The sequence below is a fragment of the Catenulispora sp. MAP12-49 genome, from assembly GCF_041262705.1.
In the GTDB taxonomy this organism is placed as follows: Bacteria; Actinomycetota; Actinomycetes; order Streptomycetales; family Catenulisporaceae; genus Catenulispora.
Genome location: NZ_JBGCCP010000016.1, coordinates 114,051 through 169,476, shown reverse-complemented (window position 1 = coordinate 169,476; position 55,426 = coordinate 114,051). Strand labels below are relative to the sequence as shown.

Sequence of the window (55,426 nt, the reverse complement as noted above, 5' to 3'; positions counted from 1 at the left end):
TTGACGGAGCCTAGCGGTCGGACGCCCGCGCGCGGCCGACGTGACCAAGATTTTGGAGTGGGGCCGACGAGATTCGAACTCGCACTGAATGACACCTAAAGTCATTGCCTCCTGCCGATTGGGCTACGGCCCCACCGCAGGCTATCGCGACCTGTCGGGACCGTCCAAGGACCGGGTCTCGCGCTTCTTTTTGCGGCAGAAGCCCGGCGTGGTCGCGTGGCAGTTCGGGCAGAGGAACCGCAGGTTTTCGGCCGATTGTCAGTCATGTCGCCGTTGATGTGGTCGATCTCCAGCGTGAGCTGACGACCACGCCACTCAGGACCGGTCTCGCAGAGCGCGCAGTGGTGGAGGATGCCGACCTCGATCATCGCGGGACGGAGCAGTCGGGTCTTGGTCCGGCCGCGGGCCGTCGGGTCGGCGATCAGAATGTCGGCCGGATCGGTTCGTCGTGTGCTCCTGGTACCGCGAGCATGGGCTTGTCCCAAGAAATGTGAGACATCCAGCCCGAGTTCGACAACCCGCGTGCGGTACTGACGGCGGAAATCGGTTGTGTCCGCGACCCCGAGAATCCTGGCGACCTGCGCAACGCTGCGCGCCTGGGAGACGGCATCCGCGAACTCGGCCCACGGCACTTCCTTGAGCCGTTGCCGAGGCTTCCGCCGCATCGACTCGAAGTGCGAGATGTCGATCTCGAATGACCGCAACCGGCGCCCGACGTGGGCTTGAGTTCCACCGACTTCTTTGGCGCCGAGCCGCCGGACCGCTTCGGCGATGGACGTCGACTGCGCGGCCGCCTCTTCGAGCATCTCGCGTGTGTACAGCTGTGAGGCGTTTTCGAGCCCGCCGCAGCTGCGGCGAGCTCCTCGAACGTGTATGCGCTGCTCATGCGGGCGAACTTAGAGCCCTTGCGAAGCCTTCGCAGGGAGTCAAGCATGCGATATCACATGAAATGATGAGCAGCCCGTGTCTACCCGTCCAACCCCAGGTCCCGCCGCAACTTCGCGACATGCCCCGTCGCCTTCACGGCGTACTGCGCGACGTCCACCTTCGCGGCGCCCTTGGCGTCCACGTCCAGCACGAACGTCGACCGGATCACGCCGACCACGGTCTTGCCGTACAGCTTCTTCTCGCCGTAGGCGCCGTACTCCTCCAGGACCGTCTTGTCCGGGTCGGACAGGAGGGGGAAGGTCAGGGCGTCGCGCTCGCGGAACTTCGCCAGCTTCTCCGGCTTGTCGGGGGACAGGCCGAGGATGGCGTAGCCCTCCTTCTGGAAGGAGGCGATGTTGTCGCGGAAGTCGCAGGCCTGCTTCGTGCACCCCGGGGTCATGGCGGCCGGGTAGACGTACAGGATGACCTTGCGGCCGGCGTAGTCGGCCAGGCTCACGGACGCGCCGTGGTCGTCGGTCAGGGTGAAGGCGGGGGCGGTGTCTCCGGGGTTGAGTTTCACGGGTCCCAGGCTAGACGAGGGGGCCCTCGGTCACCCGCGCTGACGGCCGCGGGCTGGTGCGATAACGTCGCAAGCGTGAGTTCAGGAGAGAAGCTGCCGATCCGGATGCTGCACGACCGCGTGCTGGTGCGCGAGGACCCGGAGGCGGGGGACCGGCGCTCGTCCGGGGGCATCCTCATCCCCGCGACGGCGCGGGTGGGCAGCCGTCTGGCCTGGGCGGAGGTCGTGGCGATCGGCGCGAACGTGCGCACGATCCAGGTCGGCGACCGGGTGCTCTACGATCCGGCCGACCGCGGCGAGGTCGAGGTGCGCGGCACGGATTATGTGCTGCTCCGGGAGCGCGACGTGCACGCCGTGGCAGCCGAGCGCCTCGGCGAGGGCGAGGGCGAAACCGGTCTTTATCTCTGACCGGCGCCCCGCACTGAACCCGTCACCGACGAGTTACCCGTAGACCACCCACGTCCCCTAAGGTCGTGGGCATGGCCGGTGAACAGGCGACTTCGACGCGCGCCCCGAAGCCCTCCAGCGTGCCCCCGGCCGCGAACGGCTCCGCGCCGCGGGGCCAGAGCGCCCGGGCCGGCGCCGGCGATCCGCCGTCGCTGTCCGCGATGCCCGCGGGCGGCTGGTTCGCCTTCGCGTTCTGGCTCGCTGCCGGCGCCATCACCGCCTACGCCCTGGTCCACCTGGTCTCGGGCCTGGGCAGCCTGCTGTCGATCCTGCTGCTGGCGGTGTTCTTCGCCACCGCGCTGGACCCGATGGTCACCGGGCTGGTGAACCGCGGGCTGCGGCGCGGCCTGGCCGTGGCGGTCGTCGCGCTGGCCGTGCTGGCCGTGCTCGCCGGGTTCGTGGCGCTGGTCTTCCCGCCGGTGGACCGGGAGGTCAACTCCCTGATCAACGCGATCCCGGCCTACCTGGACGACCTGCGCAACAAGTCGACCTACCTCGGCAAGCTGGAGAACAAGTACCAGATCATCGAGAAGGCCAAGTCCTGGATCAACGCCAACAAGGCCGGGACGTTGGACCTCAACGGCATCCTGGGCGCCGGCAAGGCCGTCTTCTCGCTGCTCACCGGGACTCTGGCCGGGATCGCGCTGACCTTCTACTTCGTGGCGAACATGCCGGGCATAAAGAACTTCGCCTACCACCTGGTGCCGGTCCGCCGGCGCCCGCGCGTCTCCGAGCTCTCCGACCGGATCCTGGCGCAGGTCGGCAAGTACGTGATCGGGCAGATGATCATCGCCTCCATCGCCGGCTTCTTCACCTGGATCTGGGCGATGGCGTGGTCGATCCCTTATCCGGCCGCGCTCGGCGTGGTGGTCGCGCTGTTCGGCCTGGTGCCGGTGGTCGGCTCCTCGATCGGCGGCGCGGTGGTGACGCTGGTGGCGCTGACCATCTCGGTGAAGGTGGCGATCATCACGCTGGCCTACTACGTGGTGGCCCGCCTGGCCGAGGACTACCTGATCGCCCCTAGGGTCAACCGCCGTACGGTCGACGTCCACCCGATGGTCACCATCCTCGCGGTGCTGGCCGGAGCGGCTCTGTTCGGCATCGTCGGTGCGCTGGTCGCGATCCCGGCGGCGGTCGCCGTGAAGCTCATCGCGACCGAGGTGCTCCTGCCGCGCATCGACGAGATGTGATACGCAAGCCTCAGATACGGCATGATCTCCCCTATCGGGTGAGACCCGAGACGCGCATCGCGCGGCGCGTTCCGGGAATGGGGTGGGACTACTACTGTGGGCGTTCTGATGGATACCAACGATGACCGGTAGGGCCGATCTCGTCGTGCTCGGCGCGGGGCCCGCGGGCCTGGCCGCGGCCTGGTACGCGGCGCGCCGCGGCCTGTCCGTGGACGTGTTGGAGCGGGCCGAGACCGTGGGCGGGATGGCGGCGTCGTTCGACGTCGCGGGCTTCCGCGTGGACCTGGGCAGCCACCGGCTGAACCCGGACCTGCCGGAGAACATCCTGGCCGATCTCAGGGCTCTGATGGGATCGGACCTGCAGACCCGGTACCGCAACGGCCGGCTGCTGGTGGGCGACCGGTGGGTCGCCTATCCGTTCAAACCGCGCGAACTGGCCAAGTCGATGCCCACGGTGCCGATGGCCCGCGCCGCCTTCGACGCCGTGGCCGCCACCTGGCGCGGCAAGAAGCAGATCGCGGCCGCGGAGTCCTACGCGGAGCTGATGCGCGCCGGGTTCGGGCCGACGATGTACAAGCAGGTCTACGAGCCCTACGCGGCCAAGCTCTGGGGCGTCTCCGGCGAGGACATCGACATCGACCAGGCCCGGCGCAAGGCGGGCTCGCAGACGATGTGGGGCGCCCTGGTGCGCAGCGTGCGCAACTCGATCGCCAGCGAGTCGCTGGCCTACCTGTACCCGCGCCGCGGTTTCGGCCAGCTCTGCGAAGCCCTCGCCGACGCGGCGATGGAGGCCGGCGTGCGCATCCGCCTCGGCGCCGCGGCCGAGCATTTGGCGGTGGACGCCGACGGCGTGAGCGTGACCCTGGCCCGCTCGGAGTTCCACGGCTCGGCCGCCGAACGCGGCGGCTGGTCGGGGGAGCAGCACTGGGCCGAGGGCGGTTCGGACATCCGGGCCGGCCACGTCTTCTCGACCATCCCGGTGCCGCTGCTGGCCCGGCTGACCTCGCCGGGCGCGCCGTACGAGGCCGTGGAGGCCAGCGGCAAGCTGCGCTTCCGCGCGATCCTGCTGGTCTACGCGGTCCACGCCGGCGGGCGCTGGACCAACAGCGACGTGCACTACATCCCGGACGGCGACACCCCGGTCACCCGCATCTCCGAGCCCGCGAACCACCGCTTCTCGCCGGACGACCCGACCGAGCGGACCGTGCTGTGCTTCGAGATCCCCTGCGACATAGGGGACGACCTGTGGGCCGCGGACGAGGACCAGCTGGCGAACCTGGTCCGGGAGACGGTGCGCCGCCTGGGGCTGCCGCACCTGAACCTGGAATGGGTGCAGGTCAAGCGGATGCGCCAGGTCTACCCGATCTACCACAAGGGCTACCGGGAGGCGCTGGCCGACCTGGAGGGCTGGGTCGAGTCGCTGCCGCACGTCACGACCTTCGGGCGGCTGGGCCTGTTCACCCCGGACAACACCCACCACGCGCTGACGATGGGCTACGAAGCCGCCGAGGCCCTGGGCAGCGGGCAGTGGGACCAGCAGGCGTGGTCCGAGGCGCGGGACCGGTTCGCGCAGCACGTCGTCGAGAGCTGACGCCCTCTTGTGGCACGGATCACAACGTATCCGTGTCACAACGCGTTGTGAGCTATCAGACGCCTTCTACCTCGGCATACTGTCGGCGGCCCCCTCTAGCCTGAGACTTAATTTGAGAATTGAGTCTGAAGCCTGAGGGGGCCGAAGAGGCATGGCTGAGAACGATATATCCGGGGACATGACGACCCCCGATCCCAAGCGCTGGCTCGCGCTGGCCGTCATCTTGTCCGCGGCGTTCATGGACCTGCTGGACGTCACGATCGTCAACGTCGCGATCCCGTCGATCCAGAGCCAGATGAAGGCCGGGTACTCGGCGATCCAGTGGATCACCGCCGGCTACGCGCTGGCCTTCGCCGTCGTGCTCATCACCGGCGGCCGGCTCGGCGACATCTTCGGCCGCAAGCGGCTGTTCCTCATCGGCATGACCGGCTTCACGATCGCCTCCGCGCTGTGCGGTCTGGCGACGACGCCCGGCATGCTCATCGGCGCCCGGGTCTTCCAGGGCGGCATGGCGGCGCTGATGGTGCCGCAGGTGATGGCGATCATCCACGTCACCTTCCCGGCCGAGGAGCGCGGCAAGGTGATGGGCATGTTCGGCGGCATCGTCGGATCGGCCGCGGTCGCAGGACCCATCGTCGGCGGCCTGCTGGTGCAGTGGAACCTGCTCGGCCTGCACTGGCGCCCGATCTTCCTGGTGAACCTGCCGGTCGGGATCTTCGGTCTGATCGTCGCCTTCCGGGTCATCACCGAGTCCAAGGCGCCGCACGCCACCAAGCTCGACCTGCCCGGCGTCGGCCTGTCCGTGCTCGGCCTGTTCATGCTCGTCTTCCCGCTGATGCAGGGCCGGGACCTGGGCTGGCCGCTGTGGGGCTGGCTGATGATGGCCGCCGCGGTGCCGGTGCTGGCCGGCTTCGTGCTCTACGAGCGCCGCAAGGGCCTGCGCGGCGACTCGCCGCTGGTGGAGCTGAGCCTGTTCCGCTTCCGCTCCTTCGCCTCCGGCATCCTGACGAACCTCACCTTCGCCGTGACGCTCGGCGTCTTCTTCCTGGTCTGGTCGCTGTACATGCAGCTGGGCCTGGGCTGGACGCCGCTGCACGCCGGCCTGACCGGCATCCCGTTCTCGATCGGCGTCTCGGCCGCGGCCGGCATGTCGGTGCAGTTCCTGGTGCCGAGGTTCGGGCGCAAGGTGGTGCAGTTCGGCGTGCTGCTGATGGGCGGCGGCCTGGTGCTGTACATCGAGATGGCCAAGCATCTGGACTTGTCCTTCACCTCGGTCCAGATGGCGCTGCCGCTGCTGATCACCGGAGTGGGCATGGGCCTGGTGGTGGCCCCGATCTTCGACCTGATCCTCACCGACGTGCCGACCCGCGACGCCGGCTCGGCCTCCGGCCTGCTGAACACCAGCCAGCAGCTCGGCCAGGCCTTCGGCATCGCGCTGACCGCGCTGGTCTTCTTCAACATGATGGGGACGAACGCCACCAAGGCGGTGGACGACCAGAAGCCCGCCGTCACCCACCAGCTGGTGGCCGCCGGGGTGCCCGCGCAGCAGGCGGACCAGATCTTCGCGTCCTTCAAGCAGTGCGCGGTGGACCGGGCCAAGGAGAAGGACCCGAGCAGCCTTCCGGCGTCCTGCCCGAACCCGGCGCACCCGGATCCGAACCAGCCGGCTGCGGTCGGTCAGATCCTGGCCGCGCAGGGGGTGAAGGCGGGGCAGCAGACCATGATCAACGGGTACGAGACCACGCTGTGGTTCGTCGCCGGGGGACAGTTCCTTGTCTTCCTGCTGATGTTCTTCCTGCCGAAGAACGTGCGGGCCAAGGGCCAGGACGGCTCCTCCGGCGCCGACGGCGATGCCGGCTCGCAGGACCTCGCACCTGTGTTCGCACACTGACAAACGCCAGGTCACGCGTCGATTGCTGCCCGCGAAGGTGTCCGTACTTCGCTGGATGTTCACCTGAGATTCGCCTTGGTCGACCAGACTTCGGGGCATGGCGCGACAGTTCCGCCCGGAGCGGGTCGAGTACGACGTTCTCACCGCGCACCCCGATCCGGCCGAGGCCGCGGCCGGCGTGACCCAGTGGGCCACCGCCGCGGTCGACGCTGTCGATCCCGCTCCGCTGAACGGGATGGACGCGCTGAAGGACTACGTGCTGGCGATGCTCCCGCGCCTGCGGGACTTCGCCGAGCACGTGACCGCGCCGCGGGGTGAGGCGCACGCCCCGGCGCTGCGCTACGGCGCGTACCTGAGCGTGCGCGCGATGGTCCGGGACAAGTCGGGCCAGGCCCTGGCCGAACTGCACGCCGACGGCCGCGCGCTGCTGCCCGGCGAGCTCGACGCCGATCTGCGCGGCCGGGTCAACGGCCTGGTCAACGTCGGTCTGCCGATGGCGACCCGGGCCGTGGACCAGGGTTCTTACGAGAGTGCCCTGGAGTCGCTGGTGAAGGCCCGCAGCGTGGTGAACGCGATGCTGCAGGCGGTGCTGAACATGGCCGTCTCCGGCCCCGAACCGGTGTCCCGGGAACGGCTGGCCGCCGCGCTGCGGGTGCAGCCGGCCGATCTGGACAGCTGGTATGCCGGGCGCACCTCGTAGGGGACGACCCTTCGGCGCATAACTGCTACAACCTGTCGTAGGCTGTCCCCGGCACCCCCGCGGCGCCGGGGGCGTCCGCCGATCGCTCCGGACCAAGCCAGTGTGCTGCTGCTTTGCCCTACGTTCACCGTCTGTTTCCCCGCGCCGCCGGACGTCCCGCGTATTCTCCGGCAGACTGCATCCGTTTTCCGACAGGGGTACGAGTTGTCCGGCCTCACGTATATCGAAGCCTGCACCATCGGGCTGGTCCAAGGCGTCACCGAGCTGTTCCCCATATCCAGCCTCGGCCACTCGATACTCCTGCCCGCCTTCATCGGCGGGAGCTGGAAGGCCGACCTGGACATGACCGCCAAGGACTCGCCGTACCTGGCGTTCCTGGTGCTGGCGCACGTCGCGACCGCCTTGGCGCTGGTGGCCTTCTTCTGGCGGGACTGGGTGCGCATCATCAGGTCCCTGTTCACCTCGATCCGGCACCGCAGCGTGGAGACCCCGGACGAACGGCTGGCCTGGCTGCTGGTGATCGGTACGATCCCGGTCGGCCTGGTCGGCATCGTGGCGGACAAGGCGCTGCGCACGCACCTGGGCAAGCCGGTGCCCGCGGCCGTGTTCCTGCTCATCAACGGCTTTGTGATCTTCCTCGCGGACTACATGCTCAAGAGCTCCTCCAAGGGCCGGCACGCCGACGACGGCAACGCCCCGCCGCGCGGTGGCGAGCCCCCGGAGATCGCCGCCGACCGCCGGCTGGCCCGGCTCGGCTGGAAGTCCGCCGCCGGCATAGGCGGCGCGCAGGCCTTCGCCCTGCTGCCGGGCATCAGCCGCTCCGGCATCACCATGGTCGCCGGCCTCGCGCGCGGGCTGAAGACCGAGGACGCCGCCCGCTTCGCGTTCCTGCTGGCCACCCCGGTGATCCTGGCCGCCGGCGTGTACAAGGCCCCTGAGCTGGCCAAGCCCGCCAACCACAGCATCCTGGGCCCGGCGATCGCCGGCTCGGTGCTGGCCGGGATCGCCGCCTACATCTCGGTGCGCTTCCTGACCAGGTACTTCGAGAACCGCGACCTGAAGCCGTTCGGCGTCTACTGCGTGATCGCCGGTGCCGTGTCGCTGGTCTGGTTCTCGGTGCACCACTGAGGACACCGAGCACACCGAGCACACCGGGCACAGCGGGCACAGCGGGCACACCGGGCACACTGACCGCACCAAGCACACCGAGTCGGTACCCGGACGCACTTCGGGCCGCCGCCCGCGTTCGCGGGTCGGCGGCCCGAAGGCCTTCGAAGAGAAGGTCAGCGGTATTCGGTGAGCCGCGGCCGCAGGCCCAGCAGCGTGAGCCCGATCATCAGCAGCACGAGCACGTACGGCAGCCAGGTCCAGACGCCGATCCCGTTCTGCGCCTTCGGCATGGAGGACTCGAAGTGCGACTCGTTGTTCGCGATCACGTCTCCGAGCGCCCTGCTGTAGGTGTTGAACGCCTGGTCCGACGTCCCGGGGGTGTCGGCGTTGGTGTCGAAGTCGATCGCCGCCTTCAGCTGCGCGGGCGTGCCCATCGGCATCGTGCGCAGGTGGGCGTCGTCCTGGACGTAGGTGTTGTAGGCGGCGAACGCGGCCATCGCCTGCTGGTCCTCGCCGGGGAAGGTGATGTTGGTGAACTCCTGGCCGAAACTGCTGGCCGGGGTGAGCGGCGTCCGGTTCAGGTTGTCCAGGTTCTGCCCGTCGGTGACGTTGTTCAGAAGCTCGGCGTAGGAGCCGACGTCGGTCGTGCCGGCCAGGCCGGCGATGGCGTTCTCGCCCCGCAGGAACGAGGCCTCGTACTCGCCGCGCTGCCCGGGATAGTTCTGCGCCAGCAGCCAGCGGCTCTCATCGGAGTTGATCCCCGCGCTCGTCGCGTCGGCCTCGCTCAGCGCCAGCACCGAGTCGAACGCGGCGGACTTGGCGGTCTGGAAGTCGTTCCCGGCGACCGCCGCCCCCACCGACCCGCCGACGGTGAGGGCCAGCGCGGCCAGGGTCGCGGCGATCAGGGCCGGGTTGAGCACGCGCTTGAAGCGCCGGAAGACGAACAGCTGCAGGCACACCAGGCCGCCGGCCAGGACCAGGCCGAAGATCACGAACTCGGCCTCGGCCGTGTCCAGCGCGTCGTTCACCGAGGACGCGGAGGAGTCGATGGCGTCCCGGCTGGACTTCTCCAGGTCGGTGGCGGACTTCATCAGTCCGCCGTTGTCGTCGTCGCCGAACAGGAGCGCGTGCCCGGCCAGGTAATCGGCGAACACCGCGGCCGGCGCGGCCCCGGCGACGGTGCCGCCGGTGCGCTCGTCGTCGGCGAGGGTCCGGGTGGCCTGGGCCTGGTACTGGCCGAAGTCGTCGGACACCGAGTGCAGCTGGTTCAGCGCCGGCTGGTCGCCGGCCAGCGCGACCGTCGCGGCCTCGAGGTCCCCGTCGGCCAGCTTGCGGTCGGCGTCGTACAGCGCCTCGCTGGTCCCGCGCGGCACGTGGACCTCCGTGTCCCCGTTCACGAGCAGCGCGTTGACCAGTTGTGCGTCCATGTCCTGGAGCCGGAAGAGGAAGTCGTCGGTGGCCCGGACGCTGGGGGCGTCCGTGGTCCGCACCGTGCTGATCCGGGATCGGGCCTGCGAGGCCGAGCCGGTCAGCACGAAGGCGGCGACGAGTGCCAGAACCCCGGTGGCGGCGGCAGCCGCGCGCAGCAGGTTCGGCGTGGTCCCGCGAGGTGCGTGCGGGATGTGAGTGAGATGATCGCTGAAACTGGTTCCGTAGCCGGCTGCCCGATGCGATGTACTGCGCTTGGGCGCCTGAGTGAGAGTCCCCGACACGGTCTGAACATAAGTCCGGGGGGTGCTTATGAGGACCCTGTGACGGCTGTTCCAAACGGAATGCAAACACTTCGGGGAGGGGCGGCGTTTGCCCGGGTGGGCGCGGTCGGCGATGATCGTGCGGTTGTGCTGGCTCAGTAGACGATGAGAGGTCGCGGGGTGTCACCTCAGCAGGACGGTTCGGCGCACGTGAAGGACCGCGAGATCGCGGTCGAGCAGGAGGCCGTGGACGCCGCGTACGCCCGGCTGGCCCGGATGCGCGAGCAGGCCGCGAACCGGGTGCGCGAGAGCTACAAGGTGGCGCAGGGCGGGACCTACTCGGCGCTGGTCGACCGGGACGTCCAGGTGATGGAGGCGGCCATCTGGGAGCGGTCCCTGGAGAACGCCTACAACGAACTGGTGTTCGGCCGCCTGGATCTCAAGCCCGAGGTCCCCGGCCAGGAGCTGGAGACCTACCGCATCGGCCGGCTCGGGGTGCGCACCGAGGAGCTGGAGCCGCTGGTCGTGGACTGGCGCGCGCCGGCCGCCGCCGCCTTCTACCAGGCCGCCCCGGAGGACCCGAGGGGCGTCGTGCGCCGCCGCGTGCTGCACTGCCGCGCCGACAAGGTCCTGGACATCGAGGACGACCTGCTCGACCCGGACGCCGCCCCGGAGGGCCTGCCGGTGGTCGGCGACGGCGCCTTCATCGCGGCGCTGGCCCGCACCCGCACCGGCCACATGCGCGACATCGTCGCGACCATCCAGCGCGAGCAGGACGTGGTGATCCGCTCGCCCGCCGACGTGAGCGTGGTGGTCACCGGCGGTCCGGGCACCGGCAAGACCGCGGTGGCGCTGCACCGGGTGGCGTGGCTGATGTTCCAGCACCGGCGCCGCTTCGGCTCGCGCGGGGTGCTGGTGGTCGGGCCGAACCGGCGCTTCACCGACTACATCGAGCGGGTGCTGCCCTCCCTCGGCGAGGGCGGCGCGGCGCTGCGCTCGCTGGGCGACGTGGTGAACGGCGCGGAGGCCACCCGCCACGAGGACGCGGCGCGGGCCAAGCTGAAGGGCTCGCCGCGTATGGTGCGGATCCTGCGCAAGGCGGCGAACGACGCGCCCTGGGGCGCCCCGAAGGACGTGCGCCTGATCTACCAGGGCACCTTCTTCACCCTGGACGCGCCGCAGCTGGTCGCGCTGCGCGAACGGATGCTGCGCGGCGGCAACCGGCGCCCGAACGCGGTGCGCGCCGACGTCATCCGGGCCCTGCAGGACGCGGCGTGGAACGCCTACCAGAACGCCAAGCGCGCCGCGGGCGACGCCTCGCCCTACGACGAGTACCCGGACCTGCTCGAGGACGACAAGCGCACCTTCCTGTCCGAGCTGCGCTCCGAGCGGCCGTTCGCGGACTTCGTGTCCGCCTGGTGGCCCCAGCGCAGCCCGCTGGAGGTCCTGCGCTCGCTCGGGGACCCGGCCTACCTGGCCGACGTCTCGCGCGGGGTGCTCAGCGCCGGCGACGCTGCCCTGTTGGCCGAATCGTGGCGGACGGTGGGAGAGGCCGGGGCCGGCCTGTCCTACTCCGACGTGGCCCTGCTGGACGAGCTGGACTCGCTGCTCGGCGAGGGCCCGCGCACGGCGCGCGCGGCCGCGGCGGCGAACCCCTACGTCGTGGACGGCGTGAACCTGCTGACCGGCGAGGAGACCGACGACGGCTCGGATCCGGAGTCCGGCGGTTTCCGCGAACTGTCCACGTTCGGCGACCGCGCGGCACGTCGCGGCGGCTATGTGGAAGAGCCGGACCCCGAGGAGTTCGGGCACATCGTCGTCGACGAGGCCCAGGACCTCTCGCCCATGCAGTGGCGGATGCTGGCCCGGCGCGGCCGGCACGCGACCTGGACCGTGGTGGCCGACGCCGCGCAGAGCTCGTGGGAGGACCTGGACGAGGCGCGGCGCTCGATGGACCTGGCGCTGGGCACCTCGCGCGAGCGCCGGCAGTTCGAACTGACCACGAACTACCGGAACCCGGTCGAGATCGCCGACTACGCCGCGACGCTGCTGCGCCGCTTCCTGCCGGACGCGGCGCTGCCCCGGGCCGTCCGTTCGACCGGACGGCCGCCGGAATTCGTGGTGAGCGACGAGGCCGACCTGGCCTCGGCCGCCGGGGCCGCCGCGCGCCGGTTGGCCGGCGAGGTGGAGGGCACAGTCGGAGTGATCGTTCCGATGACCAGGCTGGGGAGCTTCGTCGTGACCGATGTGCCGGACCGGGTGCAGGTCCTGGGCTCGCTGGAGTCCAAGGGCCTGGAGTTCGACGCCGTGGTGCTGGTCGACCCGGACCTGATCGCCTCGGAGTCCCCGATGGGCCCCCGCACCCACTATGTGACCGCTACTCGGGCCACTCAGCTCCTCGTCACGGTTTCCCTCCAAGGTGGAACCGCCGCCGGGGGGTCGAACGTCATCGAAGTGGGCGGGAACGGGGACTGAGCGGACGGAGTACGGAACGATGAGCGACGACGCGTCCGGTATAGACGGCGACACTTCGAGCACCGCCTGGGTCCCGAAACACTCTTCGGCGACGCCGCAGGACGGCACCGCCGCCACGGCCCAGGCGGGCAAGACGCTGCGCCGGGTCAAGCGCACGCTGATGGTCCTGTCCGGGATGCTGGTGCTGGTCATAGGCGGCACGGTCGCCTACGCGGGCTACTGGTACTACCGCATCGACCACAACATCAAGGGCGCTCCGCTGCACGGCGCCGTCGTCCCGCCGGAGCAGCTGGCCAGCGGCGGCGGCATCGTCCAGCCGACCCCGGACCCGTACGGCGACGTCCCGATCAACATCCTGCTCATCGGCACCGACGCCCGGCTGCCCGGCCAGGACGCGGCCCTGGGCGGCTTCACCGACCCCTCCGGCCGCTCCGACGTGGAGATGCTCGTCCACGTCTCGGCCGACCGCAGCAACGCCACCGTGGTGTCGCTGCCGCGCGACACCATGATCCCGATCCCGGCCTGCGTGGACGCCAAGGGCAACCAGTACCCGGCGCAGAGCATCGGCATGATCAACTCCGCGCTGGCCGCCGGCCCCGGCTGTCAGGTGGACACCGTCGAGGAGTTCACGCACGTCAAGATCGACCACTTCATGATGGTCGACTTCGCCGGGGTGGTGGCCCTGACCAACGCCGTCGGCGGCGTCCCGGTCTGCGTCACCAAGGCGGTGAACGACCCGGACTCGCACCTGAACCTCCCGGCCGGCACCTCGACGATCCAGGGCGACACCGCCCTGGCCTTCCTGCGCACCCGCGAGGGCTTCGCCGACGGCTCGGACCTGTACCGCACCGAGGCGCAGCACCAGTACCTGTCGGCCCTGATCCGCAAGATGAAGGACCAGGCCACCTTCGACAACCCGATCCAGGCCACGCACCTGATGGACATCGCCTCCAAGTCGCTGACCGTGGACGACGGCATCGCCAGCGTCAGCAAGCTCCTGGACCTGGCCAACACGCTCAAGAAGGTGCCGACCCAGAACATCACCTTCCTGACCATGCCCACGACCGCCTACGCGCCGGACCCCAACCGCGTGGCCCCGGACACCGCCCTGGACGACCAGATCTTCTCCCTGATCGCCCACGACCAGTCGGTCACCGGCCCCACCACGGCGGCGAGCGGCAGCGCCGGCGCCACCCCGGGCACGCCGTCCCCGACCCCGCAGACGACCTCCAGCAGCCTGCGCCCGAGCTCGGTCACGGACGCCATCGTGGTCGAGAACGGCACCAGCAACGACGGCCGCTCCCGCCAGCTCGCCGCGACCCTGCAGGCCGACGGCTTCAAGAACGCCAGCGGCGTCGGCTACAGCAGCACCGTCGCCACGACCACCGTGTACTACAGCGGCCAGGCGCACCAGGCCGCGGCCGAGGCGGTCGCCGCGGCGCTCCAGCTGCCGGCCTCCGCGGTCCAGCCGGGCACCGACGGCAGCGCGCCGATCGTGGTCCGCGTCGGCTCGGACTTCGCCAGCGGCGACGTGTTCAACCCGGCCGCGGCCTCGTCCTCCAGCAGCCCGAGCGCGCTGCCGTCGGCGGCGCTGTCCAGCGCCGACGGGGAGAACGCGGCCGACCCGAACCTGTGCGTCGCGGCGGCGGGGTCGCAGCAGTAGCGGCTGTGCGTCAGGCGCCGCGCGACCTGACGTAGGCCTCGAGCTTGCCGAGGAGCGGGATCAGCACCTCCCGCTCCTCGGCGCTGAGCCCGGCGACCAGTTCCGAGTCGCGCCCGAGCACCGCGTCCACGGAGCGCTCGATCACCGCGTGCCCGGCCGCGGTCAACGCCACGGCCACGGCCTTGTGCCCCGAACGATCCGGGGCCCGGGTGACCAGGCCCTCCTGCTCGGCCCGCGCCACCCGCTGGGAGATCGCCCCGGCGGTCACCAGAGTCCGCTCGGTCAGCTCGCGCGTGGTCAGCGTGTAGGGCGGCCCGGAGCGCCGCAGCACCGACAGCAGGTCCAGCGTGGCCCGGTCGATGCCGGCCGCGCGCAGCACCCGGGTCCGGTCGTCGGTGAGCAGCTTGGCCAGGCGCACGACCGGGGTGAAGACCTCGATGGAGTCGACCGGGGTCCCGGGGCGCTCGCGGCGCCAGGCCTCGGCGATCTCGGCGGGGGTGGTGCTCATGCGGCTCCGGCCTCCTTGGCGGCGGTATGTTAAGGTCTAAATGTTTAGCTCTAAACATACCAGGAGGCGGCCATGCCCCGCAGCGTCCTCGTCACCGGCGGCACCAGCGGCATCGGCCGCGCCGTCGCCGAACGCTTCCTCGCCGACGGCGCCGATGTCGTCATCACCGGCCGCCGCGAGCACCTCGTCGAGAGCGTCGCGAAGGAACTCGGCGCGGTCGGCGTGGTCTGTACCGGCGTGGTCTGTGACGCCACCGACCCGCGTGCCGTCGAGGCCCTCGCGGCCCGGTTCGAGACCCTTGACGTCCTGGTCAACGCGGCCGGCGGCCTGGGCGCCGCGCAGCCGGGACCGGATGCCACCGAGCTGGAGGCCGCGCTCGCCCAATGGCGGGCCGACCTCGACGGCAACCTGCTCAGCGCCGTCCTGACCACCACCGCCCTCAAGCCGGTCCTGGCTCCCGGCGGCACCGTGCTCGCCGTGGGCACCATCGGCTCCGAACGCCGCGGCGGCTCCTACGGCGCTTCCAAGGCCGCCCTGGCCGCCTGGTACGCGATGCTGTCGGCCGAGCTCGGTCCGCGCGGCGTCACCGCCAACGTGATCGCGCCCGGCTACATCGCCGACACCGGCTTCTTCCAGGGCGCCATGACCGACGCGCGCGAGCAGGCCCTGATCGCCGAGACGCACACCAAGCGGGCCGGCGTGCCGAACGACATCGCCGAGACGGTCTTCTTCCTGGCCTCGGCCGGGGCGCGGCAGATCACCGGTCAGACCATCCACGTGAACGGCGGGGCCTTCACGACACGCTGAGATCCGCCGCGCGTCCTTGATCGCGGTGACCTATCGTCGGCATCGATGACTGCCGCCGATCCCGCCCCGTCCCAGGACGACCTCGCCCTGCTCCGCGCCCACGAGCCGATCCTGGCCTACACCAAGGGCGAGTACTTCCTCCCGACCGACATCGAGCGCTACATCGCCGCGGCCGGCCTGTGGCACGACGGCGACAAACAGACCGAGCTGGTCCCGGCCGGGGAGCTCGATCTCGCGAGCCTGCTGGCGGCCGCCGAGCGGCACCCCGGCCGCCCGCTGTTCCTGCGCTACGTCCTCAAACCCGCCGGCAGCGGCGAGGTCCGCCGCTGGCGCAAAGGGCACCCCACCGGCATCCGCCGCACCGGCCGGCTCGCGGCCGTCGGGTTCATCGCGCGCCTGATCGACGTGCTGCTCCGGCTGAGCCTGCTGATCCGCGGCACGGTGCCCGGCGGCGTGATGACCAAGGCAGCCGAGCAGTACCACGCCGGCGGCGGGGCGCAAGCGTCTCCGTACTACGGCCGCGTGGTGCGCCAAGGCGGCTACGTCATCCTGCAGTACTGGTACTTCTACGCGGCCAACGACTGGCGCTCCACCTTCGGCGGGGTCAACGACCACGAGGCCGACTGGGAGATGGTGACCGTCTACCTCGCCGAGGACCAGGACGCCAGCACCGAGGGGCCGAGCACCGTGTCCCCGTCAAGCACCGTGTCCCCGCGCTGGGTCGCCTTCTCCTCGCACGACTACACCGGCGACGACCTCCGCCGCCGCTGGGACGACCCCGACCTCACCGTGGCCGAGGGCACCCATCCCGTCGTCTTCGCCGGAGCCGGCTCCCATTCCGGGGCCTTCCTGGCCGGCGACTACCTCGTTACTGTGAACCCCCGCTTCCTGGGCACGCTGGCCCGCTGGTGGAAGCGCGCGGCGGAGGTGATCCTGCGCCGGGCCCGCAGCCAGGACCACGGCTTCGGCATCCCCTTCATCGACTACGCGCGCGGCGACGGCACCCGGGTCGGCCCCGGCCAGGACCGCGAATGGCAGCCGGTCCTCATCGACGACGACACCTCCTGGGTGCGCGGCTTCCGCGGCCTGTGGGGCATCGACACCCGGGACTGGGCCGGCGGCGAGCGGGCCCCGGCCGGCCCGCGCTACGAGCGCGACGGCACCGTCCGCTTCTCCTGGGCCGACCCCCTCGGCTGGGCCGGCCTGCACAAGGTGTCCCCGGACGACACCGGCCTGGCGCACAGCCTCCAGAGCCGCATCGCCGACCTCGACGTCCGCATCGCCGACGCCGACGAGCAGACCGTGGCCCTGCAGCAGGGAGCCCGCGACCGCCACGCCGAAGTCCGGTCCCTGAGCACGGAATTCCAGACCGCCAAGGCCGCGGCCGAGCGCCTCGGCGAGGCGCGGGTCGCCGAGCAGTCGGTCATGAGCCTGATCCGGGAGCGCACCGCGCTGGCCGAGGAGCGCGCGGTCCACGCGGACGTGTTGCGGCGCGGCGGCCCGCCGCCGCAGGATCCGCAGGAGCACGTCGCCCGCTCCCACAAGCCGTACGACCCCGGCGACCGCAAGCACCACGGCATCCTGCTGCAGATCTGGGCCGCGGTCAGCGTCCCGCTGCTGTTCCTGGCGGTGGCGACGGTCCTGCTGCTGCCCGACGACCGCCAGAAGATCCCGACCCTGCTGGCCATCCTGGTGGTCTTCGCCGCCCTGGAGTCCCTGGCCCGCCGCCGCCTGCTGACCACCGCGGTCAGCCTCGCGGTGATCCTGGTCGGCGCCGGCGTGGTGATCAGCGTCCTGGAGTACGCGGCACGCCACGCCCGCGACGCGTTCCTGGTCGCGATGGGCATCGCCGCGCTGGTGCTGCTGCTGGTGAACGTGCGGGACTTCTTCCGGCGGTGAGCGCCGGGCGCGGGTCGGCCCCGATTTATTGCTCGATGTGCCGCCCGATGTGTCGGCCGTCACGCGCGAACGGCTGGAAACCGTCGCTCAACGCGGTCTCCGACGGATCCCCGCCATGAACGCCGATCGCCGACGCGCCGGATCCGGTGTCTGCGCACCGGATCCGGCCTCGTGTGGACCTCGGGCGGCCCCCGCTGATCCGCCGCCCGGGTTTCCTCGCCAGCTTCTCGCCCGGCTTCGTTGCCCGGCTTCCCTGTATGGCCTCCCTGACCAGCTTCCCAGCCCGGCTCCCTTGGCCAGCCCGGCTCAGGCCGCGGCCAGCACCCGCCGGCCGTTGCGCTGCCCGTGCCGCACCGTCACCGCGCCCCGGTCGGCGCGCTCGGCCCGCTCGGCCAGCGCGGCGAAGGAGGCGGCCGAGTGCTGCGCGGCCGGTGCCAGCGGAGCCTGCTCCGGCTCCAGGGTCTCCAGCTCGTCGCAGCCGTAGGCGCGGCACAGCTGCAGTTCGGCGACGTGCACGACGTACCAGCGCGCGTAGTACCCGTCCTCCTCGCGGGAGACCAGGATCTGCTGCACGACCCCGGTGCGCTCCTCGCCGACGACCTCCACCCGGGCCCCGACCGGGTGCCCGGCCGCCCGCACGCTCGCGGACACCTCGGGGTCGACGCGCTCGGCGGCCAGGGCGCGGGCCGCGTGGTCGGCGGCGTCGTACTCGTCGGTCCAGGTGCGCCGCAGGTGGATCAGGATCCGGCCGATGGCCGCGGCGCGGGCCCCGGCCAGGGCCCGTTGTTCAGGATTGGCGTTCGGGCTTGTCGAGGCGGCGTGCCAGCGGGCGCGGGCCACGCAGGCGCGCTGCTCGATCTCGTAGCGGTCCAGGCCGGCCAGCTCGTCACGGACGGCGTCGTAGATCTTCTCCAGGCGGCGGGGGTCCATCGGGGGTGCTCCTCAGCGGGGTCGCAAAGCTCACGAAACGGGGGTCGGCGGTCCGGAAAGGGCGTACGCAGACAACGCTGGCTGGTACGCCCCAGCGCATTCGGCGGCACGTTTTATGAACGCGGGGAGGGACCCGGTGCGCAAGCAGGCACAAGCGGTAATCCGGTGTGCGGCGGATGAGAGCGGAGGAGCTGAGGCGGGGCCTCGAGGTATTAACACTGCGCCGCGGAGCGGCTCCACGACGGGCGGTGGTGGGAGACGGGAGGGGTGTCATCAGAGTTACCTCTACAGGAGTACGGCGGCTGGAAGGTGCCCTCCGGATGAAGCGGGGGCGAACCCTCGCTCTTTCCGTACCAGCGGGCTATCGGACGTCAGCGGCCGCACATTCGGCGCATGCGGCATACGCGGCCGGCCATATGGGCTTTCGTCCCATGGCAGGTCGCGCAGCACGTGATGCAAGCGCCGTTCATGGCGCTATTAAACCACGAGGCACCTGGGGGCTTGTCAAGCGACCCACGTCACAGGCGCAGGTGGGGCGGGCTTTTTTCCGCCGTTCAGCGGTTTGCCAAAGGCGGTGTGGATCCCGCGCTGCTCACCGGTATGCGTCCGGCAATACGTCTAAGAGTATTGATTCAGGCTGCTGAGTAACGTTAGAGTGACTTGCCGGTTCCGTCGTATTTAGTGACGACGGAGAGAGGTATGAGAGGTCATGGCAGGGACTGTCTCGAACATCGGCATAACACTCGCGATCGTTTCCACGTATCCGCCGCGACGGTGCGGCATCGCCACCTACTCGCGCGACCTGGCCGTCGCGCTCAACGATGCTGCTCCGGACGTGCGCGTGGAGGTCTGCGCGTTGGACCGGGACGGACTGGCCTACCCCGCAACGGTGCGGACGGTGATCCGCCAGGACGAGCGCTCCGACTACCGCAAGGCGGCCCAGCAGGTGGCCGCCTCCGGGGTCGGCGCCGTCGTCATCCAGCACGAGTACGGGATCTTCGGCGGCGTCGATGGCGCCTGGATCACGGACTTCGCCGCCGAGTTGCACCGGCTCGGCGTCCCCTATCTGGTCACACTGCACACGGTGCTCTCCGAGCCGAGCCCTTCCCAGGCCGGCGCCCTGTATCGGCTGTGCCGCGACGCCGCGGCCGTGACCGTGTTCACCGGGACCGCGCGCCGGCTGGCGGTCGACACCGGAATCGCTCCGCCGGACCGGATCGTGCACGTCCCGCACGGAGCGCCGCCGCCGGGGAGCGGCGGCGCCGTGCGCCCCGAAGTGGCCGCGACGCTGGACCGGCTGGCCGGCCGGCGGCTGCTGTCCACCTTCGGTCTGCTCTCGCCCAACAAGGGCCTGCAGACCGCCATCGCGGCGCTGGGCCTGATCGCCGCGCGGCATCCCGACGTGACCTATCTCATCGCCGGCTCCACGCACCCGGAGGTCGCCCGTCAAGAAGGCGAGAACTATCGCGACCACCTGGTCGCCGCAGTCCAGGAGGCGCAGTTGCAGGACCGGGTGGTGTTCCTGGACACCTTCCTGTCCGACGCCGAGATCTCCGCGGTCCTGGCCCGCACCGAGATCTTCTGCACGCCCTACCGCTCCCGCGAGCAGATCTCGTCCGGAGCCCTCACCTTCGCCGTCGCCGCCGGCTGCCCGGTCGTGTCGACGGCTTACTTCTACGCCGAGGACATGCTCGCCGGCGGCGCCGGCATCACGGTTCCGCCGGAGGACCCGGAGGCCTACGCCGAGGCGCTGCATGCCCTGCTGTCCGATCCGGACCGCATGGAGCGCGCCAGGGAAGCCGCCAGGACCCAGGGCGCGGGATTGCACTGGACCGCGGTGGCCCGCCGGTTCGCCGGGATCGCAAGGGCCACCGCGGCCCGCCGCAGCCGCCCCGTGCCGGACGCGGTCGCGACCGACGCCGCGGGCATGGCGCGGGTCGACGTGCCCAAGCTCAAGCTCGCGCATCTGAACCGGATCACCGACTCCGCCGGGGTCGTCCAGTTCAGCGACCATGCCAAACCCGACCTCGGATCCGGCTACTGCGTCGACGACGTCGCCCGGCTGGCGATCGTGGCGGCGGGACTGTGCGACGTCCCCGTCCGCGAACTGAAGGGAGCCGACCCGCACGACTGGCTGGACACCTCTCTGGCCTTCCTGGAAGCCGGCTACGACCCGGCCGCCCTCGGGTCCCGCAACATGCGCGACGCGTCCGGACTGTGGCTGGACGAGCCGCACAACGGGGACCACGTGGGGCGGCTGCTGTGGTCCCTGGGCGGTGTCGCGGCCGGCGCCGCGGTGCCGGACAAGTACCGCGAGCGGGCCGCGGCGCTGCTGGACGCGGCGCGGCCGTCGCTGCGCGCGATGACGACGGTCCGCTCGACCGCCTACGCCTTGCTGGGGCTCGTGCGCGTCCCAGAGCCAGGACCGGAGTTGGCGCTCGGAGTGGCCCGGCTGGAGGCGGCGTTCCGCGCCGCCTCCACCGATGACTGGCCATGGTTCGAGGACGAGCTCACCTACGACAACGCCCGCCTGCCGCAGGCGCTGCTGGCCGGCGGCGAGCGGGCCGGGGACGCCGCGATGGTGGCGGACGCGTTGCGGGCCCTGGACTGGTATCTCGGTCAGGTCGGCCTCGGGGAGGCCGGCTCGGCGGACACCGGCCCGGGGGCGGCCGAGGGGCGTCTGATCCTGGTCGGGAACCTGTGGCGGCGCAAAGGGGCGCCGCGTCCGGCCCGGGAAGGGGACGAGCAGCCGATCGACGCCGCCGCGGTCGTCGAGGCGTGTGTCGAGGCCTGGCGGGTCACCGGCCGGGAGTTCTACGCCGACCGGGCCAGGCGGGCCTTCGGCTGGTTCCTCGGCGCGAACCGGCTCGGCCTGCCGCTGTACGACGCGAGCAGCGGCGGCGGCCGGGACGGGCTGCGCGAGACCCAGGCGAACGAGAATCAGGGAGCTGAGTCGACGCTGGCCTACTACCAGGCGCTGCTGGCTCTGAGGTCCGCCGACCTGGTGTGATCTCGGCCGGCGCGTTCAGTGCGCTCAAGGCGCTTTCTCCAAGCCCGGCTTGGAGATTCAGTCCCGGCGCCGTGTGACACGGCCCCGTGCCGCACCCCGCGCGAGCGGGGATGTGGTACGGGGCCGCTCTTGGTGCTCAGTAACTGCGTTCCCGCAGTGCCGTGGCCAGTTCCACGGCCCGCTGCTCCTCGCGCAGCTCGCGCTCGGTCGGCGCCATCGCCACCACCAGCAGCATGATCGTGGTGACGATGCTGATCCCGAGCACCAGCGGCGTCAGCAGCTCCGAGGCCGCCATCCCGGACGGCACGGCCGGCGCGGAACCGAACGCCGACGCGTCAGCCGTGGCGGAGTCGGTGAGGTACAGCGCCGCCATCCCGAGGTAGTGCGCACCGGTGACGGCCGCGCCCAGGATCGCCGCGGCGCCGAGGGTGGAGGGCAGTCCGTGCACCCGCAGCGCGAACCAGAGCGCGCCGGCGGTGCCGACCACGGCGACCACCTCCGAGGCGGCGATCAGCCATCCGGTGTAGTGCTTCCCCACGGCCATGTGCAGGGTCGCCATGCCGAGGAAGTTCACCCCGGCGACGGCCGAACCGATGACGAGTCCGCCGAGCAGCAGCGACCGGTCGTCGGTCTGGCGGCGTACCACCAGGGTCAGCCCGCCGGCCGCCGCCGCGATCGCCGCGACCAGGCCGGCGACGGTCAGCACCGGGTCGTAGCGGATCTCGACGCCCGGCACCGTGAAGCCCAGGATCGCTATGTACTGCATGACCCAAATGGCCGTGCCGCCCAAAGCCAGCGAGGCCATCGTCAGCCAGCGGGTCCGCGAGCCCCCGGTGGCCGCCCGCGCCCGCGAGGCGCTCTGCAGCCCGATCACCGAGCCCAGGAAGGCCATGAAGAAGGCCAGCAAAGGGGTCAGCGGGCCGTAGGTGAAACCATTGACGTGCACGGGAGCACACCTCTTCCAGGCGGAGACGGACAGCATCGTGGTGGCTGCCGTCTGTGACCTCGCGAGTATGTGAACAGCGAGCAATCTGTCAACGGCCGAGTAATCATAGGGGTGGCGCCGGACCGTTCCGCACCGGGTGGGGTCGCACGACCGTCGCGCTGTGGCCTTCGTCACACAATCGGCCGCACGGCCGTCAAGGCCCGTAAACACCGCGTCCATGGCGGGTCGTGGCGAAAAGCCCGAGAGCTGCGATAGGGGCCCCTAAACGGAAAGCCCCTGTTGGAACCCGCCTTTAGCGTGTTGTCCAGACAGGGCGTGATCACGGGCGCTACAGTCGGTGCTTTCCAGCGGCGAACTGTGCCGTTTGCGAAGATCGAAACCTGTTCGCAACCAGACCACCTGCGAGGCAAAAGATGTCGACCCAGCTCGGCACCACCAGCCCCCATGGCGAACTGTTCCGCCGGAACCCCGCCAACCCGATCCTGACGGCCAGCGACTGGCCCTACCAGATCAACACCGTGTTCAACCCCGGCGCCACCAGCCACGACGGCGAGACGGTGCTCCTGTGCCGTGTCGAGGACCGCCGCGGCCTGTCCCACCTGACCGTCGCGCGCTCCCCGGACGGGGTGCACGGCTGGCGCGTGGAGCCCAAGCCGCTGCTGGCCGACGACCCGGCCGACCACACCAGCATGTGGGGCGTCGAGGACTGTCGCATCACCTACGTGGCCGAACTGTCCGCGTACGTCATCTCCTACACCGCCTACGGCCCCTCCGGACCGTGCGTCGCCCTGGCCACCACCGAGGACTTCCAGTCGGTGGAGAAGCTCGGCGTCGTCATGCCACCCGAGGACAAGAACGCATCGTTGCTGCCCCGGCGCGTCAACGGCGAGTTCTGCCTGTACCACCGCCCGTACGCGGGCCACGACGGCCGCGCGGACGTCTGGATGTCCCGCTCCGAGGACCTGCGCACGTGGAGCAGCCCGGAGCCGGTGATGACCAGTCGCGAGGGCGCCTGGTGGGACGCGGCCCGCATGGGCCTGGGTCCGGCCCCGATCGAGACCGAGCACGGCTGGCTCGGCGTCTACCACGGCGTGAAGCAGATGGCCGCCGGCCCGCTCTACCGTGCCGGCCTGGTCCTGTTCGACCTGGACAACCCGGCCAAGGTGATCCGCCGCTCCCCGCAGTGGATCCTGGGTCCGGCCACCGACTACGAGACCCACGGCGACGTGCCGAACGTGGTGTTCCCCACCGGGATGATCCACGACGAGGAGACCGGCGACCTGCGGCTGTACTACGGCGCGGCCGACTCCTGCATCGCCATGGCGACGGCCTCGATGAGCGAGGTCATGGACTACCTGCTCCAGTACGGCTGAGCGAGGGCTGACGGCGCGCTCCGGATACCCGCCGGACGCGCCGGCCAGAACGAAGCTCGGCGAACTCAAGCCGGCGAACCAAAGCCGGCGAACCGAAGCTGGCGCACCGAAGCCGGCGAACTACGTGGCCTGGGTCCGCTCCGCCCAGGCCATCGCCACCAGAGCCGAGGCCAGCAGGATCCCGAACGCCTGCCAGGGGTCGTGGTGCTCCAGGAGCGTCCGCTGCTTGTCGACCAGGTCCGCGAACCACTGCGGGAAGTCATAGCTCGGCAGGTGCAGCCACCAGTTGTTCTCCACGATCCCCGCGACGAACGCCGCCAGCACCGCCTGGTAGGGCCGGGCCACCGCGGCCGTCAGAACCGCGACGATCGTGATCCACGGCAGCAATCGGAACTCCACCACCATCGCGTGGTACAGATATGCCCTCCCGTCTCCCACCACCGCCCGTTGAGGAGACGCTGCGCGTCGCAGTATTGATGGGCCACCTAATCGCCACGGCTTGTAACCCAGCGCACGGAACACCGGCCAGGCCTTGCCGCCGCTCTGCGCGTGGTCCCCGATCCAGAACGCCGCCAACTGTCCCGCGGTAACGCTGAACAGCAGGGCCAGAAACGTCAATACGATCGAGAGCAGCGCGAGCGCGAACTCGCCGCGGGTGCGCGGGGCGGGGCGCAGATGCGGCCGATGGCTGCGGCCGGGGCGGATGATGGCCCGGGGGACGCGGCCCTCCTGCCTGGCGATCGCGGTGCGGATCTTGTCGATGTCGTGGTTGGCCATCTCAGGCTTGCTCCCAGTACACGGCCACCGCGCCCCGGTGGAGTTGCTCCAGGGCGGCGCGCCAGCCCTCCAGGCGGGCCATGACGAGGTCGGGGTCGGCGGTGGGGTCGATGGTGAGGAGGGCGGCGTGGAGGGCGGCTGGGCGGTCTCCTGGGGCGGTGCGGAGGTACGCGCGGCTCACACCCACATGGGGGAGGATCCGCTCCAGTGCGGCGCGCGCGGTGCGAACCGGATCGGCGGCGGCCGGCACGGCGCAGAGCCACACGTCATCGCGATCGGGCCACCGGATGCGCACCGGACCGACCGGCGCGGCCACGGTCGTCGCGGCGATGAGCGTGGTCGAGCGGCCGTCCTTCCCGATGGTGACGGTGCCCGACGAAGTCAGAGGCCTGATTTCCGCGGTCTCCACCCGCGAAACCGCCGCGACCACCGGATCCAGTTCCCCGATCTCCTCGCCGCGCCCCAGCGCGATGAGGATCGTCGACGGCCACATGGCGAACGCCACCGTCAGGCCGCCGATGATCGGCTCGAACTCGTCCAGCGTCGCGATCAGCCCGTCGCCGAGTTCCGCGGCCTCCGGCGATTCGGATTCCAGCTGGTGGGCTACCGTGTCGATGTCGATCGGGGGCACGAGCGGCACCTGGTCGGCCAGGCTCGCCAGCGCCGTGCGCAACGTCGCGAGCCATGCCACCGCAGTGGGGGAGGGCGCGGGGTAGAGGGCGCTCATTCGCCATCTCGCAGCGTCCTGATGAAGTCCACATCCGGCTCCTGGTAGGCGGACGGATCCGTGCGTCCGGCCGGCTCGCCGCATACCGGGCAATCGCTTCGACCGGCGACCGTCAGCCACAGTGACTGGTACGCGTACTGCGCCGGGGCGGCGCGCATCAGCTCGGCGAAGATCCAGTAGTCGGGCTCGTGGCCGAAGACGGCATATGTGGTGCCGGCTTTGAGGATTCCGTGGGCGAAGCGGGCGGCGGTGACGTCGTCGTCGGGGGAGTGGAGCAGGCCGAGGGCCGCCTTGGCCGCGATGGCCGCGACGTGGTGCACGTCGGTCAGCAGCCCCGGTTCGGCGATCAATCGCCCGGTGCCGTAGTCGGTCCGCGCGGCGACCTCATTGCTGCCGGTCTCCTCCAGATCGGCCCGCACGCCGCCGGTGGCGCAAGCGAAGCAGGCGCTGCCCTCGGCGGTGATGATCACCTCGCCGCCTTGGGCACCCTGGTACAGGCCCGGGAAGACGGCCGGCCGTCCGGCCCAATACGCGAAGTGGCCCACCCGGGCCTGTGCCTGCGGATCGTCGGTGGCCACGACAACGACATCGGCCTCCGCTACCAACGCCGCCAGGTCCACATCCTCGTGGCGCGCGGCGTGGACACCCACCCGGGCCGAGGGGTTGATCGCCAGCACGATCTCGGCGGCCGCGAACGCCTTGCCCAGCCCCACATCGGCCACCCGATAGGCGCTCCGGCCCACGTTGACGGCTTCGACCTCGTCGGGATCCACGATCGTGAAGGCGCCCACGCCGCTGCGTGCGAGCACCTCGGCCATGTAGGAGCCGACAGATCCGGCGCCGGCGATCAGGACACTGCGATCGGCGAGCGTCGGGGACAGGATGCCCTCGGTGCGGGCGAACAGGAGCCGCACCGGGTCGCGCCTGGCAGCCGCTACCGCGCCTTGTTCCTCCGTACCCGCCTCGTCCGCGCCTGCCCCGTCTCGATGCGACGCATCGCGCTCCTCGCGGTCCCTGGCGCGCCCGCGCCGCAGCATCCGCACCGCCCGGGCCAGTCGCTCGACCGCCGGCACCCCGAGGTCCCAGCCGAGCGCCAGCGGGCCGTCGCCGTGTTCCGGCAGCACGATCGGTGCGGTGGCCGGGAAATCCGCGCCCAGCAACAACGTCACCGCACCGAAGCCGGGCAGCTGTGCTTGGGCGGCGAGCAGTGTCGCGCCCTCCACGTCGATCGCCGCCGGGTCGCCCTCCGGCCGTATCCCGGCGCGCCGCAGCATCCGCGCCACCGGCACCACCACGGGGCGCACCGGGGCCAGCCTGAAGCCGTCGGCGGCCCGCTCCGAGCCGTAGAAGGAGATGCGTGCCGGCCCGAGTCGGATCTCGTGGCCGGCCAGCGGGGTGTCGACGTCGTGCGTCACGATCGGCGCCAGGTAGCGCGCCAGCAGCGGATTCAGCCGCAGCGACTCCGCGTACTCGGCCTGGTCCTGGGAGGAGGGCACGGGCATCCCGCGGGGGTGCGAGTGCACGATCCCCTTGAACCGCGCCGCCGTCGCAGCTTCCCGCGCCCCGATGGCCGCGATCAGCCAGTCGGTGTTCTGATACCGCGTGCCGGTCGTCGCGGCATCGGCGTCGTGGATGAACTCGGTGACGTAGTCCGACCCGGGCAGCCCCAGCAGCGCCCCGCCCTGCTCCGGCTCGACCGCCCCGACGCGCGCGGCGATGGCGTCCAGCACGAAGTCCGCCACCCGCACGGGCGTCAGCATTCGCTCCTCCGACCTCCGCACGGCCGCCGAATCAGAGGCCGTACTCGAACTCGTTGTTCGTCGAGAAGGGGAACGGATACCCCGCCAGGACGACGTCCATCCCCGTAGCCCACAACACGGACTTGGAGTAGGCCTCCTCCAAAGTCGGCTGCCCCGAACCCCCGGCCTGGCTCAGGCACAGACGCCCGTTGGCATACAGATGCCCGGCATGAGCCCCGACCAGCCCCTCCAACCGAGGCTCGACCAACTTGACCTGATAGCTGCTCCCATCGAAGTACGCGAACATGGTGTAAGGCCGCCCCATCTGCGACAGGAAGCTGTAACACCACCCCCGGGCATCCCGATGATCGATGAACTGCGTGTTCCGCGGCATGTGCTTGGCCGCCCACCGCAGATCCTCGACCTCCCGCCCCCGCACCCGAGCAGCGAACGTCCCATGCTGCACCTTGCTCAAAGGACGCCCCGCAGGCACCACCCCGGTGAAGATCTCCCCCTCGGACCCGACCGTGATCCGCGCCTTCGGATCCACCGGATACTGGTCGCCCTGCTGCTGCGCACCGCGGATGATGTCGCGGAGGCGGTTGAGGTCGGTACGTTCGACATCTGACATGGCTTACCCCTAGCACTGGACTTCCGTGCGTTTTTCAGGGTAGATCGGCGGTCGAACCCTGACTACCCCGCCACCAACCGCAACCCGTTCCGCCGCTCATCCTCCGCCAGTAAGCGCTCCATCTTCGCCCGCGTGTCCGAGCCAGCCTGCGGGTTGTGCAGGACGATGCGCAGGTCCGCGCGGTCCGGGACGGCCAGGGTCACCGACTCGAAGTGCAGGGGGCCGACGCGGGAGCTCAGGGACTTCTTGTTCACGCCGCTGTGTGCCACGCCTTGGCGTGCCCACAGTTCGGCGAACTCCTCGCTTTGCGGCAGCAGGGTTTCCACTACCTGGCGGAAGCCTTCGTCGCCTGGGCAGGCCGTCATTTCCGAGCGGTACGTCGCCACGACGTGGGGGGCCAGGTCCGACCAGTTCTCCAGGGATTCGCGGTAGATGTCGTCCAGGAAGTACTGGTGGAGGCAGTTCCAGCCGGTTTCGGTGGTGTGGAGGGCCAGTTCCGCTGCTCGGTTGGCGACCACCATGTTCCAGTAGCGGTCGATGATCATGCCCGGGTTGGGGAGCCAGGTGTTCACGAGGTGGACCAGGGCTTCGTTCACCGGGCCGGCGGCGTCGTTCGGGCAGATGCGGCCTACGGGGGGTGGGTTGAGGCCGGCCAGGGCGTACAGGTGGCGGGTTTCTGGTTCGTCGAGTTTCAGGACGCGGCCGATGGCGTCCAGGACCTGGGAGGACACCGTGATGTCCCGGCCTTGCTCCAGCCACTGGTACCAGGAGGTGCCGACGCCGGCCAGGACCGCCACCTCCTCGCGGCGCAGGCCCGGGGTGCGGCGGCGGCTGCCGGGGGCCAGTCCCACCTCCTCGGGGGTGATGCGGGCGCGGCGGGCGACCAGGAACTCCCTCAGGTTCGCCCGCCGGACGGTGTTGGGGTCCACCTGGACCGGGGACGTCATCGACACTGCTTTCTCCCCTCAAGCACGCGAAGCCCCGATGCTCGGCACGTTGCCGGGCGCCGGAGCCGATCCCCGTCACCAGGCGAGACGGCGTGCGCGGCCGGCGTGGGCCGCGGTGCTCAGCCTGGTGTAAGGACCACCAGCATAAACAGGCGCTACCCACGTGCGCTTCCCGCGCCGAATCCTGGATCCCATGACAGATGTCCTCGACCAGTCCACACCGGTGACGTCCGCCGGCGCGGGTGGTGCGGCAGCCACCGCGAACATCGACAACCCTTCGCCGACCTCTGGCCTGTCCGCTCGGGCCAAGCTCGTTTTGTTCTTGCTCTGCGCGGCGAACTTCATGGTCGCCGTCGACTTCTCCATCCTGAACATCGCCGTCCCCAGCATCGGCAAGGACCTGCACATCGCCGACGCCAACCTGCAGTGGATCGCCACCGCCTTCGCGCTGCCCTCCGGCGGCCTGCTGCTGTTGTCCGGGCGGGTCGGCGACCTCGTCGGCCGCAAGAAGGTCTTCGTCGCCGGCACCGTGCTGTTCACCGCGGCCAGTGTCATCGCGGCCGTCGCCTGGGTTCCGGCGGTGCTGCTGGCCGGGCGCGCGTTGCAGGGCATCGGCGCGGCGATGATCGTGCCGACCGGCATGGCGCTGCTGACGACCTCCTTCCCCGAGGGGCCGCAGCGGGAGCGCGCGCTGGGGATCAACGGCACCCTGATGACAGTCGGCTTCACCGCCGGCATGGTGCTCGGCGGCGCGCTGACCCAGGCGCTGTCCTGGCGCTCCACCATGGTGCTGAACACCGCGATGGGCGCCGTCGTCCTGCTTGGCGCGCCGCGGCTGCTCACCGAGAGCCGCAACCCGCACGCCTCGCGGCTGGACGTCCCCGGTGCCGTCACCGTCACCACGGCTCTGCTGGCCCTGATCTACGCCCTGTCCACGGCCGCGCAAGCCGGGTTCGGGCGCGCCGACGTGATCGTCGGCCTGGTCGCCGGGGTCGCGCTGATGGCGGCCTTCGCCGTCATCGAGTCGCGCGCCGCCGAACCGTTGGTGTCGCTGCGGATCCTGCGCCGCCGCAGCGTCGCGATCGGCAACCTCGGCGGGCTGGTGACCTTCGCCTGCATGAGCGCGGTCGTCTTCCTCGGCACGCTGTTCCTGCAGCAGGTGGAGGGTATGTCCCCGACGCTGACCGGCCTGGTCTTCGCGGTGATGGGGGTCGCGGCGGCGCTGGGCGGCATGGCCGCGCCGCGGCTCATCGGCCGCTTCGGCGCCAGGGCCACTCTGGTCGGCGGCCTGCTGTTCCAGGGCCTGCTGATCCTGCCGCTGGCGCTGATCGCCCCCGGCAACGGCACCGTGCTGCTGCTGACGATCGGCGCCGTCGCCGCCTTCGGCCACCTGGCCGCCGTGGTCTCCTACGGGGTCACCGCGACCTCCGGCCTCGGCGACACCGAGCAGGGCCTGGCCACCGGCCTGGTCACCACCTCGCAGCAGGTCGGCCTGACGCTCGGCATCCCGCTGCTGTCCGCCGTGGCCTCGGCCCGCAGCGACAGCCTGAAGAGTGCCGGGCACACCGCCAAGGACGCGCTCACCAGTGGCATCCAGCTCAGCCTGGGCACCGATGGCGTGGTCGTACTCGTGGCCGCCGCGCTGGTGGGCTTCGGGCTGCGGACAAGGACGCGGACGCGGGCCGTAGGCCGCTGAACCTGAGGATCCAGAACGGCCCCGCTCCGGCGGGGCCCTTCCCTAGTGCGCCCCCGGGACAATCTCTTTCGCGTCTTCGCCCAGATAGGGCATGCTATGTCAGGTGGGGGATCATGGCGGAGTGCCGGAGGGCGTGGCGGACGCCGACACGCCCGTCGTCGTCGCCTTCATCAGCACCGCGAGAACGGCGGTCGTCACCGAACTCGGCGACGCGCTGGCGTTCCTCCTCGCGATCAGCGCCATCGTCATCGGGGCCCTGGTCCAGGTGATCAACACCAAGACCTTCATCCTCCCCGCCGTCGGGTCCGTGGTCGTCGCGTCCGTGGTTCTCCTGCACTATTACAAGCTGCGGTCCAGCGGACGCCTGACGCCCGCGGCGGTCACCGTCGCGTTCGACACCGACGGCGTCACCTACGCGGTCTCCGGCCGGATCGCCAAGCTCCCGTGGAGCCAATGGCGCCGCGCCTACCGCCGGTTCGGCATGTGGCACCTCAAGCTCGCCGCCGCGCCGACGCGAGGTCTGGCGTTCCCCGACTCGGCGCTGGAACCCGAGCAGCGGGCCCGTCTCGTCGACCTCTTGGCCGACCAGTACCTCCTGCGCAACAACCACCGCTACTGACCGCCGGAGCACGGGTCGTGAGCTACGCGTCGACCGCCCGCACCCGGCCCGTCTTGATCGCGTCCATCAGGACCTGGTGATCCGCCCGGGTCTGGTCCGCGTACGCCAGCGCCCACCGGCCCATCGCGAGGTCGAACGAATCCCCGCTGCCCAGGTACGCCGAGATCGCCACCCGGTCGCCGGAGCGCGCGTGGGCGCGGGCCAGCGTCAACCCGCACAGCTCCGCGTACGCGCGCAGCATCGTCTTGTCCATCTCCGGGACGTTCGCCGAGCCCTTCATGTCGCGCAGCTGCCGCACGTAGAAGTAGCGGCCCTCCGGCCCGGTGGCCCACCCCAGGAAGATGTCGCTCGTCGCCTGCATCAGCCGCTGCCCCGCGACCACCCGGTGCCCCTGGTGCTCGTAGCGGCTCGACTTCAGATACGGCGAGAGCACCGATTCCTCGGCCTCCTTCACCTGGAGGAACAACGGCGTCGAGGTGGTCTCGCCGAGCATCAGCGCCATCGAGCAGCGGGTCCCGACGCTGCCGACTCCCACCACCTTCAGCGCCGACTCCACATACCGGAACCGCTCGAGCAGGGCCCTGCGGTCCTCCTGGAGCGTCGAGCGGTAGTCGGTGAAGACCCGGCGGATGGTCTCCTCCTCGGTGTCCCGGTCGAAGCCCAGTTCCGCGAAGGGAACCAGCAGCGGCGGCTGGTACCGGATCCGCGGCGTGCCGTCGGGTCCGGGGCCGGTCAGCTTGCGCAGCGCCTGAAGGTTCGTGTGCCGCTCCGCCTGGCTGAACGACGCCTCCAGCTCCTTGCGGCCCCGCTTGCGCCTGGCCAGCTGCAACAACATCGTGGTGTCCACGGTCTGGTACCAGACGTCCAGCTCGCTCTTGTCCTTCATCCGCGCCATGGCCGTGCGGTACGCCCGCGCCGCTTCGACGGCGGCGCTGTGCCCGCAGTCGTCCTTGAAGCCGTTCTGGCGCGCCGCCACCGCGATGCTCGCCGTCAGCCGCTTCACGTCCCATTCGAAGGGCCCCGGCAGGGTCTCGTCGAAGTCGTTCAGGTCGAAGACCAGGCGGCGTTCGGGGGAGGCGTACAGCCCGAAGTTGGACAGGTGCGCGTCGCCGCACAGCTGGACCGTCAGCCCGGTGGTGGGCGACTCGGCCAGGTCGGCGGCCATGATCGCCGGCGCGCCGCGCAGGAAGGCGAACTCCGAGGCGGCCATGCGGCCGTAGCGGATCGGCACCAGGCCCGGCAGCCGGGTCTCCCCCTGTTTCTCCAGTATCGCCATCGGGTCCCGGCGGTCCGGCGGTGCCTTCCAGTCCCCGGTCGAGGAGCGCGTGACCAGCTTGCGGGCCGCGCGTCCGGCCGCCACTCGCGAGGCCAGGCTCGAGTTCGTCATAAGAACCAGCGTGCGACCGATCGGGGGCGCCCGCACGCCGATGCCCGGCCGGATCGGCTGATGAGGCGATCCGGCCGGGCATGACCTCGGCGAATTGTTCGAGTGAAGGTGCTTGGGTCAGGCGGCTCCGCTCAGCGCCTGGCGGCCATCCCCGCGGCCTGCTTGGGCAGCAGGAACGCCATCGCCAGGATGGCCACGACGAACACCACGTCCACCGCGTCCACCCAGCGCATCGCGCTCACGTACCCGCCGAACCCGCCGGGGTGCGACCCCAGCACCGAGAAGAACACCGTGCCCAGGATCGTCACCCCGGACGCGCCGCCGAACTGCTGGGCCGTGACCAGCATCCCGGAGGCCGCGCCGGCGTTCTTCGCCTTGATGCCGGCCAGCACCGAGCCCACCAGCGAGGGCAGGACCAGGCCGTTCCCGGCGCCGACCAGGATCATCGAGGGCAGCAGCTGCCAGGACGCCAGGTCCGCGCCGCGCCACGCCAGCACCACGCCCAGCAGCACCAGCCCGGCGGTGCTCAGCGAGGCGCCGATGGCGATCACCCGGGCGCCCCAGCGGCCCGAGACCCGCCGGGCCAGCATCGAGCTGCCGGCGAAGGCCACGCCCAGCGGCCCGAACAGCAGCCCGGCCCGCACCGGGCTCATGTGCATGCCGCCCTGCAGGAACAGCGTCATGGCCAGCATGAAGCCGCCGAACATGGCCAGCATCAGCCCGGACAGCGCCAGGCCCACGCTGAACGTGCGCTCCTTGAACAGCGTCAGGTCCACCATCGGCGACCCGCCGGCCCGCCCCAGCCGGGCCTCCCAGCGCATCGCCACGATCATCACCGGGACCGAGGCGATCAGCGAGACCCAGGTCCACACCGGCCACCCCTCGGCGCGGCCCAGGATCAGCGGGGCCAGCGCCAGGCCGATGCTCAGCGCGATGGCGATCGCGCCGACCGGGTCGAACTTCGGACGGTGCGTGCCCCGGGTGTCCGGCAGCCAGCGCAGCGCCAGGAACACCGCGATCAGCCCGATCGGCACGTTCACCAGGAAGATCGGCCGCCAGGTCCAGTGGAAGAGGTTGGCCTCCAGCAGCACGCCGCCCAGCACCTGCCCGGCGACCGAGCCGGTGCCGATGGTGGCGCCGAACCACGCCATCGCCCGCGGCCGCTCGTGCACCGGGTAGATCACGTTGATCAGGGCCAGCAGCTGCGGCACCATCGCGGCCGCGGTCGCGCCCTGCACCAGGCGCGCGACGATCAGCAGGGTCGAGGAGGTGGCGATCCCGCAGGCCAGGCTGGCCAGCGTGAACGCGGCCATCCCGGCGACGAACATCCGCTTGTAGCCCAGCAGGTCGCCCAGCCGGCCGCCGGTGATCAGCCCGGCCGCGTAGGCGAAGCCGTACCCGCCGACGACCAGCTCCAGGCCGGCGTCGGTGGTGTGCAGGTCGTGCTGGAACGAGGGGGCGGCGACATTGACCACGAAATAGTCGAACATCGCCATGAACATGGCCGAAAGGATCACCGGCAGCATGCGCCAGCGCCGCGGGTCCGGGGAAGATTCCGGCGCCGGCGCAGTTGTTAAGGGAGTACGGCGTTCTTCCGTAGTGGCTGACACGGGGCACCATCCGCTTCGCTCGAGGTGACGCTCGGTAGTACGTAGTGAGAATCAGTTCGACATCCATCGAACCGTTCGACTAGCATCGAACTGTACGACGACTATCGAACTCAAGGCAAGCGGGTTTAGGCTGTGGCAATGGACACCCAGGCCGAGCAGTACGAACTGAGTCATCCCGGCGACGAGGCCGTGGAGCTGACAGCGGTGCTGTCGGCGCTGGCCGAGCCGGCCCGGCTGACCATCGTGCACACGGTCTCCGACTACGGCTCCGAGGGCGGCATGGCCTGCCTGGACGTCTGGGAGAAGAGCGGGCTCACCGCGACCAAGTCGACGATGTCGCACCACTACAAGGTGCTGCGCGAGGCCGGGCTGGTCGTCATGTGGTGGGTCGGCGCGAAGAAGCACGTGCGGCTGCGCCGGGAGCTGATGGACGTGCGCTGGCCCGGGCTGCTGGACGCGGTGCTGGCGGACAGCAGCGTGCCCCGGGCGCAGCAGAAGCAGTAGGGCTCGGCGCGCTCATTAGTGCATGGAGCGCGCTCAAGGGTGCATCGAAGCACCCTTGAAAGCCTTGTCGACCGCGTTCTTGGGGCCGTACACCGCGATCCCGACCAGATCCAGATCGTCCGCGCGCACGGCGCGCACCACCGCCCGGTTGTCGGCGTCGTTGCCGGTGCCGAACATGTCGGCGGTGAACACCGCGACATCCAGTCCGCGGGCCACGGCCTTGGCCCGCGCCGCGGCCAAAAGCTCCTTGCCCCCCTCGAAAACCATCACCGGCTGCCGGAACTCCGACAGGTAGGCGGTGTCGTCGGCGTCCCGGTAGGGCTCGCCGACGACGTCGGGACGGGCCGTGCCGATCCCGCTGACCAGGAATGCCGTGACGTTCAGCCGCTGCCATACCGCGAGGTCGTCCCGCAGCAGCACGGCGATCTTCGTGTCGAACATGCCCCCGATGATCGACGGCGGCGCACGAGCGCGTCTTGTACGCTCGTGCGCCGCCGGCCGGCCGTGTGCGGATCAGGACTCTGAGACCAGCCCCGCCTCGCCGGGCTCCTCGGCCACCACACCCGCCGCACCCGCCGCCGTGTCGGCGCCCTGGGCCGGGACGGCCGTCGCACCGGCCCCCTGCCCGGCGCCGGCCGCGGACATCTCGCCGCCCGCGGAAATCGTCCCGCCGCGCAGATCCCGCTCGATCTGCTCCAGGCTGCGGCCCTTGGTCTCCGGGATGTAGAAGCGCGCCAGGAGCAGCAGAACGATGTTGATCCCGGCGAACACCCACATCGCGCCGCCGATCCCGAGGTTGCTCTTCGCCGACATCGTCGGGAAGACCGCGGTGACCAGGCCGGTGGCGGCCCACAGGACCGTGGTGGCCACGGCCGTGCCGGCCGCGCGGGCGCGCAGCGGGAAGATCTCGCCGATCATCACCCAGACCGTGGCGCCCCAGCCGAGTTCGTAGCCGGCCAGGTAGAGGATCAGGAAGACCAGGGTCAGGGTGCCGAGGGTGTCCTTGTCGGTCACGTTCTTGATGACCAGGCCCGCGGCGAACAGCGAGACCACCATCACCGCGGCGCCGACCATCAGCAGCGGCCTGCGGCCCCAGCGGTCCACCATGAACAGCTCCCACACCGTGAACAGGAACTTCACGACGCCGAGCACGACCGCCGACAGCAGCGCGGTGCGCGTGGCGAAACCCAGCGACTTCAGCATCGTCGGAAAGTAGGCGTTGATCGCGTTGACGCCGGAGAACTGCTGCCCGACGGCCAGGATCATCGCGACCAGGACCATCGGCCGCACCCACGGCTGCCACAGGTCGCGCACCCGCCCGCGCTCCTGGGAGTCGCGCCGGATCACGTCGCGGATCTCCTGGACCTCGGCGTCCAGCTCCGCCTGGCTCGCGGCCGGCAGCGTGGCGGCCAGCACGGCCCGGGCCTCGCCGTCCCGGCCCTGGCTCAGCAGCCAGCGCGGGGTTTCCGGCAGCACCAGCAGGCCGGCGATCAGGATGGCCGCGGGGATCAGGGCCCCGAGGAACATCCCCTTCCAGTCGCTGTGGCTGGACAGCGCGTAGTCCACCAGGAACGCGGTCAGGATCCCGGTGACGATGAACAGCTGGTTCAGCGAGCCCAGCGCGCCGCGCACCCGGGCCGGGGCCAGCTCGGCCAGGTAGGCCGGGACGGTCGCCGAGGACAGCCCGATGCCGATGCCGATGACGCCGCGGGTCAGCATCATCGCCTGCCAGTCGCCGGCCAGCACGCAGGCGACGGTCCCGATGATCACCACCACGGCGGCGCTCATGATGGTCAGCCGGCGCCCGATCCGGGTGCACAGCCGGCCGGCCAGTACGGCGCCGACCATCGCGCCGACCGACAGACTGGCGGTGATGGCGCCCTTCTGGAACGCGGTCAGCGACCACTGTTTCGCGAGCAGGACCAGGACGCCGGCGATGACCCCGAGGTCGTAGCCGAACAGGATGCCGCCGAAGGCGCCGAACGTGTACAGGGTCGCGCGGTTCACCGGCCGGCGCGCAGCCGGAGCTGCCGAGGACGCAGTATTCGCCATGGCGGGAACCGTGGCACTGGTTAAGGAGTCTGACAAGACATCCGGCGGTAACAATTCAGCAAAGCGGATGGCGTTCACATACAGGAACGCTTAACGATCAACGGAATCCGGTGCGTGGCATCCCCGGAATCCGACGCGTGGCATCCCCGATGCGACACGCTCGGCGGCCGGAGCCGCGCTACCGGATCCCGGCCCGCCGCAGCTGCTGGCTCAGGTCCTCGGCCACATCCCGCAGCAGCGCCCCGACCCGCTGAAGCTCGGCGTCCGTCACCCGCTCGTCCGGCATCGAGCAGCTCATCGCGTCCGTGCCGGGGATCCGGTAGGGCACCACCGCCGCGACGCACGCCAGGTTCGGCGAGCTCTGCCCCCGCTCGGTGGAGTAGCCGCGCTCGCGGATGAAGGCCAGTTCCGAGCGCAGTGCCTCGCGGTCGGTGATGGTCAGGTCGGTGAGCGCGTCCAGGTGCTTGGGCAGCACCGCCGTCAGTTCGTCGTCGGCCAGTTCGGCCAGCAGCACCTTGCCCAGCGCGGTGGCGTGCGCCGGCAGCGTCCGGCCGACGCGGGACACCAGGTGCGCCGAGGTGCGCGACTCGCGGGTCTGCAGGTACACGATGTCCGGGCCGTTCAGGCGCGCGAAGTGGCAGGTGTAGCCGATCTGCTCGCGCAGCCGCTCCAGGGCCTCGGTGGCGTAGGGCATCACCGGGTCGCGGTCCAGGTAGGCGGTGCCGCAGATCAGGGCCTTGACACCGAGCCGGAAGCGGGTGCCGGCGTCGTCGGCCTCGATCCAGCCGACGTCGCGCAGGGTGCGCAGCAGCCCGTGCAGCGAGGAGCGCGGGAACCCGGTGTGGTGGTGCAGGTCGGTCAGCGAGAGCCAGGAATGGTTCGTGCCGAAGGCCTCCAGCAGTTCCACCGCCCGCCGTGCCGACTTCACCCCCGCCGCGGAGTCGCCGCCGGCGCCGTCGGCGCCGTTGAGAGCCGCGTCGTTCGTCGAGGCGGCGGATCCGATCACGGGTCCGCTCGGTATGCCGGTGTCGGCCATGGGACTCCTTCGTTGACAGGTCTCCCGCCCCACATTACCGTCTGCGGCGGATTTCAGATATCTGACAAATGTTCACATATCTGAAACATCAAGGGAGCGCACAGGATCGGAAGGGAGACCCGCCAATGCTCAGCGCAAGACAACGGGGTACCGCTGCCCTGGCCGGGGCGATCGGCCTCGGGCTCGTCCTGTTCGGGGTGGATCAACCCGGTTTCGCCGCCTCGGGGGCGGCCGGGGGCCTCACGGTCTCGGTCGTGAACTACTCGGACTGGGGTGCCGGGTTCAGCGACGGGGCCACCGTGAAGAACACCGGCGGCAGCGCGGTCACCGGCTGGAACATCCAGTTCGACCTGGATTCCAGCGAGGCCGTGACCTCCTCCACCGGCGTCACCTACGCCTCGTCCGGAACGCACTACACGCTCACCGCCACCGGCACCGCCGCCACGCTCGCCCCGGGTGCGAGCGTGCTGGTGCACTTCAAGGGCACCGAGAATGCGGGGCACTACATAGCCCCGACCAACGTCACCGTCGCCCCCGGCGGCGGTGGGGGGAGTACGAGCCCTGCCACGCCCACCGGCCTGGCCGTCAGCGGCACCACGGCCTCGAGCATCTCGCTGGCCTGGACCGAGACCGACGACAGCGATCCGGCGGTGTCCTACCGGGTGCTGGAGGGCTCGGCGGTCGTCGCGTCGCCGACCGCGACCTCCGCGACCGTCGGCGGTCTGGCCGCCGCCAGCACCCACACCTACACGGTCGAAGCGGTCGACGCCGCCGGGGTCGCCTCCTCGGCCAGTTCGCCGGTCACCGCCACCACCGGCACCACCGGGGGCGGAGGCGGCGGCGCGTTCACGCAGTCGCTGATCGACAGCGCGGTCGCCGCGAAGCCCTTCGCCTGGGCCGCGCCCACCTCGGGCGTCCCGCGGCCGGGGACCGGCCCGTCCAACATCGCCGAGGCGAAGGTGCTGTACTACCTCGCTCTCGTCGACAAGGCCGCCCCGGGCTCCAAGGCCACCAACGGCACCGGCGTCCAGAGCGCGCTGCTCGCCCAGATCCGGAGCCTCATCGCGGGCGGCCACGAGCCGGACGCGGACGGCGGTCTGGAGATGTGGGGCCAGGCGCCGGTCGCGCAGGCCTTGCTGCTGCTGAAGAACGACGGCCCGGCGTGGAGCCAGCTGTCCTCCGCCGAGCAGAACAAGGTCTCGCTGGTAGAGGCCGCCATGGGCTACGGCAGCAACTACGCCTACAACGACGCCAACAACTTCGACTCCGGGATCTGCGGCTACGGCAACTTCGCCAAGACCAACAACCCGAACTACCGCGACGGCGGCGTCGACACCGAGATCGCGGCGATCCAGTACTTCGGAGCCTCGACGTGGGACGGCATGCTCAGCTCCTTCAACGACGCGACCTTCACCGCGCAGCTGAACGCGGCCGGCCTCACCAGCGCCGGCCAGTGCTTCGCGGCGGTCGGCAGCGGCGGGAACTCCGCCATCGCGCGGCCGTTCGTCTACGCCGGCCACGGCTCCAGCGACCTGATGGGCATCTGGGGCACCATCGCCGGCAACACCTTCGACAAGACCGCGGCCAGCACGGTGAGCCCGGCGCACATCGCGGACAACACCACGAGTCCGTACGACGGCCAGTGCTGCATGGGCCACGAGTTCAACAGCACCGACTCCTCAGGGCTGCGCAGCTCGGCACTCTACGTGTTCGAGGGCTGGATGAACGTCACCGGCGCGCGGGTGGCGATGGAGGTGCTCGGGAACTTCAACGCGTCTGCGGCGAGCACCGAGACGGCGTACCACATCGGCACGCTGGACCTGAAGTACAAGCTCGACCACGGCTACGTCGGCCAGGCCCTCAACCAGGACCTGCTGCTGGTCGACGACCACGGCGATCCGTCCGGCGACGGTCCGAACGACAAGGGCTTCCTGTACGACTGGGACGCCTACACCGTCGCGGGCGCACCGGCCGGCTGACCGGCGCGACATCTCAAGCATCTCAAAGGGGGCTCCTTCGGGGGCCCCTTCCTCTTGACCGCTCGGACGTTCTTCACTACCTTTCCAGCATCTGAGCCCGTTCACCCTCCTGTATTTCGTTCACATCCATGAATCCCCGTTGAAGCCGAGGGCCCCATGCGAACCGTGACATCCCGAACAGCGAGATCCCTGTGCGCCGCGGCCGTCACCGCCGGCGTTGCGATATCCGGTGCCGCGTGCGGCGGCTCCAGCAGCTCCTCCGGCGCGGCCACCTCCAAGAACGCCGCCGCCACCGGCACCCTCAACGTCTGGATCCGCGGCTCCGGCGACTCGCCGAAGGCGTACCAGAAGATCTTCGACGCCTTCACCGCGCAGACCGGCATCAAGGTCTCCATCGGCAAGGCCACGCTCACCGACTTCGAGACGGCGCTCACCGCCGCGGCCTCCGCGCACCAGCTTCCCGACATGGTCGTCGACGACGCCGCGCAGATGGGCGACTTCGTCTCCCAGGGCATCGTCCTGCCGATCGACAAGACCACGTTCACCGGCGCCGACCAGCTCACCGACCAGGCGTGGACTTCGGCCACCGACCTGAAGGGGCAGGTCTACGCGGTTCCGTTCTCCGCGCAGGCGAACGTGCTGCTGATCCGCAAGGACTGGCTGGACAAGCTGGGCCTGCAGGCGCCCAAGACCTGGGACGACATGGCCAAGGTCGCCCAGGCCTTCACCACGCAGGACCCGGACGGCGACGGCAAGCCCGACACCTACGGCCTGGCCGTCCCCGGCTCCACCTCGCGCGGCTACACCTCGTGGTTCTGGTCCTCGTTCCTGTACTCCGCGGGCGGCGACTTCCTCAAGCCCGGCGGCGGCAAGTTCACCGCGACCCTGAACACCCCGCAGGCCGTGTCCTCGGCGCAGTTCCTGGAGGACCAGGTCTGCAAGAACAAGGACGTGCAGCCCTCGGCGCTCGGGGACGACACCACCGCGACGAACAAGGCGTTCCAGACCGGCGTGGCCGGCATGTACCTGACCGGCCCCTACGCCTACGCGACGATGGACGCCACCGCGGTCAAGGGCAAGTACATCGTGGTCGCCCCGCCGACCGGCCCCGACGGCACCGCCGGGACGCTCGCGGAGGGCACCGACATCTTCACTATGGCCGACAGCAAGCAGGACGAGGTGACCAAGCTCGAGGAGTTCATGGTCACCCCCGACGCGCAGAAGCTCGGCATGACCGCGATCCCGTCCGCGACCGTCGTCCGGCTGCCGGTGAACAAGACCGTCGACCCGGCCGCCGTGCACGGGAACGACCCGCGCTGGCAGCTGGCGCAGCAGGTCTACAGCACCTCGGGCCACTACGAGTACGACAACGCCCCGAACTGGACGCAGCTGCGGCAGAAGATGTCGGACGACCTCAACAAGCTGCTGTCCTCCTGCGGGGACGTGCAGAGCGCGCTGAACTCCATGAACTCCGACGTCTCCTCGCTCCTGAAGCAGCAGGGCGTCGGATGACGGCACGCCGAATCCGAATAGGGCCCTGGCTCTACCTGGCACCCCTGCTGCTGTTCATCGGCGTGTTCAAGGTGTGGCCGACGGTGTGGGGCGTCTACCTGAGCTTCTTCCACGTCCGGCCGTACCTGGGGAACCAGTACGTCGGCACGGCGAACTACTCCAAGCTCTTCTCCGACCCGGACCTGCGCTCGGCCGTCGTGCACACCCTTCTCGACGCCGCGTTCGCCGTCTCCGGCTCGATCTTCGCCGGCTTCTGGCTGGCGGTGCTGCTCCAGGGCCCGGCCCGGCATGTCAGGATCCTGCGGACCGCGGTGTTCCTGCCGACGGTGATCGCCATGGTCGCCGCGGCCGAGCTGTGGACGACGCTGCTGTACCCCTCGCCCTACGGCTCGGTGAACTCGTTGCTGGGCAAGGTCGGCCTGGGCCCGGAACCGTTCTTCAACAGCCCGCATTCGGCGCTGGCATCGGTGATCCTGATGCAGATCTGGAAGAACGCGCCCTATGACATGGTCATCTTCGTCGCCGGCCTGGCGTCGGTCGACCGCGAGATGTACGAGGCGTGCCAGATCGACGGGGCGGGCTGGTGGCAGCGGCTGCGCTTCGTGACGCTGCCGGCGCTGCGGCCGATCACCACGATCGTGCTGGTGCTCGGGATCATCAGGGGTCTGCGGGTCTTCACCGACATCTGGGTCTCGACCAACGGCGGCCCGGCGGGCTCGTCGGAATCCGTGGTGACCTTTCTCTACCGGCAGTTCAGCCAGAACAACGACACCGGGTACGCCGCCGCGATCGGCACCGCGCTGCTCGTGGTCACGATGGCGCTGACGTGTCTGATGCTGCTGTGGCGGAGGCGTGCTGAGCGATGAGAATCCGTGGCATGGGGATCCGTACCAAGGCCGGCGTCTGGCTGCTCTACGCGCTGGTCGTGTTCGTGTTCGTCTATCCGCTGTGGACCGTGGTCGCGACCGTGTTCTCCCAGCGGCAGGCCCGGCTCGGCGCGATGATGAACGTCCCGCACGGGCTCACCGGCGCCAACATCTCCCAGGCCTGGCACCTCGGTGTGGCGCGCGGCCTGCTGAACTCGCTGATCGTGGTCGCGGTCGGGCTGACCCTGCAGCTGACGGTGTCCTCGCTGGCCGCCTATGCCCTGGCCCGCAAGCGCTTCAAGGGCGCCGGAGTGGTGATGCTGGCGATCCTGGCCACCATGATGATGCCCGAGGAGGTGATCGCGGTCCCGCTGTTCCAGGTGCTCGGCAAGATCCACCAGCCCTTCACCGGCGGGACGCTGGTCAACTCCTACGGCGGCCTGATCCTGCCGCTGGTCGGCTGGGCGCTCCCGGTGTACGTGCTCACCGGCTTCATGAAGCGGGTCCCGCTGGAGCTGGAAGAAGCCGCCCGGATCGACGGCGCCGGCGACTTCCGCATCTTCTGGCGCATCGTGCTGCCGGTGTGCCGGCCGGCCCTGGGCACGTGCGCGGTGTTCGGGTTCCTGATGATCTGGGACCAGTACCTGCTGCCCCTTCTGGTGTCGCAGAGTCCGAAGATGGACACCCTGACCGTCGTCGTCACCAGCCTGCAGGCCTCGCAGGAACAGGGCGAGGGGGTGCGGCTGGCGGCCGTGCTGATCCTCGCGGTGCCCGGCGTGCTGGTCTATCTGGCCTTGCAGAGACTGTTCGAACGCGGCCTGCTCAGCGGATCGCTCAAGGGATAAGGGTACTGATGCAAACACTGGTGGATCGGCTCGACGGCCTGCTGTTCTTCCCCGTCACTCCGTTCGCGCGCACCGCCGCCGGGTCTCCCGGCCGGGTCGACTTGGAGGTCTACCGCGAGCACCTGCGCTCGCGGCTGGCCTTCCTGGACGCGCCGGAGCGTCCGGGGCCCGCGGCGGTGTTCGCCTGCTGCGGGACCGGCGAGTTCCACTCGCTGGACGTGGACGAGTACGCCGAGTGCGTCCGGGCCGCCGCGGAGGTCGCGGCCGGGCGGGTGCCGGTGGTGGCCGCGGTCGGGTACGGGGCCGCGCTGGCCGCGTCGTTCTCCTCCGCCGCCAAGGAGGCCGGCGCCGACGGGCTGCTGGTGATGCCGCCGTACCTGGTCGCCGGGGGAGCGGCGGGCCTGCGCGACCACTACACCGCGGTGGCCGAGGCGACCGACCTGGACCTGATCATCTACCAGCGGGACAACGTGACGTTCACCCCCGAGGTGGTCGCGGACCTGGCCGAGGTCCCGAACGTCGTCGGGTTCAAGGACGGCAAGGGCGACCTGGACCTGATGCAGCGCATCGTCTCGGCCGTCCGGGACCGGCACGGCGAGGGCAAGCTCCACTACTTCAACGGGCTGCCGACCGCCGAGATGTCCCAGCTGGCCTACGCCGGCGTCGGAGTGCCGAACTACTCCTCGGCCGCGTTCTGCTTCGTCCCCGACGTCGCGCTGGCGTTCTACCACGGCTACCGCTCGGGACAGACGAGCCTGGTCAACGCGCTGCTGGACCGCTTCTACCGGCCGCTGGTGGAGCTCCGGGCCAAGGCCCCCGGTTACGCTGTCGCCTTGGTGAAGGCCGGAGTGCGGCTGGACGGCCTGGACGCCGGCCCCGTGCGTCCGCCGCTGACCGACGCCGCCCCGGAGCACGTGGAACGGCTTCAGGAGTTGGTCAACGAGGGACGCCGGGTACTGACCGAACACGGGCTCGACACGTCGGCGTGAAGAACGGGATGACAGATGTCTGATACGGAATTCGGCAGGATCCTGATGACCGGCGCGGCCGGCGGGGTGGGCACGTTCCTGCGCGCCGGCCTGGCCGAACTGGGCTGGCAGGTGCGCGGCTTCGACCTGGTGACCCCGGACGAGCCCGGAACCACCGAGTGGGTGGTGGGCGACGTCGGCGACGCGGCGGCGCTGGACGCGGCGATGCGGGACGTGGACGTCGTCATCCACCTGGCCGGGATCCCGGTCGAGGACCGCTTCGAGCGGATCCTGAAGAGCAACATCGACGGGACCTACCAGGTGTTCGACGCCGCGGTGCGGGCCGGGGTGCCGCGGATCCTGACGGCCAGCAGCAACCACGCCGTGGGGTACCACGAGCGCGCGGACTACCGCGACGCGCCGATCGGCGTGGACGTGCGGCCCAGGCCGGACACGTACTACGGCGTCTCGAAGGTCTTCATGGAGGCGATCGGGTCGTTCTACGCCGACCGGCACGGCCTGCAGGTGGTGTGCGTCCGCATCGGCTCGTGCTTCGAGGAGCCGAAGAGCATCCGGATGCTCGACACGTGGCTCAGCCCCGCCGACGCCACGCGCCTGTTCCACGCCCTGGCGACCGCGCCGGAAGTCGGCTACGAGATCGTCTACGGGATCTCGGCGAACAAGACGGCCTGGTGGGACCTGGAACCCGCGCGGCGTCTGGGATACGAGCCGCAGGACGACTCCGACGTGTTCGCCGAGAAGGCCGAGGCCGCCGCGGGCGGGGCGCCGGATCCGGCGGACCCGGAGTTCCGCTACCTCGGCGGGCGGTTCACGATGGCGGTGCCGCCGGAGGACTAGGGGTACTGCCCGGTGAGGTCGGGCTCGGGCCCCATCAGCGTTTCCGGATGGGGCCCGAGCCCGAACGCCACCAGCAGCGCACACTGTGCCTCGGCCGGGATCAACGGCCTGATCTGTGCTTCGGACCGCGCCCCGACGAGGACGACCAGCATCCGGCGGCCGGCCAGCGCGCTGCGGAAGGCGGCCGCGAGTTCGTCGGCCGTCGCCTCGGCGGGCCGGTCCGCCTGGAGCGATCGCAGGAACCTGCGGAGGACTGCGGCCGGGGGTGTGGCGGGCGTCGCGGCGAGGTTCGCGTACAACTGTCCGTCGGGGAACTTCGCCGAGGCGTGGTGCGCCGCGCGGATCGCCGCGTCCGAGGTCGCTACCTGCACCACCGCGGCTCGATAGGGCCTGGTCGGTCCCGCCATCAGCTCGGCCACGACTTCTCGGACGTCCAGCGCGGGATCGCCCAGATCCGGCGGCAACTCGCGCGGCACGCCGCCGCGCGGTCTGGCTGCCCGGCCCGGCAGCCCTGAGAATCCTCCATCGGCGGCCAGGCTCCCGGTCCGCGCGATGCCGCCGGCCGTGAACCCGGTACCGTCGCCGGCTTCTCCGGCCAGATCGTCGGGATCGGTCTCGGCGACCGCGCGCCGCACCGTCCCCATCAGCCGCGTTCTCGGCACCTGAAGGGCGTCGGCCAGCATCTGCACCGTCGTCCGGCGGGGCTTCAACGTCCGGCCGCGCTCCAGGCTGCGGATGGCGCGGGTGCTCAGACCGCTCGCGTGGGACAGCTCTTCCTGCGTCCAGCCGCGGCGCTCGCGCCACGCCCGGATCGCCTCCGCGAAGCCGCTGCCGCCGGTGTGGTCGTCCCCCTCCTCCACAGCGGCAGTCTGCCCGGCTGACGTGCGGCTAATCGTCCGCGCAACTTCCGGTGTCCGTTCCTGGTCCGGGCCGCGGGTGTGCGCCAGCCTGGAAGCGGAGGAGGTGGCGGCGGTGGTGATCTTCGTAGCTGTCGCGGGGTGTGTGGTCCTGGCCTTGCTCGGACGTGCGGTGTCCACGACGGCGCAGCGGATGCGCGGCTGGTACCGGGGGACTGTGGAGGGCAGCGCGATAGAGCTCGTCGCGCTGGCCGCCGTGGTGGGCGGCCTGCTCGGCGAGCTCTATATGCGGATGCGTCGGTGAGATACGGATACGTCGGTGAGGCGTCCGCGCGGCGCGACTACCGGTGCTGCGACACCGTGTACGGAGCCTTGCTGCTGTTCGAGGAGCTGGTGTCGGAGTTGAACACGCTGTTGATGATGACGCCGATCGCGCCGATCACGATCATCACGATCATCAGCGTCCGGCCCCCGCTCGACAGCAGCAGCGGCCGGGTCGGCGAGCGGCGCTCGGCGGCGGCGTCCGGGGAGCCGGGGGCCTCGCCGAACAGGCCCTTGGGCTGCGTCGGGGTCAGCATCCCGGAGAAGGCCATGAACCGGGTCTCGAAGCGCAGCATGGAGCTGAGCGCGCCGAACGCGGGCTCGGGCTGGCGGCCGGTGAACAGCATGATCACCCAGACGAAGAAGGACACCACGGCGGCGCCCTCGCCGACCACCGAGGTGATGATCCAGCCCGGGACCATGAGGATGATGCGGAAGAACACCGCGGCCGGGTTCAGCCGGGTGGCCTCCGGGATCTCCGCTTGGATCGGGTAGCCCGGCGCCTCGAAGAACACGAACGGCGGGTACTCGTCGACCAGCAGGAACAGGTATCCGTGCACTCGGACCTGGTACTTCAGGATGCCGATCAGGAAGTCCCGGATGCCGGTCGGCAGCCGTCCGGTGAACAGCGCCGCGAACCAGCCGACGATCAGCACGAAGAAGCCGGCCAGCAGCAGGAAGTACAGGATGATCAGCTGGGGGATGGCCAGGATCAGGCGGATCAGGACGGTCCAGCGGCGCTGCGGGCGCAGGCCGTGGACGTCGATCTGGACCTCCGGCTCGCGCCGGAGTTCGCCGTAGGCGCTGCCGCCGGGGTACTGCGGGTACTGCGAGTAGCCCTGCTGGCCGTAGGGCTGGCCGTAAGGCGGCTGCTGCTGGCCGGGCGGCGGCTGGCCGTATGGAGGCTGCTGCCCGGGGGGCGGAGGCTGCCGGCCGTACGGCGGCTGCGGCTGGTCGGGGTCCTCCGGCGGGGGCGGAGGGGCCGGGGGCAGGTTGCTCATGGGCCTCGGGCCTCCTTCTCGGGCTCGCCCTCATCAGGGCACGGCACGCGCTCGCGTACCACAGGCCCCCAGCATCACTCCGGCTCCGGGACCTCACCTCCGCTGCCGACCGATCGGATGACAGAGCGGCCCCGGCGCCGCGTGGGCCGCACCCGCGGGGGCGTCTCGACCAAGCCCAGGGCCTCCATCAGCAGCCGTGCGTCCCCGGCGTCGCGGGCCCGGGCCGCCAGCGCGCGCAGCGCCCGCTCACGGATCTCGGGCGGGCATTCCGCGCTGGAGGCGAGCTCGACGACCGTCCCGCCGGAGGGGAAGGCGAAGCTGTCCGTTCCTTTCGTCACGGTGTGACCCTTACCCGCTCCGGGCGCCGCGTGAACGGGACGCGCCCCCGACCGGCCGTCCGGATGCCAGCTTCTGGTCTAATCACCTCCGTGAAAGCCGCCCTGCTGCGCCTGTCCGACCGCCTCTACGACGGCGGCGCCGCCGAGCACGGCGTCCTGCCGGCCGCGCTGATCGTCGCCACGCTCGTCACCGGCGTCGTGGATGCCGTCAGCTACCTGGCCCTGAACCACATCTTCGTGGCCAACATGACCGGCAACGTGGTCTTCCTCGGCTTCGCCCTGGCCGGCGCGAAGGGCCTGACAGTCTGGGCCCCCTGCCTGGCCATCGCCTGCTTCGCGGCCGGCGCCTGGACCGAGACCCGTCTGGCCCGCGGCACTCCCGGCGACGCCGAGCACCACCGCCTGGCCAACGCCGTCGCCACGCACGCCGCCTTCGTCACGGTCGCCCTGCTCATCGCCGCCTTCGAAGACGACACGAAGACCGCCACCCACGCCCAGCTCACCGCGATCCTGGCCTTCGGCTTCGGGGTGCAGAACGCGGTGGTCCGCAAGCTCGCCGTCCCGGACCTGACCACCACGGTCCTGACCATGACGGTCACCGGCATCGCCGCGGACCCCCTCGGGCGGCCGACGGTGCGGCGCCTGCTCTCGCTGGCCTGCATCTTCCTCGGCGCGGTCAGCGGAGGCCTGCTGGTCCTGCACGAGAGCATCAGCGCCGCGCTCGGGCTGGCGCTGACGTTGTTGGTGGTCACCTCCGGCCTGGCGCGGCTCGGCTGATTCAGTTCAGCTGCGCCAAGCCCGCCCTGAGCGCCTGCGGGATCTCGGCTGTGAACCGACCGTCGACGGTCCCCGCACCGAGGTCGCGCACGTCCCATCCGCGCACCCACAGGAGCCGGGGCGGCAGCGGCTTCCGGGCCCGGCGGCCGAGCGTCTCGTTCAGCTCCCAGAGCGCGGAGACGACGTGCGGTGTCGCGCCGGAGTCCAGCGGCAGCGCGACGAACGAGTTGTCGTCCGTCACGATCACCAGCGCGCCGAGCGGGAGCCGCCGGCCCAGCGCCCGCTCCAGCCGGAACATGTGCGCGGCGCCGGGCCAGCCCATGCCGGTCACCGAGTACGCGTCGGTGCGGGTCCCGGGCATGGCGAAGCTGCGCACCTCCAGCGGCTCGACGCTCAGGGCGGCGAGCGCGTCGTCCCACAGCCGGGCCGGCGGAACCTGCCAGGTCGCGGCCAGATGGCGGGTCAGGACCAGGGGCTCGTCCTGGCGGCCTTTCACCACGACCGCCCCGATCAGGTCCGGATGGAAGTCGGACGTGAAGGCGTCCTCGCCCAGCGGCGAGCCGGCCGGCTGCACCACGACGCGCAGGCGCAGCGGCAGCAGGCTCGACGGCACGCCGGCGACCGTCCGGCAGACCGGATCAGAGCACGGCAATGATGCGTTCATGGTGGATCCCCCCAGATCACCTGTTCCCCGAGCGCCCAGATGCCGGGCGCCGGGAGAGCCTACAACACCGGGCGGGCCATCGACCGACCCGTTTCGCGGTGGCGCCTATCCTTGATCGCCGTGCCCGAACAAGCGATCCGCCCCCGCCGCGACGACGACCTCCCCGCCTGCGCCGAAGCCCTGCGCGGCGTCCACGAGACCGACGGCTACCCGGTCCGCTGGCCGGCCGACCCGCAGGGCTGGCTGACCCCGAAGAACATACTCGGAGTCTGGGTCGCGACCAGCGACGACGACGCCACGGTCCGCGGCCACGTGGCCCTCACCCGGGCCGACGCCGCCATCGCCGAGGCACTCGGCCTCCCGGCCCCGAACCTCGCCCTGGTGGCGCGCCTGTTCGTGGCGGTGGACGCACGCCGCGGAGGTCTGGCGACCGACCTGCTCGACCACGCGGCGCAGGCGGCAAGGGACGAAGGGCTCCAAGCAGTGCTCGAAGTGGACGCATCGGCCGCGGGCGCGATCGCCCTGTACGAGCGGGCCGGCTGGCGGCTGGCCGCGAGCGGCGAGGGCGGTTGGATCGCCGCCGACGGGCTGCCGGCCAGGGTGCGGTTCTATGTGGGGCCGGTCGGGTAGCGGGCTACTCCCGCGGCAAGCGCCTCGCGCTCGGCCACGACCAGCCGGCAAGCCAGCTCCGCCGATTTGCCCGCCCCGCCCGCCCATCGCAGCACCCGCCTACCGCCGCGCCTTCCGCCGCACCATCGCCGTTCCGGCGAAGGCCGCGCTGGCCGCGACCACCATGCCGCCGGCGAGGAGCCCGACCGAGTCGGCGGCCTGCTTCTCCGGCTCCATCACCGTGGCGGGCAGTGCCGGGCGCCCTGTCGTCGCGAGTCCCTCGGCGGGTGCGACCGCCACGATCGGGGCGACGAGGGTCAGGGGTGCGACGGCCAGGCCGGTCAGCAGGCGATGTCTCATGATCCCAGTCGAGACGCTCGGCGGGCCCGCCGTGGGGACCGACACGGCGGCGCTCGGCCGGGGGCGGCATAAGACCGATGATCGGCGCGGGCGTCACCCGGGCCGGGAACTCTAGCCGATTGATTCCTGGGGGTACCGGCGCGCTGTATCCGTTGGCGCCTTCGGCGCAGTGGTTGATCAGCGGCGCCTGGCCGCCCCGGCCGACCACCCACAGCCAACCAGGCTGAGGGAGGTCGTCCGTGACGCCCATGCTTGCTGCTGAACCGTTTCGCAAGACTGCTTGTCAGGTGCGGTGCTGCTTGCCGGAACCCCCAGGAATCAATCGTCTAGCCGTTGAACCATCCCGGGATGTCGAAGCGCATCTCGCGGTCGGCGGTCATCTCGCGCAGTGCCTCCTCGACCGCGGTCATCCGCTCCTCGCCGAGGCGCTCCGCCCAGCGGGCCCGTAGTCCGGCCATCGCTTCGAACGCGCGCTGCTGGACCTCCGTGCCGCGCGGGGTGAGGCGGATGATCTTGCTGCGGGCGTCCGCGGGGTCGGCGACGCGCTCGACGTACCCCTCGCGTTCGAGTCCTTCGATGGTCTTGCCCGCCGCCTGTTTGGACACGCCGAGGCGCCGTCCGAGTTCGGAGGCGGTGACGCCGTCGCCGATGGCCTTGAAGGTGACGCCGTGCAGCGGCCGGAAGCCCGGGTGGCCGGCCTCGGCGAGTTCGGTGTGCACGTCGTCGATCAGGGCCCGGAAGCCGAGCAGCATGAGCAGCGGCAGGTCGGAGCCTGGCGGAGGCAGCGTACTTGACACAATCGACAACCTTATTGTCTAGTTAGGACAACGCCGTTGTCGATTGTAGACCGAGGAGCCCGCCATGTCCGTCATCCGCACCTCCGAGACCCGCCGCAGCCAGACCCCGGCCGGTACCATGACCACCCTCGCCTCGCCCACGCTCGGTGCCGCCGAGCGGCCGATCTGGCGCGTGGACGTCGAGGCCGGGGCGCCGGCCGGGCCGCTGCACGTCATCGACGTCGAGCAGATCTGGGTCCTCACCGCCGGCGCCGCCGATGTGGAACTGGCGGGGGACAAGCACGCGCTGCGCGCCGGCGACACCATCGTGGTGCCGGCCGATGCCGAGCGCCGGGTCATCCCGGACCCGGTTGCCGGGTTCAGCGCGATCGTGACCGCGCCGGCCGGCGGGCGGGCGTGGACGCTGCCGCGCCAGGGCGACGGCGTCGTCCCGCCGTGGACTGTCTGAGCGGTCCAGTGGACTGTCTGAGCGGTCCGGCGGACCGTCTGAGAGGTCCGTCCGCTCACCCGTTCAGCGTCCCGAGCGTGACCGTCGCCGTGTGCTTCGATCCGTCCGGGGACGTGTAGTCCACCTTGACCTGCTGTCCGGGCTTGAGCGTCACCAGCACCTGGGACAGCGTCGTCGGGTCCGGCGTCGGCGTGCCGTTCACGGCGGTGATCACGTCGCCGACCTTCAGCCCGGCGGCCCCGGCGGCGCTGTTCGCCTCCACCTGGGCGATGCCGACGCCGGCCGGGGTCCCGTTGTTGTCCACCACGCCCTGCACCTTCACCCCGAGCGCGGCGCGGCCGGAGTCGGTCACCTTGCCCGAGGCGATCAGCTGGTCGGCGATGCGGGTGGCGGTCGCGGTCGGGATCGCGAAGCCGATGCCGGGCGCGGCGCTGTTGCCGAGCTCGGGGTTGAGCGCCGCGGCCGAGGGGATGCCGACCACTTCGCTGGACAGGTCCACCAGCGCGCCGCCGCTGTTGCCGTTGTTGATCGCCGCCGAGGTCTGGATGGCGTCGCCCACGGTGATGGCGGCGCCGTTGGCGTCGTTGGAGGTCACGGTCCGGCCCAGCGCCGAGACGATGCCCTCGGTCACGGTGCCGGTCAGGCCCAGCGGGCTGCCCATGGCCAGCACGATCTGCCCGACCTTGAGCTTGGTGGAGTCGCCGAACTTCGCCGGCCTGAGCCCGTTCGCCCCGCCGCTGACCCGGATCACCGCCAGGTCGCCGGTGGGGAAGCTGCCGACCAGCGAGGCGCTCAGCGGCCGGCCGCCGGTGGGCTGGGTGACCATGAAGCTGGTGGCCTGCCCGACGACGTGCGCGTTGGTGAGGATGTCGCCCTTGCTGTCGTAGACCACGCCGGAGCCCAGGCCGCTGTCGGTGCTGATCTGCACCACCGAGGGCAGCACGTTGGCGACCATGGTCTCGTAGTCCGACTGAAGTTGGTCGGAGACCTGCGTCGAGCTGCTGTTCGGGCTCGCCGCGCCGCCCGGGCCCGCCGCCGTGGACGAGGCGGCCGGGGTGGACTTCGGCTTCGGCGTCGAGGATCCGCAGCCGGCCGCGGCCAGCAGGGCCACGCACACCGCGGCGGCGGCCGCACCCTTGTTCGCACGCTGCTTCAACGTGACCTCGCTGAGTCGGGGGCAACGATCACCCGGTGGTCTGCACACGCCGGGGCCTGCGCAAACGTCGCCAGCGCCGGACGTGTGAACCCGGGCCCGTGACAGAATCCGCCGAGGACGGCAATCCCCTGGTGTGAGCGAGACGACGACGCAGCGACCACAGCGCCCTCGAGATCGGCCGCGAACGGAGCCCACGCATCCGGGACGGCCCTGGCGGCCCGCCCCGGACCACGACCCCGCCGCCGGTTTCGAGCACATGTACCGCGCCAACATCGACGCGGTCACCGCCTACTTCGCCCGGCGCAGCACGGACCCGCAGACGGTCGCCGACCTGACCGCGGACACGTTCGTCGAGGCGATCACCTCCTACACCACCTTCGACCCCCGCCGCGGCACCGCGCGCGCCTGGCTGTTCGGCATAGCGCGCCGGGTCTTCGCCAAGCACTGCGAGTCCGACGCGCGCCGCCGTGAGCGCACCGTCCGGCTGGCGGGGCGCCGCGAGCTGGCGGCATCAACTCGGTCACGGTCCAGGCCAAGGCCCTGCCGAAGAACGACACCATGCTGGTCGCCGTCGGCTTCGACGGCGGCATTCAGCACATCGCCGTGGTGCTGACCGACCGGCCGGTGCCGGCGTGCGTGAGCCTGCCGGCCGACCCGCCGCGGGGCGCGGTGACCGGTACCGACGGCGGCGGCCTGCGGACCGGCGGGGGCGCGGGCAGCGGCCCGGTGCTGGACCAGAAGAACGGCTGAGCAAGAAGCCTGACGGTTCCGGATCGGCGTGCGGCGCCCGTCCGGACCCGCTATTCCTGGTGCGCCGGAGCGGCCACCACATCCCGATACCGCTCGTGCGCGGTCTGCCGCGTGACGCCCAACGCGTCCCCGATCAGCTCCCAGCTCAGCTCCCGCGCCCGCGCGGCGCCCACCGCCGCCGCGATCTCCGAGCCGATGCGCGCCTGCGTGACCCGCAGGGCCTTGACGACTGCCAGCGGTCGGGCGTCGTACTCGCCCTCCTTGCGCGCCGTCTCAAGGGTTCCGGCCAACGCCTCGGCGGCTTTGGCGACCGTCAGGAAGTACACGGTGACGTCGTCCATGTGGACGTCCCACTGACCCCGCGCTGTGTCCTCGGCCTGCGGGTCGTAGCCGACGCGCTCGCCGCGCCAGCCGCACACGCACGCCGGCAGCAGCCACGCCGGCTCCACGCCCGGGGCGTCGGCCTCGCTGCCCGCCGACCACCAGCCGTCCCGGAACTCCATCTCGGACCACTGGCCGCCCGAGCCGTAGGCCGGGATCACGCCGTTGGCGAGCACGCCGACCGCCTGGCCTTCGTGCTCCTCGTCCGGGACGCCCTCATAGAGCCAACCCATCGCGCACCCCTTCGATGTCAGGATTCCCTTACGCATGACTGTATGGGAACCCTGACACGGAATCAAGGAACGTTCGGCGCGCGTAGCGGCCTCAGTGCCGCACCGCAGCCGACACCTTCGCCGTCAGCGTCCCCGACAGCTGCCGGTTGCTGGTCGCGGTGCCGGTCCCCGAGCCGTTGGCGGGGACGTTCGAGATGGTCACCACGGTCGCGTCCTGGAGTCCTCCGCTCTGGTCGTCGAAGGACACGGCGATCGTGTAGTCGTGCGCGCTGCTGGTCGGGTTCGTGGCGGTGACCTCGGCGGTCGCCTTGCCGTCCGAGCCGACGGTGACCGTTCCGACCTTGACGTCCGAGGTGGCGGTCACGCCGTTCTTGATGTCCCCCAGCGCCGACGCCGCGGCCGACGCCGCCTGGGAGGCCGCGGAGCCCACCGCCGAGGCGCCCTGCGAGATCGCGCTCGACACCGCGCTGCCGGCGCTCGATCCGGGGCTCGACGCGCTGCTGCTGCACCCCGTGACCGCTCCAGCGGCCCCGACGGACACCACGCCCAGCGCCATCCCGGCGATCCACGACCTGCGACAGACCCTCATGCCCGTTTCCTCCATGCCCGCTGTTTCGACGACCTCACGGCGCGCGAGCAGATACCCACCAGAGAGTGACTCACCCCTGCGGAGCCTTCGGGCTGCTCCGAACGGGGTGCGCACCCGAACGATCCACGCTCCACCACATCTGGTTAAGGAGCTTTCGCAGACTCTTGACGACCTGGTCGGAGGGGAAGTAGCGTACGCCCCGATCTCGTTAGGAAGCTTTCCTAATTCCATCGCGCAGCGCTCCAGCACCGTCGCATCCCGCGTCACCCGCCAAGCCCACGAGGAGCCGGGCATGAGATCCATTGACACGATCCGCACACGCCGCTCTGCGTCCCGAGCCTTCGGGGCCGCCGCACTCGTCTGTACAGTCCTGGCCGCGACCGTCCAGATGGCGACGGCCGGCAGCAGCCCGCAAGGCGCATCGAGCACACGTTCCGTCGCGCCCGTCGCGCCTGCCGCGGCCGCCGTCGCCGTGGACCCCGCGACCGGTTCGTCCGCGGTCCAGAACCTCGGCGCGGCCACCGGGTGGAAGGTCCTCACCAGCTCGACCGCCACGCAGGGCGGCGCGAAGATCTCCGCGCCGGGCTTCTCCACCTCCGGCTGGCTCACCGTCGCCAACGACGGCGGGGGTGCGCCGGGCACCGAGATCAACGCCCTGCTTCAGAACGGCAGCTGCCCGAACGTCTACGTCTCCACCAACATGAAGACCTGCTTCGGCCAGATGACCAAGGTCGGCGCGGACACCATCGCGCAGTTCTCGGTCCCGTGGTGGTACCGGACGGACTTCACCGCGCCGCCGAGCGGGCAGGGCGCGCGGCTGGTCCTGAACGGCGTCGTCGGCACGGCGGACGTCTGGGTCAACGGCACCCAGGTCGCCTCGTCCTCGACCGTCACCGGCGACTACGACAAGTTCGTCTTCGACATCACCTCCAAGCTGGTCTCCGGCACCAACTCGCTGGCCATCGAGATGCACCCGAACAACCCGAACTCGATGCTGACGCTGGACAACGTTGACTGGAGCCAGATCCCGCCGGACAACAACACCGGCATCCAGTTCCCCGTGCAGCTGGAGTCTGGCGGCCCGCTGATCGTCGACGACGCGCACGTGAACCAGAGCACCGCGGCCAACCTGTCCAGCAGCGCGCTGACGGTGAAGGCCTCGGTGGTCAACGTCACCGGCTCCTCGCAGACCGGCGCGGTGACCGCGACGCTCACCCCGCCCGGCGGCGGGACCCCGATCTCGGTGACGCAGAACGTCACCGTCGCCGCGAACGCGACCTCGACCGTCACGTTCGCCCCGTCGAGCTACCCGGCGCTGACCCTGTCCTCGCCGAAGATCTGGTGGCCCTACCAGATGGGCGCGCAGCCGCTCTACACGCTGGCCACCTCCGTGGCCCAGAACTCGACCGTGCTGAACACCACCTCCGAGACCTTCGGCATCCGCACGGTGCAGTCGTCCCTGGTCGGGTCCGGCAGTGCCGCGACCTCCGGGGTGCGCCAGTTCGGCATCAACGGTCAGCCGCTGGTGATCCGCGGCGGCGGCTGGGACCCCGACCTGTTCCTGCGCTACGACCCCGCGGACACCGCGCAGCAGATCGCGCTGATGAAGTCCATGGGCCTGAACGCCATCCGGCTTGAGGGCCACTTCATGCCGCCGGACTTCTACCAGCAGATGGACGCCGCCGGAATCCTGGTCAACGTCGGCTACCAGTGC

Annotated in this window: 53 protein-coding genes and 1 tRNA gene (1 of these 54 running past the window's edge); 28 read left to right on the top strand and 26 right to left on the bottom strand. The window is 70.8% G+C overall.

The window, feature by feature from the left end; all coding sequences use genetic code 11:
* Nucleotides 1-58: 58 nt before the first annotated feature.
* From ABIA35_RS27240 to bcp, 3 genes are all read right to left on the bottom strand, one after another.
* A tRNA-Leu gene (locus ABIA35_RS27240) sits at nucleotides 59-133 on the bottom strand.
* Nucleotides 102-806, bottom strand: a complete 705-nt coding sequence (locus tag ABIA35_RS27235) for an HNH endonuclease (RefSeq protein ID WP_370359791.1) — start codon at nucleotides 804-806, stop codon at nucleotides 102-104. Before ABIA35_RS27235 ends, ABIA35_RS27240 begins: the two co-directional genes overlap by 32 nt.
* A gap of 161 nt (nucleotides 807-967) precedes the next feature.
* Nucleotides 968-1,456, bottom strand: a complete 489-nt coding sequence (bcp, locus tag ABIA35_RS27230; protein ID WP_370359823.1) for a thioredoxin-dependent thiol peroxidase — start codon at nucleotides 1,454-1,456, stop codon at nucleotides 968-970.
* A gap of 96 nt (nucleotides 1,457-1,552) precedes the next feature.
* Here bcp and ABIA35_RS27225 point away from each other — a divergent pair, with 96 nt between their 5' ends.
* From ABIA35_RS27225 to ABIA35_RS27200, 6 genes are all read left to right on the top strand, one after another.
* Complete coding sequence (locus ABIA35_RS27225) at nucleotides 1,553-1,855, top strand: co-chaperone GroES (protein ID WP_370342125.1); 303 nt, start codon at nucleotides 1,553-1,555, stop codon at nucleotides 1,853-1,855.
* Between the two features lie 71 nt (nucleotides 1,856-1,926).
* Nucleotides 1,927-3,084, top strand: coding sequence for an AI-2E family transporter (locus tag ABIA35_RS27220; protein ID WP_370342050.1), 1,158 nt, complete (start codon nucleotides 1,927-1,929; stop codon nucleotides 3,082-3,084).
* Between the two features lie 121 nt (nucleotides 3,085-3,205).
* A complete protein-coding gene (locus ABIA35_RS27215) occupies nucleotides 3,206-4,675 on the top strand; it encodes an NAD(P)/FAD-dependent oxidoreductase (protein WP_370342049.1) in 1,470 nt (489 codons plus the stop codon).
* 151 nt (nucleotides 4,676-4,826) lie between these two features.
* Entirely contained in the window at nucleotides 4,827-6,566 is a 1,740-nt protein-coding gene (locus ABIA35_RS27210; protein WP_370359790.1) for an MFS transporter, read from the top strand.
* 97 nt (nucleotides 6,567-6,663) lie between these two features.
* Nucleotides 6,664-7,266 carry a hypothetical protein gene (locus ABIA35_RS27205; protein WP_370342046.1) on the top strand — a complete coding sequence of 201 codons (603 nt, stop codon included), beginning with the start codon at nucleotides 6,664-6,666 and terminating at the stop codon, nucleotides 7,264-7,266.
* 204 nt (nucleotides 7,267-7,470) lie between these two features.
* Nucleotides 7,471-8,394 carry an undecaprenyl-diphosphate phosphatase gene (locus ABIA35_RS27200; protein WP_370342045.1) on the top strand — a complete coding sequence of 308 codons (924 nt, stop codon included), beginning with the start codon at nucleotides 7,471-7,473 and terminating at the stop codon, nucleotides 8,392-8,394.
* Between the two features lie 155 nt (nucleotides 8,395-8,549).
* Here the strand turns inward: ABIA35_RS27200 and ABIA35_RS27195 are convergent, their stop codons facing one another.
* A complete protein-coding gene (locus ABIA35_RS27195) occupies nucleotides 8,550-10,088 on the bottom strand; it encodes a hypothetical protein (RefSeq protein WP_370359789.1) in 1,539 nt (512 codons plus the stop codon).
* Between the two features lie 159 nt (nucleotides 10,089-10,247).
* Between ABIA35_RS27195 and ABIA35_RS27190 the strand changes: the two genes are divergently transcribed.
* Together ABIA35_RS27190 and ABIA35_RS27185 are read left to right on the top strand one after the other, a co-directional pair.
* Complete coding sequence (locus tag ABIA35_RS27190) at nucleotides 10,248-12,542, top strand: AAA family ATPase (protein WP_370342042.1); 2,295 nt, start codon at nucleotides 10,248-10,250, stop codon at nucleotides 12,540-12,542.
* Between the two features lie 19 nt (nucleotides 12,543-12,561).
* Nucleotides 12,562-14,205, top strand: coding sequence for an LCP family protein (locus ABIA35_RS27185; protein WP_370359788.1), 1,644 nt, complete (start codon nucleotides 12,562-12,564; stop codon nucleotides 14,203-14,205).
* Between the two features lie 10 nt (nucleotides 14,206-14,215).
* On the opposite strand, the gene ABIA35_RS27180 is transcribed toward ABIA35_RS27185, so the two are convergent.
* On the bottom strand, nucleotides 14,216-14,713 hold the full coding sequence (locus ABIA35_RS27180; RefSeq protein ID WP_370359787.1) for a MarR family winged helix-turn-helix transcriptional regulator: 498 nt from the start codon (nucleotides 14,711-14,713) through the stop codon (nucleotides 14,216-14,218).
* Nucleotides 14,714-14,785: 72 nt separating this feature from the next.
* Between ABIA35_RS27180 and ABIA35_RS27175 the strand changes: the two genes are divergently transcribed.
* Nucleotides 14,786-15,520, top strand: a complete 735-nt coding sequence (locus tag ABIA35_RS27175) for an SDR family NAD(P)-dependent oxidoreductase (RefSeq protein WP_370359786.1) — start codon at nucleotides 14,786-14,788, stop codon at nucleotides 15,518-15,520.
* A 45-nt stretch (nucleotides 15,521-15,565) separates the two neighbouring features.
* A complete protein-coding gene (locus tag ABIA35_RS27170) occupies nucleotides 15,566-17,419 on the top strand; it encodes a hypothetical protein (RefSeq protein ID WP_370359785.1) in 1,854 nt (617 codons plus the stop codon).
* Between the two features lie 306 nt (nucleotides 17,420-17,725).
* Here the strand turns inward: ABIA35_RS27170 and ABIA35_RS27165 are convergent, their stop codons facing one another.
* The gene (locus tag ABIA35_RS27165) at nucleotides 17,726-18,349 is read right to left on the bottom strand and encodes a hypothetical protein (protein WP_370342032.1); all 624 of its coding nucleotides are present in this window, start codon (nucleotides 18,347-18,349) and stop codon (nucleotides 17,726-17,728) included.
* Between the two features lie 709 nt (nucleotides 18,350-19,058).
* Here ABIA35_RS27165 and ABIA35_RS27160 point away from each other — a divergent pair.
* The gene (locus tag ABIA35_RS27160) at nucleotides 19,059-21,359 is read left to right on the top strand and encodes a glycosyltransferase (RefSeq protein WP_370342031.1); all 2,301 of its coding nucleotides are present in this window, start codon (nucleotides 19,059-19,061) and stop codon (nucleotides 21,357-21,359) included.
* A 136-nt stretch (nucleotides 21,360-21,495) separates the two neighbouring features.
* On the opposite strand, the gene ABIA35_RS27155 is transcribed toward ABIA35_RS27160, so the two are convergent.
* On the bottom strand, nucleotides 21,496-22,305 hold the full coding sequence (locus tag ABIA35_RS27155) for an MHYT domain-containing protein (RefSeq protein WP_370342029.1): 810 nt from the start codon (nucleotides 22,303-22,305) through the stop codon (nucleotides 21,496-21,498).
* 413 nt (nucleotides 22,306-22,718) lie between these two features.
* Here ABIA35_RS27155 and ABIA35_RS27150 point away from each other — a divergent pair, with 413 nt between their 5' ends.
* Nucleotides 22,719-23,678, top strand: a complete 960-nt coding sequence (locus ABIA35_RS27150) for a glycosidase (protein WP_370359784.1) — start codon at nucleotides 22,719-22,721, stop codon at nucleotides 23,676-23,678.
* 120 nt (nucleotides 23,679-23,798) lie between these two features.
* Here ABIA35_RS27150 and ABIA35_RS27145 read toward each other — a convergent pair whose 3' ends face one another.
* From ABIA35_RS27145 to ABIA35_RS27125, 5 genes are all read right to left on the bottom strand, one after another.
* Nucleotides 23,799-24,455 (bottom strand): hypothetical protein, encoded by a 657-nt coding sequence (locus ABIA35_RS27145; RefSeq protein WP_370359783.1) that lies wholly within the window; start codon nucleotides 24,453-24,455, stop codon nucleotides 23,799-23,801.
* Nucleotide 24,456: 1 nt separating this feature from the next.
* On the bottom strand, nucleotides 24,457-25,182 hold the full coding sequence (locus ABIA35_RS27140) for a hypothetical protein (protein ID WP_370359782.1): 726 nt from the start codon (nucleotides 25,180-25,182) through the stop codon (nucleotides 24,457-24,459).
* Nucleotides 25,179-26,942 carry a ThiF family adenylyltransferase gene (locus ABIA35_RS27135; RefSeq protein WP_370359781.1) on the bottom strand — a complete coding sequence of 588 codons (1,764 nt, stop codon included), beginning with the start codon at nucleotides 26,940-26,942 and terminating at the stop codon, nucleotides 25,179-25,181. Before ABIA35_RS27135 ends, ABIA35_RS27140 begins: the two co-directional genes overlap by 4 nt.
* 31 nt (nucleotides 26,943-26,973) lie before the next feature.
* Nucleotides 26,974-27,552, bottom strand: coding sequence for a hypothetical protein (locus ABIA35_RS27130; RefSeq protein ID WP_370359780.1), 579 nt, complete (start codon nucleotides 27,550-27,552; stop codon nucleotides 26,974-26,976).
* Between the two features lie 62 nt (nucleotides 27,553-27,614).
* The gene (locus ABIA35_RS27125) at nucleotides 27,615-28,499 is read right to left on the bottom strand and encodes a helix-turn-helix transcriptional regulator (RefSeq protein ID WP_370359779.1); all 885 of its coding nucleotides are present in this window, start codon (nucleotides 28,497-28,499) and stop codon (nucleotides 27,615-27,617) included.
* Nucleotides 28,500-28,692: 193 nt separating this feature from the next.
* Here ABIA35_RS27125 and ABIA35_RS27120 point away from each other — a divergent pair, with 193 nt between their 5' ends.
* Both ABIA35_RS27120 and ABIA35_RS27115 read left to right on the top strand, forming a co-directional pair.
* Entirely contained in the window at nucleotides 28,693-30,195 is a 1,503-nt protein-coding gene (locus tag ABIA35_RS27120; protein ID WP_370342022.1) for an MFS transporter, read from the top strand.
* Nucleotides 30,196-30,298: 103 nt separating this feature from the next.
* Entirely contained in the window at nucleotides 30,299-30,814 is a 516-nt protein-coding gene (locus ABIA35_RS27115) for a hypothetical protein (protein WP_370342021.1), read from the top strand.
* A 22-nt stretch (nucleotides 30,815-30,836) separates the two neighbouring features.
* On the opposite strand, the gene ABIA35_RS27110 is transcribed toward ABIA35_RS27115, so the two are convergent.
* Entirely contained in the window at nucleotides 30,837-32,201 is a 1,365-nt protein-coding gene (locus ABIA35_RS27110; RefSeq protein WP_370359778.1) for a DUF2252 domain-containing protein, read from the bottom strand.
* A 131-nt stretch (nucleotides 32,202-32,332) separates the two neighbouring features.
* On the bottom strand, nucleotides 32,333-33,703 hold the full coding sequence (locus tag ABIA35_RS27105) for an MFS transporter (RefSeq protein ID WP_370342018.1): 1,371 nt from the start codon (nucleotides 33,701-33,703) through the stop codon (nucleotides 32,333-32,335).
* Nucleotides 33,704-33,949: 246 nt separating this feature from the next.
* Between ABIA35_RS27105 and ABIA35_RS27100 the strand changes: the two genes are divergently transcribed.
* Complete coding sequence (locus tag ABIA35_RS27100; RefSeq protein WP_370342016.1) at nucleotides 33,950-34,315, top strand: ArsR/SmtB family transcription factor; 366 nt, start codon at nucleotides 33,950-33,952, stop codon at nucleotides 34,313-34,315.
* A 33-nt stretch (nucleotides 34,316-34,348) separates the two neighbouring features.
* Here ABIA35_RS27100 and ABIA35_RS27095 read toward each other — a convergent pair whose 3' ends face one another.
* The 3 genes from ABIA35_RS27095 to ABIA35_RS27085 form a co-directional block, all read right to left on the bottom strand.
* Nucleotides 34,349-34,756 (bottom strand): DUF2000 family protein, encoded by a 408-nt coding sequence (locus ABIA35_RS27095; protein WP_370342014.1) that lies wholly within the window; start codon nucleotides 34,754-34,756, stop codon nucleotides 34,349-34,351.
* A gap of 72 nt (nucleotides 34,757-34,828) precedes the next feature.
* The gene (locus tag ABIA35_RS27090) at nucleotides 34,829-36,367 is read right to left on the bottom strand and encodes a sugar porter family MFS transporter (protein ID WP_370359777.1); all 1,539 of its coding nucleotides are present in this window, start codon (nucleotides 36,365-36,367) and stop codon (nucleotides 34,829-34,831) included.
* Between the two features lie 178 nt (nucleotides 36,368-36,545).
* On the bottom strand, nucleotides 36,546-37,403 hold the full coding sequence (locus ABIA35_RS27085; RefSeq protein WP_370359776.1) for an IclR family transcriptional regulator: 858 nt from the start codon (nucleotides 37,401-37,403) through the stop codon (nucleotides 36,546-36,548).
* 125 nt (nucleotides 37,404-37,528) lie between these two features.
* On the opposite strand from ABIA35_RS27085, the gene ABIA35_RS27080 reads away from it, so the two are divergent.
* The 6 genes from ABIA35_RS27080 to ABIA35_RS27055 all read left to right on the top strand — a co-directional run bounded on the left by ABIA35_RS27080 (nucleotide 37,529) and on the right by ABIA35_RS27055 (nucleotide 44,431).
* A complete protein-coding gene (locus ABIA35_RS27080) occupies nucleotides 37,529-39,382 on the top strand; it encodes a cellulose binding domain-containing protein (RefSeq protein WP_370359775.1) in 1,854 nt (617 codons plus the stop codon).
* A 165-nt stretch (nucleotides 39,383-39,547) separates the two neighbouring features.
* Nucleotides 39,548-40,894, top strand: a complete 1,347-nt coding sequence (locus ABIA35_RS27075) for a sugar ABC transporter substrate-binding protein (RefSeq protein ID WP_370359774.1) — start codon at nucleotides 39,548-39,550, stop codon at nucleotides 40,892-40,894.
* Nucleotides 40,891-41,760 (top strand): carbohydrate ABC transporter permease, encoded by an 870-nt coding sequence (locus ABIA35_RS27070; RefSeq protein WP_370359773.1) that lies wholly within the window; start codon nucleotides 40,891-40,893, stop codon nucleotides 41,758-41,760. Before ABIA35_RS27075 ends, ABIA35_RS27070 begins: the two co-directional genes overlap by 4 nt.
* 11 nt (nucleotides 41,761-41,771) lie before the next feature.
* Nucleotides 41,772-42,605, top strand: a complete 834-nt coding sequence (locus ABIA35_RS27065; RefSeq protein ID WP_370342007.1) for a carbohydrate ABC transporter permease — start codon at nucleotides 41,772-41,774, stop codon at nucleotides 42,603-42,605.
* Between the two features lie 8 nt (nucleotides 42,606-42,613).
* Nucleotides 42,614-43,594, top strand: a complete 981-nt coding sequence (locus tag ABIA35_RS27060) for a 5-dehydro-4-deoxyglucarate dehydratase (protein WP_370359772.1) — start codon at nucleotides 42,614-42,616, stop codon at nucleotides 43,592-43,594.
* Nucleotides 43,595-43,609: 15 nt separating this feature from the next.
* Nucleotides 43,610-44,431, top strand: a complete 822-nt coding sequence (locus tag ABIA35_RS27055; protein ID WP_370359771.1) for an NAD-dependent epimerase/dehydratase family protein — start codon at nucleotides 43,610-43,612, stop codon at nucleotides 44,429-44,431.
* On the opposite strand, the gene ABIA35_RS27050 is transcribed toward ABIA35_RS27055, so the two are convergent.
* Entirely contained in the window at nucleotides 44,428-45,291 is an 864-nt protein-coding gene (locus tag ABIA35_RS27050) for a helix-turn-helix domain-containing protein (protein WP_370359770.1), read from the bottom strand. The two genes, ABIA35_RS27055 and ABIA35_RS27050, sit on opposite strands and share 4 nt — an antisense overlap.
* 112 nt (nucleotides 45,292-45,403) lie before the next feature.
* Here ABIA35_RS27050 and ABIA35_RS27045 point away from each other — a divergent pair, with 112 nt between their 5' ends.
* Nucleotides 45,404-45,592 carry a hypothetical protein gene (locus tag ABIA35_RS27045; protein WP_370342003.1) on the top strand — a complete coding sequence of 63 codons (189 nt, stop codon included), beginning with the start codon at nucleotides 45,404-45,406 and terminating at the stop codon, nucleotides 45,590-45,592.
* A gap of 37 nt (nucleotides 45,593-45,629) precedes the next feature.
* Here the strand turns inward: ABIA35_RS27045 and ABIA35_RS27040 are convergent, their stop codons facing one another.
* On the bottom strand, nucleotides 45,630-46,610 hold the full coding sequence (locus ABIA35_RS27040) for a DUF4389 domain-containing protein (protein ID WP_370342000.1): 981 nt from the start codon (nucleotides 46,608-46,610) through the stop codon (nucleotides 45,630-45,632).
* Between the two features lie 74 nt (nucleotides 46,611-46,684).
* Nucleotides 46,685-46,948 (bottom strand): hypothetical protein, encoded by a 264-nt coding sequence (locus tag ABIA35_RS27035; RefSeq protein WP_370341999.1) that lies wholly within the window; start codon nucleotides 46,946-46,948, stop codon nucleotides 46,685-46,687.
* Nucleotides 46,949-47,038: 90 nt separating this feature from the next.
* Between ABIA35_RS27035 and ABIA35_RS27030 the strand changes: the two genes are divergently transcribed.
* Complete coding sequence (locus tag ABIA35_RS27030) at nucleotides 47,039-47,725, top strand: YoaK family protein (RefSeq protein ID WP_370341998.1); 687 nt, start codon at nucleotides 47,039-47,041, stop codon at nucleotides 47,723-47,725.
* Nucleotide 47,726: 1 nt separating this feature from the next.
* Here the strand turns inward: ABIA35_RS27030 and ABIA35_RS27025 are convergent, their stop codons facing one another.
* A complete protein-coding gene (locus ABIA35_RS27025) occupies nucleotides 47,727-48,389 on the bottom strand; it encodes a hypothetical protein (RefSeq protein WP_370359769.1) in 663 nt (220 codons plus the stop codon).
* Between the two features lie 120 nt (nucleotides 48,390-48,509).
* Here ABIA35_RS27025 and ABIA35_RS27020 point away from each other — a divergent pair, with 120 nt between their 5' ends.
* Complete coding sequence (locus ABIA35_RS27020; protein WP_370341995.1) at nucleotides 48,510-49,019, top strand: N-acetyltransferase family protein; 510 nt, start codon at nucleotides 48,510-48,512, stop codon at nucleotides 49,017-49,019.
* Nucleotides 49,020-49,118: 99 nt separating this feature from the next.
* Here ABIA35_RS27020 and ABIA35_RS27015 read toward each other — a convergent pair whose 3' ends face one another.
* Together ABIA35_RS27015 and ABIA35_RS27010 are read right to left on the bottom strand one after the other, a co-directional pair.
* Entirely contained in the window at nucleotides 49,119-49,358 is a 240-nt protein-coding gene (locus tag ABIA35_RS27015; protein WP_370359768.1) for a hypothetical protein, read from the bottom strand.
* A 326-nt stretch (nucleotides 49,359-49,684) separates the two neighbouring features.
* Entirely contained in the window at nucleotides 49,685-50,155 is a 471-nt protein-coding gene (locus tag ABIA35_RS27010; RefSeq protein WP_370341991.1) for a MarR family winged helix-turn-helix transcriptional regulator, read from the bottom strand.
* A gap of 64 nt (nucleotides 50,156-50,219) precedes the next feature.
* Between ABIA35_RS27010 and ABIA35_RS27005 the strand changes: the two genes are divergently transcribed.
* On the top strand, nucleotides 50,220-50,603 hold the full coding sequence (locus ABIA35_RS27005) for a cupin domain-containing protein (protein WP_370341989.1): 384 nt from the start codon (nucleotides 50,220-50,222) through the stop codon (nucleotides 50,601-50,603).
* Nucleotides 50,604-50,658: 55 nt separating this feature from the next.
* Here ABIA35_RS27005 and ABIA35_RS27000 read toward each other — a convergent pair whose 3' ends face one another.
* Nucleotides 50,659-51,759 carry a S1C family serine protease gene (locus tag ABIA35_RS27000; RefSeq protein WP_370359767.1) on the bottom strand — a complete coding sequence of 367 codons (1,101 nt, stop codon included), beginning with the start codon at nucleotides 51,757-51,759 and terminating at the stop codon, nucleotides 50,659-50,661.
* Nucleotides 51,760-52,015: 256 nt separating this feature from the next.
* Here ABIA35_RS27000 and ABIA35_RS26995 point away from each other — a divergent pair, with 256 nt between their 5' ends.
* Nucleotides 52,016-52,372, top strand: coding sequence for an RNA polymerase sigma factor (locus ABIA35_RS26995; RefSeq protein ID WP_370359766.1), 357 nt, complete (start codon nucleotides 52,016-52,018; stop codon nucleotides 52,370-52,372).
* Complete coding sequence (locus tag ABIA35_RS26990; RefSeq protein ID WP_370341986.1) at nucleotides 52,318-52,509, top strand: hypothetical protein; 192 nt, start codon at nucleotides 52,318-52,320, stop codon at nucleotides 52,507-52,509. Before ABIA35_RS26995 ends, ABIA35_RS26990 begins: the two co-directional genes overlap by 55 nt.
* 50 nt (nucleotides 52,510-52,559) lie before the next feature.
* On the opposite strand, the gene ABIA35_RS26985 is transcribed toward ABIA35_RS26990, so the two are convergent.
* The gene (locus ABIA35_RS26985; protein WP_370359765.1) at nucleotides 52,560-53,159 is read right to left on the bottom strand and encodes a hypothetical protein; all 600 of its coding nucleotides are present in this window, start codon (nucleotides 53,157-53,159) and stop codon (nucleotides 52,560-52,562) included.
* Nucleotides 53,160-53,214: 55 nt separating this feature from the next.
* Nucleotides 53,215-53,712 (bottom strand): hypothetical protein, encoded by a 498-nt coding sequence (locus ABIA35_RS26980; protein WP_370359764.1) that lies wholly within the window; start codon nucleotides 53,710-53,712, stop codon nucleotides 53,215-53,217.
* Nucleotides 53,713-54,004: 292 nt separating this feature from the next.
* On the opposite strand from ABIA35_RS26980, the gene ABIA35_RS26975 reads away from it, so the two are divergent.
* Nucleotides 54,005-55,426: the beginning of a beta-mannosidase gene (locus ABIA35_RS26975; protein WP_370359763.1), read on the top strand. It continues 2,313 nt past the right edge of the window; the window shows 1,422 of its 3,735 coding nt (coding positions 1-1,422); it begins with the start codon at nucleotides 54,005-54,007; its stop codon lies beyond the right edge, outside the window.

What these genes read in the sequence shown, in the direction of transcription:
- ABIA35_RS27235 (WP_370359791.1), bottom strand. Translation starts at nt 806, where the DNA reads ATGCTCGAAGAGGCGGCCGCGCAGTCGACGTCCATCGCCGAAGCGGTC.
- ABIA35_RS27225 (WP_370342125.1), top strand. Translation starts at nt 1,553, where the DNA reads ATGCTGCACGACCGCGTGCTGGTGCGCGAGGACCCGGAGGCGGGGGAC.
- ABIA35_RS27220 (WP_370342050.1), top strand. Translation starts at nt 1,927, where the DNA reads ATGGCCGGTGAACAGGCGACTTCGACGCGCGCCCCGAAGCCCTCCAGC.
- ABIA35_RS27215 (WP_370342049.1), top strand. Translation starts at nt 3,206, where the DNA reads ATGACCGGTAGGGCCGATCTCGTCGTGCTCGGCGCGGGGCCCGCGGGC.
- ABIA35_RS27210 (WP_370359790.1), top strand. Translation starts at nt 4,827, where the DNA reads ATGGCTGAGAACGATATATCCGGGGACATGACGACCCCCGATCCCAAG.
- ABIA35_RS27205 (WP_370342046.1), top strand. Translation starts at nt 6,664, where the DNA reads ATGGCGCGACAGTTCCGCCCGGAGCGGGTCGAGTACGACGTTCTCACC.
- ABIA35_RS27185 (WP_370359788.1), top strand. Translation starts at nt 12,562, where the DNA reads ATGAGCGACGACGCGTCCGGTATAGACGGCGACACTTCGAGCACCGCC.
- ABIA35_RS27180 (WP_370359787.1), bottom strand. Translation starts at nt 14,713, where the DNA reads ATGAGCACCACCCCCGCCGAGATCGCCGAGGCCTGGCGCCGCGAGCGC.
- ABIA35_RS27175 (WP_370359786.1), top strand. Translation starts at nt 14,786, where the DNA reads ATGCCCCGCAGCGTCCTCGTCACCGGCGGCACCAGCGGCATCGGCCGC.
- ABIA35_RS27170 (WP_370359785.1), top strand. Translation starts at nt 15,566, where the DNA reads ATGACTGCCGCCGATCCCGCCCCGTCCCAGGACGACCTCGCCCTGCTC.
- ABIA35_RS27165 (WP_370342032.1), bottom strand. Translation starts at nt 18,349, where the DNA reads ATGGACCCCCGCCGCCTGGAGAAGATCTACGACGCCGTCCGTGACGAG.
- ABIA35_RS27160 (WP_370342031.1), top strand. Translation starts at nt 19,059, where the DNA reads ATGGCAGGGACTGTCTCGAACATCGGCATAACACTCGCGATCGTTTCC.
- ABIA35_RS27150 (WP_370359784.1), top strand. Translation starts at nt 22,719, where the DNA reads ATGTCGACCCAGCTCGGCACCACCAGCCCCCATGGCGAACTGTTCCGC.
- ABIA35_RS27145 (WP_370359783.1), bottom strand. Translation starts at nt 24,455, where the DNA reads ATGGCCAACCACGACATCGACAAGATCCGCACCGCGATCGCCAGGCAG.
- ABIA35_RS27140 (WP_370359782.1), bottom strand. Translation starts at nt 25,182, where the DNA reads ATGAGCGCCCTCTACCCCGCGCCCTCCCCCACTGCGGTGGCATGGCTC.
- ABIA35_RS27135 (WP_370359781.1), bottom strand. Translation starts at nt 26,942, where the DNA reads ATGCTGACGCCCGTGCGGGTGGCGGACTTCGTGCTGGACGCCATCGCC.
- ABIA35_RS27130 (WP_370359780.1), bottom strand. Translation starts at nt 27,552, where the DNA reads ATGTCAGATGTCGAACGTACCGACCTCAACCGCCTCCGCGACATCATC.
- ABIA35_RS27125 (WP_370359779.1), bottom strand. Translation starts at nt 28,499, where the DNA reads ATGACGTCCCCGGTCCAGGTGGACCCCAACACCGTCCGGCGGGCGAAC.
- ABIA35_RS27120 (WP_370342022.1), top strand. Translation starts at nt 28,693, where the DNA reads ATGACAGATGTCCTCGACCAGTCCACACCGGTGACGTCCGCCGGCGCG.
- ABIA35_RS27110 (WP_370359778.1), bottom strand. Translation starts at nt 32,201, where the DNA reads ATGACGAACTCGAGCCTGGCCTCGCGAGTGGCGGCCGGACGCGCGGCC.
- ABIA35_RS27105 (WP_370342018.1), bottom strand. Translation starts at nt 33,703, where the DNA reads ATGTTCATGGCGATGTTCGACTATTTCGTGGTCAATGTCGCCGCCCCC.
- ABIA35_RS27100 (WP_370342016.1), top strand. Translation starts at nt 33,950, where the DNA reads ATGGACACCCAGGCCGAGCAGTACGAACTGAGTCATCCCGGCGACGAG.
- ABIA35_RS27095 (WP_370342014.1), bottom strand. Translation starts at nt 34,756, where the DNA reads ATGTTCGACACGAAGATCGCCGTGCTGCTGCGGGACGACCTCGCGGTA.
- ABIA35_RS27090 (WP_370359777.1), bottom strand. Translation starts at nt 36,367, where the DNA reads ATGGCGAATACTGCGTCCTCGGCAGCTCCGGCTGCGCGCCGGCCGGTG.
- ABIA35_RS27085 (WP_370359776.1), bottom strand. Translation starts at nt 37,403, where the DNA reads ATGGCCGACACCGGCATACCGAGCGGACCCGTGATCGGATCCGCCGCC.
- ABIA35_RS27080 (WP_370359775.1), top strand. Translation starts at nt 37,529, where the DNA reads ATGCTCAGCGCAAGACAACGGGGTACCGCTGCCCTGGCCGGGGCGATC.
- ABIA35_RS27070 (WP_370359773.1), top strand. Translation starts at nt 40,891, where the DNA reads ATGACGGCACGCCGAATCCGAATAGGGCCCTGGCTCTACCTGGCACCC.
- ABIA35_RS27065 (WP_370342007.1), top strand. Translation starts at nt 41,772, where the DNA reads ATGGGGATCCGTACCAAGGCCGGCGTCTGGCTGCTCTACGCGCTGGTC.
- ABIA35_RS27060 (WP_370359772.1), top strand. Translation starts at nt 42,614, where the DNA reads ATGCAAACACTGGTGGATCGGCTCGACGGCCTGCTGTTCTTCCCCGTC.
- ABIA35_RS27055 (WP_370359771.1), top strand. Translation starts at nt 43,610, where the DNA reads ATGTCTGATACGGAATTCGGCAGGATCCTGATGACCGGCGCGGCCGGC.
- ABIA35_RS27040 (WP_370342000.1), bottom strand. Translation starts at nt 46,610, where the DNA reads ATGAGCAACCTGCCCCCGGCCCCTCCGCCCCCGCCGGAGGACCCCGAC.
- ABIA35_RS27025 (WP_370359769.1), bottom strand. Translation starts at nt 48,389, where the DNA reads ATGAACGCATCATTGCCGTGCTCTGATCCGGTCTGCCGGACGGTCGCC.
- ABIA35_RS27015 (WP_370359768.1), bottom strand. Translation starts at nt 49,358, where the DNA reads ATGAGACATCGCCTGCTGACCGGCCTGGCCGTCGCACCCCTGACCCTC.
- ABIA35_RS27005 (WP_370341989.1), top strand. Translation starts at nt 50,220, where the DNA reads ATGTCCGTCATCCGCACCTCCGAGACCCGCCGCAGCCAGACCCCGGCC.
- ABIA35_RS26995 (WP_370359766.1), top strand. Translation starts at nt 52,016, where the DNA reads ATGTACCGCGCCAACATCGACGCGGTCACCGCCTACTTCGCCCGGCGC.
- ABIA35_RS26990 (WP_370341986.1), top strand. Translation starts at nt 52,318, where the DNA reads ATGCTGGTCGCCGTCGGCTTCGACGGCGGCATTCAGCACATCGCCGTG.
- ABIA35_RS26985 (WP_370359765.1), bottom strand. Translation starts at nt 53,159, where the DNA reads ATGCGTAAGGGAATCCTGACATCGAAGGGGTGCGCGATGGGTTGGCTC.
- ABIA35_RS26980 (WP_370359764.1), bottom strand. Translation starts at nt 53,712, where the DNA reads ATGAGGGTCTGTCGCAGGTCGTGGATCGCCGGGATGGCGCTGGGCGTG.